Annotated in this window: 42 protein-coding genes and 1 pseudogene (1 of these 43 running past the window's edge); 21 read left to right on the top strand and 22 right to left on the bottom strand. The window is 71.0% G+C overall.

Going from position 1 to position 57,671, the window contains the following annotated elements:
- Nucleotides 1-302 carry the 3' portion of a (R)-mandelonitrile lyase gene (locus ABEB00_RS25565; protein WP_345622555.1) on the top strand. Its footprint begins 118 nt before the window's first position, so the window shows 302 of its 420 coding nt (coding positions 119-420); the start codon falls outside the window, past its left edge; it ends in the stop codon at nt 300-302.
- A 54-nt stretch (nt 303-356) separates the two neighbouring features.
- Here the strand turns inward: ABEB00_RS25565 and ABEB00_RS25560 are convergent, their stop codons facing one another.
- The 4 genes from ABEB00_RS25560 to ABEB00_RS25545 form a co-directional block, all read right to left on the bottom strand.
- Entirely contained in the window at nt 357-5,414 is a 5,058-nt protein-coding gene (locus ABEB00_RS25560; protein WP_345622554.1) for a hypothetical protein, read from the bottom strand.
- A gap of 41 nt (nt 5,415-5,455) precedes the next feature.
- A complete protein-coding gene (locus tag ABEB00_RS25555) occupies nt 5,456-8,527 on the bottom strand; it encodes a caspase family protein (RefSeq protein ID WP_345622553.1) in 3,072 nt (1,023 codons plus the stop codon).
- On the bottom strand, nt 8,508-9,353 hold the full coding sequence (locus ABEB00_RS25550) for an alpha/beta hydrolase (RefSeq protein ID WP_345622552.1): 846 nt from the start codon (nt 9,351-9,353) through the stop codon (nt 8,508-8,510). The genes ABEB00_RS25555 and ABEB00_RS25550 overlap by 20 nt, the downstream gene beginning before the upstream one ends.
- A gap of 170 nt (nt 9,354-9,523) precedes the next feature.
- Nucleotides 9,524-10,843 carry a radical SAM protein gene (locus ABEB00_RS25545; RefSeq protein WP_345622551.1) on the bottom strand — a complete coding sequence of 440 codons (1,320 nt, stop codon included), beginning with the start codon at nt 10,841-10,843 and terminating at the stop codon, nt 9,524-9,526.
- 146 nt (nt 10,844-10,989) lie between these two features.
- Here ABEB00_RS25545 and ABEB00_RS25540 point away from each other — a divergent pair, with 146 nt between their 5' ends.
- Nucleotides 10,990-12,243, top strand: coding sequence for an FAD-binding protein (locus tag ABEB00_RS25540; protein ID WP_345622549.1), 1,254 nt, complete (start codon nt 10,990-10,992; stop codon nt 12,241-12,243).
- Between the two features lie 61 nt (nt 12,244-12,304).
- On the opposite strand, the gene ABEB00_RS25535 is transcribed toward ABEB00_RS25540, so the two are convergent.
- The 4 genes from ABEB00_RS25535 to ABEB00_RS25520 form a co-directional block, all read right to left on the bottom strand.
- Nucleotides 12,305-12,826 (bottom strand): hypothetical protein, encoded by a 522-nt coding sequence (locus ABEB00_RS25535; RefSeq protein ID WP_345622548.1) that lies wholly within the window; start codon nt 12,824-12,826, stop codon nt 12,305-12,307.
- The gene (locus ABEB00_RS25530; protein ID WP_345622546.1) at nt 12,823-14,541 is read right to left on the bottom strand and encodes a PHP domain-containing protein; all 1,719 of its coding nucleotides are present in this window, start codon (nt 14,539-14,541) and stop codon (nt 12,823-12,825) included. Before ABEB00_RS25530 ends, ABEB00_RS25535 begins: the two co-directional genes overlap by 4 nt.
- A gap of 208 nt (nt 14,542-14,749) precedes the next feature.
- Nucleotides 14,750-15,832, bottom strand: a complete 1,083-nt coding sequence (locus ABEB00_RS25525; protein ID WP_345622545.1) for a rhamnogalacturonan acetylesterase — start codon at nt 15,830-15,832, stop codon at nt 14,750-14,752.
- Between the two features lie 20 nt (nt 15,833-15,852).
- Nucleotides 15,853-16,926, bottom strand: a complete 1,074-nt coding sequence (locus ABEB00_RS25520; protein WP_345622544.1) for a glycoside hydrolase family 43 protein — start codon at nt 16,924-16,926, stop codon at nt 15,853-15,855.
- 408 nt (nt 16,927-17,334) lie between these two features.
- Between ABEB00_RS25520 and ABEB00_RS25515 the strand changes: the two genes are divergently transcribed.
- The gene (locus ABEB00_RS25515) at nt 17,335-17,733 is read left to right on the top strand and encodes a hypothetical protein (RefSeq protein WP_345622542.1); all 399 of its coding nucleotides are present in this window, start codon (nt 17,335-17,337) and stop codon (nt 17,731-17,733) included.
- 45 nt (nt 17,734-17,778) lie between these two features.
- Nucleotides 17,779-18,386 (top strand): annotated as a pseudogene (locus tag ABEB00_RS25510) (site-specific integrase); the annotation flags it as partial.
- Nucleotides 18,387-18,446: 60 nt separating this feature from the next.
- Here the strand turns inward: ABEB00_RS25510 and ABEB00_RS25505 are convergent.
- The 3 genes from ABEB00_RS25505 to ABEB00_RS25495 all read right to left on the bottom strand — a co-directional run bounded on the left by ABEB00_RS25505 (nt 18,447) and on the right by ABEB00_RS25495 (nt 20,130).
- On the bottom strand, nt 18,447-18,899 hold the full coding sequence (locus ABEB00_RS25505) for an SUKH-3 domain-containing protein (protein WP_345622541.1): 453 nt from the start codon (nt 18,897-18,899) through the stop codon (nt 18,447-18,449).
- 609 nt (nt 18,900-19,508) lie between these two features.
- Nucleotides 19,509-19,796 carry a DUF7848 domain-containing protein gene (locus tag ABEB00_RS25500; protein ID WP_345622540.1) on the bottom strand — a complete coding sequence of 96 codons (288 nt, stop codon included), beginning with the start codon at nt 19,794-19,796 and terminating at the stop codon, nt 19,509-19,511.
- Nucleotides 19,789-20,130, bottom strand: coding sequence for a hypothetical protein (locus ABEB00_RS25495; protein WP_345622539.1), 342 nt, complete (start codon nt 20,128-20,130; stop codon nt 19,789-19,791). The genes ABEB00_RS25500 and ABEB00_RS25495 overlap by 8 nt, the downstream gene beginning before the upstream one ends.
- Before the next feature lie 108 nt (nt 20,131-20,238).
- Between ABEB00_RS25495 and ABEB00_RS25485 the strand changes: the two genes are divergently transcribed.
- The gene (locus tag ABEB00_RS25485) at nt 20,239-21,441 is read left to right on the top strand and encodes an NsdA family TPR-like regulatory protein (RefSeq protein WP_486389433.1); all 1,203 of its coding nucleotides are present in this window, start codon (nt 20,239-20,241) and stop codon (nt 21,439-21,441) included.
- Between the two features lie 496 nt (nt 21,442-21,937).
- Here ABEB00_RS25485 and ABEB00_RS25480 read toward each other — a convergent pair whose 3' ends face one another.
- From ABEB00_RS25480 to ABEB00_RS25470, 3 genes are all read right to left on the bottom strand, one after another.
- Nucleotides 21,938-22,468 carry a GntR family transcriptional regulator gene (locus tag ABEB00_RS25480; RefSeq protein WP_345622538.1) on the bottom strand — a complete coding sequence of 177 codons (531 nt, stop codon included), beginning with the start codon at nt 22,466-22,468 and terminating at the stop codon, nt 21,938-21,940.
- 386 nt (nt 22,469-22,854) lie between these two features.
- Nucleotides 22,855-23,316 carry a hypothetical protein gene (locus tag ABEB00_RS25475; RefSeq protein WP_234460750.1) on the bottom strand — a complete coding sequence of 154 codons (462 nt, stop codon included), beginning with the start codon at nt 23,314-23,316 and terminating at the stop codon, nt 22,855-22,857.
- On the bottom strand, nt 23,313-31,064 hold the full coding sequence (locus ABEB00_RS25470; RefSeq protein WP_345622537.1) for a ricin-type beta-trefoil lectin domain protein: 7,752 nt from the start codon (nt 31,062-31,064) through the stop codon (nt 23,313-23,315). Before ABEB00_RS25470 ends, ABEB00_RS25475 begins: the two co-directional genes overlap by 4 nt.
- Nucleotides 31,065-31,545: 481 nt before the next feature.
- Between ABEB00_RS25470 and ABEB00_RS25465 the strand changes: the two genes are divergently transcribed.
- Both ABEB00_RS25465 and ABEB00_RS25460 read left to right on the top strand, forming a co-directional pair.
- Complete coding sequence (locus tag ABEB00_RS25465; RefSeq protein WP_345622535.1) at nt 31,546-34,983, top strand: DNRLRE domain-containing protein; 3,438 nt, start codon at nt 31,546-31,548, stop codon at nt 34,981-34,983.
- Between the two features lie 82 nt (nt 34,984-35,065).
- On the top strand, nt 35,066-35,707 hold the full coding sequence (locus ABEB00_RS25460) for a hypothetical protein (RefSeq protein WP_345622534.1): 642 nt from the start codon (nt 35,066-35,068) through the stop codon (nt 35,705-35,707).
- 81 nt (nt 35,708-35,788) lie between these two features.
- On the opposite strand, the gene ABEB00_RS25455 is transcribed toward ABEB00_RS25460, so the two are convergent.
- A complete protein-coding gene (locus ABEB00_RS25455; RefSeq protein WP_345622533.1) occupies nt 35,789-36,616 on the bottom strand; it encodes a class II glutamine amidotransferase in 828 nt (275 codons plus the stop codon).
- 125 nt (nt 36,617-36,741) lie between these two features.
- On the opposite strand from ABEB00_RS25455, the gene mmuM reads away from it, so the two are divergent.
- Nucleotides 36,742-37,764, top strand: a complete 1,023-nt coding sequence (mmuM, locus tag ABEB00_RS25450) for a homocysteine S-methyltransferase (protein WP_345622532.1) — start codon at nt 36,742-36,744, stop codon at nt 37,762-37,764.
- A 58-nt stretch (nt 37,765-37,822) separates the two neighbouring features.
- On the opposite strand, the gene ABEB00_RS25445 is transcribed toward mmuM, so the two are convergent.
- Both ABEB00_RS25445 and ABEB00_RS25440 read right to left on the bottom strand, forming a co-directional pair.
- A complete protein-coding gene (locus ABEB00_RS25445) occupies nt 37,823-38,083 on the bottom strand; it encodes a lasso peptide biosynthesis PqqD family chaperone (protein ID WP_345622531.1) in 261 nt (86 codons plus the stop codon).
- A 403-nt stretch (nt 38,084-38,486) separates the two neighbouring features.
- Nucleotides 38,487-42,470 carry an nSTAND1 domain-containing NTPase gene (locus ABEB00_RS25440; RefSeq protein ID WP_345622530.1) on the bottom strand — a complete coding sequence of 1,328 codons (3,984 nt, stop codon included), beginning with the start codon at nt 42,468-42,470 and terminating at the stop codon, nt 38,487-38,489.
- 220 nt (nt 42,471-42,690) lie between these two features.
- Here ABEB00_RS25440 and ABEB00_RS25435 point away from each other — a divergent pair, with 220 nt between their 5' ends.
- Complete coding sequence (locus ABEB00_RS25435) at nt 42,691-44,241, top strand: PLL family lectin (RefSeq protein WP_345622529.1); 1,551 nt, start codon at nt 42,691-42,693, stop codon at nt 44,239-44,241.
- A gap of 245 nt (nt 44,242-44,486) precedes the next feature.
- Here ABEB00_RS25435 and ABEB00_RS25430 read toward each other — a convergent pair whose 3' ends face one another.
- A complete protein-coding gene (locus ABEB00_RS25430; protein ID WP_345622527.1) occupies nt 44,487-44,915 on the bottom strand; it encodes an ATP-binding protein in 429 nt (142 codons plus the stop codon).
- Between the two features lie 84 nt (nt 44,916-44,999).
- On the opposite strand from ABEB00_RS25430, the gene ABEB00_RS25425 reads away from it, so the two are divergent.
- Both ABEB00_RS25425 and ABEB00_RS25420 read left to right on the top strand, forming a co-directional pair.
- Entirely contained in the window at nt 45,000-45,818 is an 819-nt protein-coding gene (locus tag ABEB00_RS25425) for a helix-turn-helix domain-containing protein (protein WP_345622525.1), read from the top strand.
- The gene (locus tag ABEB00_RS25420; RefSeq protein WP_345622523.1) at nt 45,815-46,003 is read left to right on the top strand and encodes a DUF397 domain-containing protein; all 189 of its coding nucleotides are present in this window, start codon (nt 45,815-45,817) and stop codon (nt 46,001-46,003) included. The genes ABEB00_RS25425 and ABEB00_RS25420 overlap by 4 nt, the downstream gene beginning before the upstream one ends.
- Here ABEB00_RS25420 and ABEB00_RS25415 read toward each other — a convergent pair.
- Nucleotides 45,984-46,370 (bottom strand): antibiotic biosynthesis monooxygenase family protein, encoded by a 387-nt coding sequence (locus ABEB00_RS25415; protein ID WP_345622522.1) that lies wholly within the window; start codon nt 46,368-46,370, stop codon nt 45,984-45,986. The genes ABEB00_RS25420 and ABEB00_RS25415 overlap by 20 nt on opposite strands.
- Nucleotides 46,371-46,414: 44 nt before the next feature.
- Entirely contained in the window at nt 46,415-47,071 is a 657-nt protein-coding gene (locus ABEB00_RS25410; RefSeq protein WP_345622521.1) for a DUF4232 domain-containing protein, read from the bottom strand.
- Nucleotides 47,072-47,255: 184 nt separating this feature from the next.
- Here ABEB00_RS25410 and ABEB00_RS25405 point away from each other — a divergent pair, with 184 nt between their 5' ends.
- The gene (locus ABEB00_RS25405) at nt 47,256-47,663 is read left to right on the top strand and encodes a VOC family protein (RefSeq protein WP_345622519.1); all 408 of its coding nucleotides are present in this window, start codon (nt 47,256-47,258) and stop codon (nt 47,661-47,663) included.
- On the opposite strand, the gene ABEB00_RS25400 is transcribed toward ABEB00_RS25405, so the two are convergent.
- Together ABEB00_RS25400 and ABEB00_RS25395 are read right to left on the bottom strand one after the other, a co-directional pair.
- On the bottom strand, nt 47,640-48,329 hold the full coding sequence (locus tag ABEB00_RS25400) for a helix-turn-helix transcriptional regulator (protein ID WP_345622518.1): 690 nt from the start codon (nt 48,327-48,329) through the stop codon (nt 47,640-47,642). The two genes, ABEB00_RS25405 and ABEB00_RS25400, sit on opposite strands and share 24 nt — an antisense overlap.
- 55 nt (nt 48,330-48,384) lie before the next feature.
- Nucleotides 48,385-49,530, bottom strand: coding sequence for a YihY/virulence factor BrkB family protein (locus ABEB00_RS25395; protein WP_345622516.1), 1,146 nt, complete (start codon nt 49,528-49,530; stop codon nt 48,385-48,387).
- A 146-nt stretch (nt 49,531-49,676) separates the two neighbouring features.
- Between ABEB00_RS25395 and ABEB00_RS25390 the strand changes: the two genes are divergently transcribed.
- The 9 genes from ABEB00_RS25390 to ABEB00_RS25355 all read left to right on the top strand — a co-directional run.
- The gene (locus ABEB00_RS25390) at nt 49,677-51,311 is read left to right on the top strand and encodes an acyl-CoA dehydrogenase family protein (RefSeq protein WP_345622515.1); all 1,635 of its coding nucleotides are present in this window, start codon (nt 49,677-49,679) and stop codon (nt 51,309-51,311) included.
- Nucleotides 51,312-51,623: 312 nt separating this feature from the next.
- On the top strand, nt 51,624-53,012 hold the full coding sequence (locus ABEB00_RS25385; RefSeq protein ID WP_345622514.1) for a hypothetical protein: 1,389 nt from the start codon (nt 51,624-51,626) through the stop codon (nt 53,010-53,012).
- A gap of 163 nt (nt 53,013-53,175) precedes the next feature.
- Nucleotides 53,176-53,748: a GNAT family N-acetyltransferase gene (locus ABEB00_RS25380; RefSeq protein WP_345622513.1), complete on the top strand. Its 573-nt coding sequence runs from the start codon at nt 53,176-53,178 to the stop codon at nt 53,746-53,748.
- Nucleotides 53,749-53,897: 149 nt separating this feature from the next.
- Nucleotides 53,898-53,981: a putative leader peptide gene (locus ABEB00_RS36125; protein ID WP_351391960.1), complete on the top strand. Its 84-nt coding sequence runs from the start codon at nt 53,898-53,900 to the stop codon at nt 53,979-53,981.
- Nucleotides 53,982-54,132: 151 nt separating this feature from the next.
- Nucleotides 54,133-55,830: a nitrite/sulfite reductase gene (locus tag ABEB00_RS25375; RefSeq protein ID WP_345622512.1), complete on the top strand. Its 1,698-nt coding sequence runs from the start codon at nt 54,133-54,135 to the stop codon at nt 55,828-55,830.
- A complete protein-coding gene (locus tag ABEB00_RS25370) occupies nt 55,827-56,006 on the top strand; it encodes a hypothetical protein (RefSeq protein WP_345622511.1) in 180 nt (59 codons plus the stop codon). The genes ABEB00_RS25375 and ABEB00_RS25370 overlap by 4 nt, the downstream gene beginning before the upstream one ends.
- Nucleotides 56,003-56,713, top strand: a complete 711-nt coding sequence (locus ABEB00_RS25365) for a phosphoadenylyl-sulfate reductase (RefSeq protein WP_345622510.1) — start codon at nt 56,003-56,005, stop codon at nt 56,711-56,713. The genes ABEB00_RS25370 and ABEB00_RS25365 overlap by 4 nt, the downstream gene beginning before the upstream one ends.
- Nucleotides 56,714-56,811: 98 nt before the next feature.
- Nucleotides 56,812-57,348, top strand: a complete 537-nt coding sequence (gene cysC / locus ABEB00_RS25360) for an adenylyl-sulfate kinase (RefSeq protein ID WP_345622509.1) — start codon at nt 56,812-56,814, stop codon at nt 57,346-57,348.
- Nucleotides 57,345-57,671 (top strand): phosphoadenosine phosphosulfate reductase domain-containing protein (locus ABEB00_RS25355; RefSeq protein ID WP_345622508.1); only part of this gene is annotated, 327 nt, incomplete at its 3' end. The genes cysC and ABEB00_RS25355, both read left to right, overlap by 4 nt.

Genomic DNA, 57,671 nt, shown 5'->3' with positions numbered 1-57,671 from the left:
TGCGCTTCGCCCCCGGCGCCCGTACCGCCTGGCACCACCACGCCGTCGGCCAGACCCTGCACGTCATCGCCGGCACCGCCCTGATCGGCACCCGCGACGGCACCGTCTACGCCGCCCACCCCGGCGAGACGGTGACCTGCCCGCCCGGCGAGGAGCACTGGCACGGCGCCACCGCCGACCGCTTCATGCAGCACCTCGCCCTGTGGGACGGCACCGCCCCCGACGACGACCGCCCCGAGACCACCTGGCTGGAACACATCACCGACGACCAGTACAACGCCCCCCGCACACACAGCAGGTGAGCCGCGTGCCCAGAGTCCCGCTCACGGCCCCGATTCCCGCCCTGCGAGCGGCACTCAGCGCGGAGCCAGCGGCCCTCCCGGGGCGAACAGGGCCGGCCGTTGCTGTCCCGGGCCGCTCAGCCCGCGCAGCAGGGTACGCAGTTCCGTCAGCCACGGGTCGATGTGATGCACCGGCGACCGCAGCCGCTTGTCCACGGCGGGTGTCAGACTCCGCAGGAACCCGGTCAGGGTCTCGTCGTCCGGCGCGCAACGGTAGGCCAGAGTCAGCACCCCCGGGGACGCCTCGGCGATCAGGCTCCAGTAGGTCTCGTTGTCGGCCAGGTCCTGGATGAGACCGGCTCGGGCGCTCGCGATCAGCGCCATGGCCGTGTGCTCGGACTGTCGCCAGGTGCGGACCGACCGTTTGAAGGCGGGGAGAGCCGCCTCCAGAGCGGCCGTCCTCCACGGCGACTCCGGCAGCCAAGTGGCCGCCCAGCTCACTTCGGCCCCGTAGGCCACGTTGACCGCCACGTTCGGCTCCCTGGTCGGGAGGAGCTGTTCCAGGCCCACCTCGCGAAGGGCCTGGGCCGCCCAGCCGATGGACGCCCAGTGGTCGTCCGGGGCGACGACCAGGTGACGTTCCATGACCGATTCGAGAAGGCGGGCGGTGGCGGCCCCGAATCGGTCGACGTCGCCCCGGCTCAGCACGTGCAGTCGCCGCAGCAGTTGGGAGGCACCCCTGATGCCCAGGCTCCGGGCGAGGACGTCGGGTTCCACCGCCGTCATCCGGTCGATGAGTTCCTGGGCCAACTCGCGCCGGCCGGCCAGCGCCAGAATGTGCAGGAGGCCGGGGACCTCCCTCAGATCGGCGGTGCTCCTGCGGTCGACACGGCTCAGGAGCCGCCCCCCGTCGACACTGGCCGCGATCTGGTGCCCCCACTGCTCGTCCCAGATGTACGTCAGTTTCAACAGCTCGCAGACAGCGCGGGGACTGGCGAGATTCTGGACGATCCGCAGCCACTTGTCATGCACAAGGGCCTTCATCCAACTCACGTTGCCCTGCCTGGGGAGCAGGCCGAACCTGGCCAGTTGCCTGCCGAGCCTGCCCTGGTTGCCGGGGTCCTGTTCGTACTGGAATTCCTCGGTGAAGTCGTCCCACCCCCTGCGGGTGCGCAGAGCGGTCAGCAGCCGCGTTCCGGCCCCGGGCTGGATCACATCCACCGCTCGCAGCAGACCGGCGAGTTGTTCCGGGAACAAGGCGGACCGCAGCACCGCATCCATCAGGAAGCTGGACTGCTGTTCCTCACCCACTTCGTCGAGGGCATGGACGACACTGGTCGCGAGCATCGGATCGAGCTTGCGCACATGGTCCAGGGACTGCACGAGTGCCGCGGTGGTACCGGCCTTGCGAATCTCCTCCGGCCAGTTCCAGGAGGGGTCGTGTTCCTTGAACGTCGCCAGCAGCCTGGCGTTCGCGCTCTCCTCACCGCTCATCCGCAGGGTGGAAGCGGTGACCCGCAGACGCAGGGCCACCGAGTCGGCCGAGGCGGGGACGAGGGAGGCGAGCAGATGCTCCATGTCGAATCTGGCCCGATAGCGCCTCGGGATGTCGGGATGCACCGCCTGCGCGAGCCGGTGCAGATAAGTGAGGCTCTCCGCCCGCAGGCCCCGTTCGGTCATCCGCTGCGCCAGCAGAGCGGGATCGATCGCCTCGGAGAGTCTGGTCAGCAGTTCCTCGCCGAAGTAGTCGTCCTCGCACAGCAGAAGTGCCAGCCGTGCCGCCCACGGCCGGTGCACCCGGTAGGGGGAGCCGATCGACTCGACGATCAGCCGGAACGCGCTGCCTTCGGCCTTCTGCCGGTATGCCGCCTCCGCCTCCCAGAGTCCTCGCAGGAAGTAGTAGAGGATCGACGGACGGCGCTCCCTGCCCAGGAGTTCGAGGGCGAACGACTCTCCGAGCTGGGCCGCCAGCTCACCGGCGAAGGTGCGGCCGGTGTGGCAGTACAGCTCATCGACCCGGTGGGTGGCGGACAGCAACAGGCCGGCCCCCTTGCCGTCCTTGAGCTTCAGCACCCGCCCGGCCAGAGCCCGCGCGAGCGTGGCGTCCACCTCGAACGCACCGCCGGCCTCGCGATAGAGCAGGTACTGGACGGTGACGCTGTGAATGTTGGCGAGGACCGAGATGAGATGAGCGGCTCCGGTGGGCGCGGCTTCGCGCAGGATGGCACGGAGCGGCTCCGCCATGCGGATCTTGTGCAGGAGCCGGGTGCAGAAGCCGCGGTGGTTCTGGGCGAGGTCGCTCAGAACCAGGCTCAGCTCGGCGGCGGTCGCCCGGCCGAGCGCCGCGCGGACGCCCAGCTCGTGGGAGCTGATGAAATGGTCCCAGTCGATCTTCTTCTCGTTGAAGTGGAGCTGCAGGGACATCCAGCCGATCACCACTCCGAAGCTCGCGTCGCCCGGCGGGCGGTGCTCCAGCAGATCCTGGACCTCCGCGTATTTCTCCAGGGGGCAGCGGCTCCGCTCCTTGCCGGGCAGCACGACTCGGCGATGGCAGCGCTGCAACAGCACGTCGAGCTTGCGCACGTGCACCAGGTCTTCGACCACGTCGGGGCGGACGTCCCGGACGAGTGTGTCCATGAGCGCGAGGAGCAGCCCGGGGGAACTCTCGTGGTCGAGCCGGAAGACGCGGCGTGCCAGGTGGTAGCGGTCGGCGATGCGGGCTGGTCCGCGCATCACCGCGTCGAGGCCCTCGCCCGGTTTCGCCAGCCACAGCATGAACGCCTCGAACTCGTCGGTGTGGCGCAACTGGTGCTGGTAGTAGGACATGAGCCGCAGCACCGACGAGAGTCCGCGAACGGGGAGGCACGCCGACGCGAGCACCCGCGTCATGAGCGCGGGGAGCCTGGGCACCACCCAGTCCACGCCGAGGTAGCGGTCACAGATCGTCAGGACGACGGCCGCCGCCGCCACGTCACCGACGGTCGTCCACTGCGCCAGAGCGTCCCGGGCGGCCGTCCCGGACAGCAGTCTGCCCAGCAGGATCGGGTCGTAGGCGCGGCACATCTGGAGCAGGCCGATGAGAGGGCGGACCCGGTTCTCCTCAAGAAGCCTCAGCAAGTAGGCTTCCGCCGTCTCCAGCAGGTGCTCCAGTTCGGTGCCGGCCCCCGTCCCGGCCCCCGCCCCGGCCTCCGGGGCCGGGACGACGGCCCGGAGCAGGGTCCGCGCGTACTGGCGGCTGGGGATCTGGATCAGTCCCCGCAAGGCGCGTACGCCGACGGTGGCGAGCAGGTCGCGAGTGCTGGCCGGAAGGTAGTCCTCCGGCACCCCCTCGCCGAGGCGGGAGACCGCGGCGACCAGCCGGAGACCGGTGCGGTCCGCCGGGCTCGCGGCCGCGAGGATCTCGGTCGTGCCCCAGGAAGCCGTGTCCGCCGGGCGCCCCGCCGCGGGTGTCACCGCCGCGTCGCGCATGAAACGGCTCAGGAGCCACAGGTCTCCTCGGGCTTCCTCCTGGAGTTGCGGCAGCACCTGGGCGGCCCTGCCGTAGGTGTCCGGGTGCTGCTCGATCATCCGCGCGGCCAGGTCCGCCACTTCGGTCTGGCCCACCACGGCGGTCATCGGTGACACATCGGTGGAGTCCCACTCGACGTGGGAGTTCTCGGCGAACCTGGCGAGGGCCAGGACGCCGACTTCGAGTTCACTGACGAGTGAGGAGACGGCACGGCCGAGGTTGCCGCGGGTCAAGGGGTGCAGATCCTCGATCACGACCAGGGTCTTCGCTCCCGGCGTGATGCCGTGCAGGTGCATCGCCGACCGGACGAGACCCGGCAGATCCCCTTGGACGGGCAGTTGCCGGTCGATGGGGGCGAGGGTCAGGACGTTCCACCGGCGCCCCTCGAGTTTGGCGGTGAGCTGCCGGGCGATCACCGTCTTGCCGCTGTTCGGCGGCCCCCCGAGCACCATCCCCAGTCTGGGCTGGAGAAGGTATTGCGTCTGCAGGGCGCCGGCCTGGTCGGCCTCGGCCAGCGGCGGCTCCTCGGGATTCCGCTGCCAGGTCGAGACGTCCTGCGCGGCACCGGGGCCGGGAGTGGTGTAGAGGACGCGCCAGCCCTGCTCCCGCAGAACCTCGGTGTGCCACCGGTCCCGGGTGGCGTCCCACTCGTCCTCCCACAGGAGTTCGGCCGCCCCGTTCAGGGAGTGGTCGGTGGATGTCCTCGGTGCTCCCTGGCCCTTCAGGACCCATCCTTCGGCGCTTCGGCTGAGGATCGCCAGACCGCCGGCGCGGGCCGTCTCCCAGAGCTGCCGGCTGTCCGGCGCCGCGGTCCACCGGCCGTCGGGTGCGATGCCCGCCATGACGAAGACGTTCTTCTCGGCCGGGCTGGGCAGCTCCGCCTCTTGGGCGAGGTAGGTGAGAGCGACCGCCGCCGCGCTCACCCCGTCCTGGACCGCGGAGGGGAAGAGGATGTCCGGGCAGGCGAAGGTGACGGACACCGCCGGTGGCTGGGGCCGTCCGCGCACCTTGGCGAGTTGACGGGCCTGGGCCGTCGCGAGCTCCGCCTCGGTGCGGAAACCGTCGCTCAGCGGAGACCAGGAGGCGGCCGGTTCGGTGACCGGCTGCCCGGTGGCGGCGGCTCCCGGCGGCGTCGTGGCACGGGCTGAGAACTCGGCGGTGACGGCCGCGATCACCGACCAGCTCCCCGAGGGCCGCAGCAGGGTGTGCACCGTGCCGCGGGGCGCCGGCGTCGCGGGGAGGGGTATGCGGGACGGTGGTCCGTCGGCGGGGTGGAGATCCTCCGCTCGCGTCACGAATTCATACAGACCTTCGACCAGACCGGCTTCCCGCAGGGCGGCCAGGTGGGCGAGCAGGCCCATGGATCCCGGCGTCATGTCCTCGGCGATCAGCGCCCCCGCACCGCTCATCTGTTCTCTGGGCGCCGCGTAGCGGAGCGAATCCATCGGGACCGGTGCGGCCGCGGACAACCGCGACGTGCCGTCCGTCAGTGCGCGTACGAGCCGGACCGCTTCGGCGGGCGAGCCGCCCGGTCGCCGGGTGAGCACCGCGAGCGCGTGCAGCGCCAACGTCGTCCGGTAGGCGTCCTGATCCGTGGTGAGCTGTGTCCTGCCGCTTCCTTGCAAGCTGACATCCCCCTGAGCTGATACGGCTCGGCCGGCGACCGTCAGAGCCTGATACGTGCTGTCCCGTGATTCGTGCAGACGATCAGCGTGGCCTCGTCCTCCAGGTCCGCCGCCTTGATGCCGAGGCCCACGTCCACCGGAACAGCCGGCTCCCCTTGCCGGTGCCGCTCCAGGGCGGCGACCCGCAAGGTGCCGTCGAGCCCGGTGGTGAGCAGCGACGTGCCCTTGGCCGTCCGCAGGACCCTCATGGAGGTCACCGGCTGGTCCGCGTGCCGGGCGACGACGCGCTGGTCCGTCCCGTCGAGGGAGCTGGCGCAGACGGTGCCGTCGTCGCTTGCCGTGTAGATGCGGTCCTCGTGCGCCACGATCCGGGTGAGCGCGCGCGACTGCGGCGTCCGGAAGGTGTGGGAGAGACGTCCGTCGGCCTCCCAGACCGCCACCCGGCCCGAGGAGCAGCCCACTGTCCGGTGTTCTCCGGCCACGGTGGCGGTGGCCGCGGAGGCCAGCACCAGCCCGTCCGTATCGACGTGCCGTTCGTCGCCGCCGGCCGTCCCGTAGCGTCTCCAGGCATGTGCCGTGGCCACCAGCAGGCCGTGCTCGCCCACCTCGCAGGTGACCACCCGGTGGAAGTCCGGGACGGCGTCCTCCAGGGAATGGTGTCTGCCGGTGTCGAGTTCGTGCAGGGTGAGACGCCCGCTCCAGGTACCCAGGGCCGCCAGCGGCCGGCCGTTCCACAGACCCGCCCCCGACGCGGAGACCGGGTCGTCGGCGGACTGCAACTCGCGCAGGCCCGTTCTGTTCCGTTCGCCGACGAGTGCCCCGCCGTCCTGGGTGCCCACCACGACGTAGCCCCCGCCGCGGACGCCGGGCACCACGGTGACCTCGTCGGCCGGCGCCCGGTGCAGCCAGGCGCTCGTCCACTTTCCGTTGGCCTGAGCGGCGTTGCGGGCCAGCTCGGTCTGGTCGTGGGCCAGTGCCAGGAACTGCAGGCGGGCCAGGTCGCAGCCGTCGCTCCGGTCCCGGTCGTGGATCAGGTCGAGCACGTTGCGCACGTCGCGGGCGCGCGGGGTGCCCGACAGGGTGAGCGCCCGTCTCAGACGCAGCGGGTCGACGGAGAACAGGAAGTCGGGATCGAGGAGGAATCCGTCCAGCACCCCGGCGCGTTGAGCGTGCTCGGCGAAGTTGCGCCGGGCGTACTCGTCAGCCGTGTTCCACCGCGGTCTGCGGTCCTCGCCCAGGCCCAGAGTGCTCAGCAGTGCCTCGGTGAAGGCCGCGTGCGCCTCGGTGAGGTCGTGCCGCTGCGCGAGCGAGGAGGCGAACTCGTCCCGGCGCAGTTGCCATCCGGCCCGGCCCGGTCCGGCCGGTGAGTCCGCGATGTACTCACCCGCGACCCGGAGCAGGTGTTCGAGTCCCGCATGGTCGACTTCCCGGCCCGAGAGCCGGTGCACGATGTCCATCCAGAGCGGGAAGTCGGGCATGCCCGGGCCGAGGGCCAGTGCCAGCGGCGTCAGGAGGTCCCGCGCCCAGGTCGGGTCGTCCCGCTTCACTCGGGTGAGCTGTTGTTGGAACACGTCCACCATGGAGGACTGCACCGCGGCCTCGTCTTCTGTTGGCTCGCGTCCTGTCAGATCGACGGCGAAGAGGTAGGCCCGGAGGAACGACCCCTCGGACCGCTCACGCACGCCTGCGGCCATTCGGTCGAGCGCATGCCCCGGTGCATGCCGGTGCAGCGATCCGCTACGGCCGGTGAGAACACCGCGTACCAGCATGTCGAGATCGGCCGGTTCGAAGTATTCCGCATCGGCGAGCGGTATCTCCCGCATGTCGATGGCGCCCAGGGGCGCCTCGGCCGCGACGACCAGGCGCACGGTGTCCACCTGGCTCAGCGGCACGAGGACCTGCTCCACGAAGGTCTGGACGACCGTCGGGTCGTTCTCGTCGGTGTCCAGGGCGCCTACGCGGTTCACGGAGTCGATGAGTACGCCGGTGAGGGTCGGCAGGTCCGCCAGGGCGCGGAAGAACGGCTCGGGGCCCCGGTAGGACACCCCCAGCTCGTTGCCGATGTCCCGCAGGACGCTCTGCCACGGTTGGCCGCGGGCCTGCACGAGGACCGCACAGCCCTCGGGGACTCGCTCCGCCGCGGGGCCGTCGGCGGTCGGCAGCGGCTGCCCGTCCGACGCTGTGGCCAGCCATGCCAGGAGGGTGGACTTGCCCCACCCCGCAGGGCCCGTCACCACGATCGGCCGTGGGTCCGGGTCGACACCGCTGACGTGCTGGACCAGTTCGTGCGCTGCCCGTTTACGGCCGCAGAAGGCCCAACCGGAACCTTCGGCGGCCTCGGGGAGGTGCTGCGGCCGCTGCCTGGCGTACTGGGGGTTGGGGAAGGCCCGCAGAGCCCGGTGCGCGGCCGCGGGCGAGGGTGCGCACTGGGCGGTCTGTCCGGCTCCCCGCATCCTCATCCGGTAGTTGATGTCCCGGCAGAGTGCGGTGGCCTCGATGTAGCGCATGCCCGTCGGTACGCCCGGTGTCCTCAGGGCCGCGGCGAAGGCGTCCGCGAAGGCCATCTGGTGGGCCTCCTCGATACGGTCGGCGGCCGTGATGAGGTAGACGTCGGGCCCCTTGCCGCGCAACGCGGTGATCATGTCCTGCAGGTGCCGGAAGGCGTCCCCGGCCGCGCCGGACTCGCAGGCGTCCACCACCACGACCACCTGGGCCGGGCCGGGCTCGTTCACTATTTCCGCCAGCTCGTGGGCCGAGATGCTGGTGGCGAAGTCGTCGCTGGTTCCGTAACTGCCCCGGAAGGTGGCCAGCCGGTAACCGCCGGTGTTGGTGGTGTAGCCGTGCCCGGAGTAGTAGAAGACCACGGTGTCGTGAGGCGTTCTGGTCCCGTCGTCCATGGCCCGGCTCAGGACGCGGCGTAGATCGTCGGCGCTGGGATCGAGAGCAAGGCCGTCCTGGATGTCCATGCCCATGTCGCCGAGGACGCTGCGGACCAGCGCCACCTCCCGGGGCACGTGGGAGAGGTCCCGCAGACCGGCGCCGTAGTGCTCGGTGCCCGCTACGACACCGAGCCTGCGCGATGCGTCCTCGCTGTCAGTGGCTGCCGAGGCCATCCGCGATCCCCTTCGCGGCTTCCTCGGTGGTGAGATAGCGGTTCACCGAGTGCACGGCGAAGCGGCCGTTGCGTACCGGCTTGTCCTGGATGTCCTTGCCGAAAAGCGGGGCGAGTTCCTTGATGAGGGCGACCGGATCCTCCAGCGCGGCGATGTTGACCCAGCGCCGCACCCCCGGCCACCGCGCCTCTTCACCGGGTACCAGGGGCGGCCGCAGACGGGACGAGACGGCCCCCAGACCCAGTGGGGACCCCAGGGTGATCAGGGTGTCGATCTTCCATTCCGGGTGAGCGCACAGGGCGTCGTAGGCCACCACGCTGCCCAGTGAATGCCCCACGACCACGCGGGTCTCCGGGGTCACGACGCCCTCCCAGCGGGCGAGCACGGCATCGCGCAGGGGCTCTTCGGTCAGGTACCGATGGACCTGTTTGATCATCCAGATGATCGCCTTGGCCGGGACATCGCCGAGCAGCCGGCTGCGTTCCAGGCGCCGCAGGAGGCTCTGGACCGCGCCCTTGGCACCGGCGTCCTCGCGTTCGGTGTTCTCCGCGAAGGCGCGCAGAAGTTCGAGTTCGAGTTCCGTGTCGAGGTCCATCGGCCCGTAGTTCGGGACTGCCGCGAGTTCGTCGGTGATGACCTCCGCTCCCTTGGCCCCGGCGGTCCGGAAGCAGTTGCCGTAGTAGACGGCCGCCACGTCGGCGTCCGGCACGGGGGGCAGGCCGGTGTCGACCAGTCCGGAACGCAGGGCCCGGTACCAGTCGGAGTGCATGCCTTCCCGGTGCTTGTAGGTGTAGCCGACCCCATGGCACATCACGATCTTCGCCATGTCTGTCCCCCTCGCACTAGCCGGCGCCCCTGCGCGCACGACGGCAGCAGCAGGGTACCCGCGGCCCTCGCCACAGGGAGGGGTTTCAGCGCTTCACCAGCCTTCGGGGCGGCGCCGCTCAGCGGGGGAACGCGGGGCAGCCCCGGGCAACCGGCCGCGGCACCGGCCTCTCACACCTCCACGGGCGTGTCCGCCGGCAGGCTGTCCATGAAGGAGCTGACGGAGAAGACCGCGTTGCCGGCGCCGGGCGGGCCGTAGCCGGGGGGTGAGGAGAGACCGAAGTCCTCCATGGTCTGGCGGTACGCCTGGAGCAGCCGGATGTGGTACTCCAGCGGGGCGCCGTCGGGGTTGGTCTTGCCCAGCGGGGTGGTGGGCTCGGGGCACCAGGTGGTGAACCGGGGCGTGATGCCGTGCGACATGAAGAAGCGCAGGCCCTCGGTGGTGGAGTCGATGGCCTCGTCGACCGTCTTGAAGCCGAAGGGCTCGGCCATCTCCACGCCCGCGACGAAGTTCGGGATCACATTGCGCGCGCCGAAGACCTCGGTGGAGTCCAGGATGCGCCGGTGCCACTCGTCGCGGCCGACGTACCGCTCCTTGCCGGGGCAGTACATCTTGAACAGGTACTCGTCCCACACCTCGAAGTTGGGGTGGTAGATCTGCACGCCGTAGTCCTTGAACCGCTGGACGTCGGGCTTCGGCAGCGCCTGGGCGACGACCTTGCCGATCCAGCGGCCCGGGAAGTGCTCCTCGATGGCCTTGGCGTAGCGGCCGTAGAAGTCCGCCTCGTCCAGCCCCTGGACCTTCGACGTGATCGCGCCGCCGGTGAGCGTGTACGCGGTGGAGATCTTGGCGGTGTCGTACTTGTCGATGATCTCCAGCGCCTCCAGGACCTCGTCGACGTCCTTGACGCCCGTGTAGGGCCGGCCCGCCGCCTTGTGCTGGCGCCAGTTGTGGTTGATGTCGCAGTACTGGCACTCCTCCTTGGCGCCGAAGTACTGGCAGACGCGGAACGCGGTCAGGTAGATCAGGTAGCCCCACTGGATGGTCGGGGCCACCTCCATGACCGACTTCCCGTTGGAGAGCTTGTGCCGGTAGTACTCCGGCATGGGCGGCACACCGACGTCGGAGATCCGCCTGCCGTCGAGGTAGAGGCCGAGGACGCCGTGCTCGTCGGCGGCGACCCGGTAGGGCGAGGACGGGTTGACCCGGACCGAGACGACCGTGCGCCGCAGGTCGTAGGGGCCGCCGGTGAGGATGATCTCCTCGGGCGGGCGGCGCAGCGCGGCCTCGCCCAGCTCCGGCAGGGTGCCGTGGTCGAAGGAGAAGATGAAGTAGGACTTCGGCTTGACCTCGCCGTCCTCGTTGTCACTGAGCGCGGAGGGGTCGAAGGCCACCCCGCCGCGCAGCAGGTCCTCCTTGAAGACCGCTTCCCGCGGCACCTGCGGGAAGCGCTCCATCAGATCCTCGACCAGCGCGGTACGGCTGCCCATCCCTGTTCTCCTCCCGGCTCGCGTTCGACTTCTCACGGTATGCCCCCGCCCGCGCGTCTTCCCGCCCGGGGCCCCCTCCACCGCGCCAGGTAGGTTTCCGGGCGGGGGACTCCTGGTCCCCGCACAGCACAGGAAGGGCCTGTCCGATGACCGAAACCGTGACCAACTGGGCCGGGAACATCACCTACACCGCCGATGAGCTGCACCGGCCGGAGACGCTCGACGCGCTCCGGCGGCTGGTGGCGGAGCGCACCCTGGTGCGGGTGCTGGGCAGCGGGCACTCCTTCAACGAGATCGCCGAGCCGGGCCCCGGGGGCACCCTGCTGTCGCTGGCGGCGCTGCCGGCCGCCGTCGACGTGGACCCGGCGGCCCGGACGGTACGGGTGGGCGGCGGCGTCCGGTACGCGGAGCTGGCCCGCGCCCTGCACGGCCACGGTCTGGCCCTGCCGAACATGGCCTCCCTCCCCCACATCTCGGTCGCCGGGTCGGTGGCGACCGGCACCCACGGCTCGGGAGTGACCAACGGCTCGCTCGCCTCGGCCGTGCGCGAGGTGGAACTGGTCACGGCCGACGGTACGGTCCTGACGCTCGGCCGGGACGACGAGCGGTTCGGCGGGGCGGTCACCTCCCTCGGCGCCCTCGGCGTGGTGACCTCGCTCACCCTGGACCTGGAGCCGGCCTACGAGGTGGAGCAGCATGTCTTCACCGAGCTGCCGCTCGCCGGGCTGGACGCCGAGACGCTGGAGACGGTGCTCTCGGCGGCGTACAGCGTGAGCCTGTTCACCGACTGGCGGGACCCCGGTTTCCGGCAGGTGTGGCTCAAGCACCGCGCCGGCCGGCCGCTGCCCGGCTTCCCGTGGGCCGTCCCGGCCAAGGTGAAGATGCATCCGGTGCCGGGCATGCCGGCGGTGAACTGCACGGAGCAGTTCGGGGTGCCGGGGCCCTGGCACGAGCGGCTGCCGCACTTCCGGGCCGACTTCATGCCCAGCAGCGGGGTGGAGCTCCAGTCGGAGTACCTGATGGCGCGCGAGCACGCCCTCGACGCGCTGCACGCGCTGGACGCGATACGGGCGACGGTGGCGCCGGTGCTGCAGACCTGCGAGGTGCGCACGGTCGCCGCCGACGCGCAGTGGCTGAGCCCGTCGTACGGGCGGGACACGGTGGCGGTGCACTTCACCTGGGTCGAGGACACGGCGGCGGTGCTGCCGGTGGTGCGCCGGGTGGAGGAGGCGCTGGCCGGATTCGCGGCCCGGCCGCACTGGGGGAAGGTGTTCACGACACCGGCACCGACCTTGCGTGAGCTGTACCCGCGGCTCGGGGACTTCCGGGCGCTGGTGGGAGAGCTGGACCCGGAGGGGAAGTTCACCAACGCGTTCGTCCGGGACGTGCTCAACGGATGACCGGCACCGGGGCGGGGGCGCGGCCCCGGGGAGCCGGAGCCGCGCCCTGTGTACGACAACCTCAGTGATCCGCGCAGCAGGGTGTCGGGGCCGGGTCCTCGAACGGGACCAGGGTGGAGCCGGCGGCGGGCATCGCGGCGAGCACCAGTTCGCCGTCCTCCCACCGCGGGCGGACGAACTCCCGGGTGTTCAGGCGCGTGCCGGGGCCGGGCGCGTCGGGTGTGCCGAGGACGCGGACCCGTTCGATCGCCGAGCGCTCCAGCACCTCCGCGACCGTCAGCGTGCCGGTCAGCCGGGCGGCGCCCGGAAAGAGCACCGCCCGCCCGGCCTCGTCCCAGACGCCGTCCGTCACCGTGCGGCCCTGGGCGGTGAGCCGGTCGCGCGCGGTGTCGAGCACCGCGCGGGACGAGGCCGCCAGGGACAGTGCCACCCGCCGCCGGCCGCCCTCCGACACCAGGTGGGTGCAGCCGAACGTGTCCCCGGGCAGGCCGAGCCCGGCGGCGAGGCCGCGCAGCAGGTGGTCGGCCGCGCGCAGCGTCGTCACGTCGGTGTCGATACGGAGGGCGTACGGCGGTGGGGTCATGAGGGCAGGACCCAGACCGGGTTGGAGTAGAACCACAGGTCCTTCCACGGGTCGGCGTCGCCGACGACGTCGATGGCCGGGCCCGCCGGGTCGACGGCCGCGCCCCGGGCGCCCACCGCGGAGCGGTTGCCGTCGGTGCCGCGCAGGCGGAGGTAGACGGGGCGGTCGACGCGGCCGAGGTCGTAGGTGAGGGTGACCGTGCCGGCGTTCTTGTTCACCTCGTAGGACTTGACGACCTTGGCGCTGGGCGCGGTGAAGGTGTCCTTGTCCTTGACCTCGCCGGTGACGTCGCCCTGGATGACGTCGACGCGGGCCAGGGTGGGCTGGAAGCCGGCCCAGTTGGGGCCGCCGGCCGTCGCCACGTCCACGCTGAGGGTGACCCGGGTGCCCTTCTTGACCTGGAGGGCGCCGCCGAGGGTGGCCCAGCGGCTGCCGCCGGAGACCCGGACGTCGAGGCCGGAGAGGAGCTGGCCGTGGTCGACCCAGACCCGGCCGGCCCGGATGCCGTCCATGACGGCCGCGTACGAGAAGTCCTCGGCGCCGACGTGGGTGCGGCTGTAGTAGCCGGGCCAGAAGTCGTTCTCGGTGATGTCGATCGAGCCGCCGTAGACCGGGTCGTCGTACCGGCCGTTGGCGTTGAAGTCGCCGCCGCCGCGGGCCGCGGTGTCGCCGTAGATCTGGTGGGAGTCGGAGTTGGCGGTGATCCACCAGGGCTTGCCCTCGGCGAGGAGGCTGTCCCAGAGGCCGCCGACGGTGGCGGTCATCCAGTCGAAGCCGCCCCAGGTGCGGTAGCTCTCCAGCGGGTAGGCGGCGAAGGAGTCGCTGCCGGGGCTGTTGTCGTAGATGCCGCGGGCGCCCCCCGGGCCGAGGGGCCCCGGCAGGCCGCCGGCCTGGTGGCCGGGGGCGCCCTCGAAGCCGACCGCGATGCGGTGGCTCGACGGGGTGGCGTCGCGCCAGGCGCGGATCTCGTGCGGGGAGTCGATGCCCTTGCGCGCCGGGTGGTTGGCGAGCATCAGGGCGTCCTTGACCTTGCGCCGCTTGACCTGGTCGGACAGGAAGGCGAGGCCCGAGATGGCGAGCGCCTCGTTGGCGGGCGAGGAGCCGGTGGCGGCCTTGACGGCACCGTCGTAACCGGTCTCGAACTGCTTGAGGACGGAGACCTCGTTCTTGCCCGGGTGGACGAAGACGGTGCCGTGCTCGGCGGCCGGGATGTTCCACTCCAGGCCCTGGAAGACGAGGGTGTCCTCGTACGCCGAACGCGCTTCCCTGATGTCCGGGTTGACCTTCTCCACACCGATCTTGGCGTGCGTGCCGCTGCCGTGGTCGGTGATGACCAGCCAATCCATGCCGTGCCGGGCGCCCTGGCGGACCTGGTCGATGACGCGGTACTTGCCGTCGCTGCTGTACTGCGTGTGGATGTGGTGGTCGCCGGCCAGCCAGAGGAAGCCCTTGCCCCGGCGGCTGCCGGAGTTCGACCCGGCGAACGCGGGCGCGGACGCCGCACCGGCCAGCACGCTGCTCGCGGCCAGACCGGCGCCGAGCAGGCCCGCCCGGCGCAGCAGCGTGCGGCGGGACTGCTGCTCGGGGCTGAGGGCCGCGTCGGGAACGGTCGTGTCGAACGCGGCCGGCAGCGGCGCCGTCTCGTGGTCGTGCGGGTGACCGTGGTCATGGTCGTGGTGGTGATGGCCGTGCCCGTGCGCGTGCCCGTGACCCATGTCGCTCCTCGTGGATGGCCGCCGTCTGGCGCGGCTGTGTGGCGGCCGGCCCGTGGGGGGAACGGGGGCCGCCCGAGGAGAATCGTCGGGGAAGGTGAATCTTGTACGACTTGGGGGTGAGCGCCGGACGTATCCGACACGGCCGCTGTCCGCGAGCCTGCTGTCCGCGAGCCCGCTGTCCGCGGACCTGCTGTCCGCGAGCCCGGTGTCACGGGCGGAGGTACCGGGCGGGCAGCAGGTCGCGGGCGGCGAGCGCGTCCCGTACGAGGCCCGCGTAGACGTCGGCCCCGTACGCGGAGGTGTGCGTGTTGTCGCGCTTGTCGTCGGTGAGGTAGAGCGCCTTGGAGCCCTCCACTCCCAGGGACTCCACCAGCGCCTTCGTCCGCGCGGTGAGGTCGATCAGCGGGACGCGCGCGTCGGTGGCGACCGAGCGGACGACGGCCGGGTGGTCGACGCCGAGGCCGTTGACGAGCAGGGCGGTGTCGTTGTCCAGGGTGCCGTCGGCGTTGAACCAGCGGCGCACGATCGGCGTGACCAGGACGGGCCGGCCGCCCTGGGCCCGCACGCCCCGCACCAGCGCTTGGAGGTTGGACCGGTAAGTATCGGCGTCCGTCGTCTTGTCGTTGTGGGCGAGCTGGACCAGCACCAGGTCGCCGGGGCGGATCAGCGGCCGCACGGTGCCCCACAGGCGCTGGTCGGCGAGGTAGCTGACCGTGCTCTCGCCGGAGTCGGCGTGATTGGCGACGGAGACCCCTCGGCGCAGGTACCGGGGCAGCCGCTGGCCCCAGCCGGTGTACGGGTCGACGGGCTGGTCGCAGACGGTGGAGTCGCCGATCAGCAGGATCTGCCGGGCGTGCCGGGCGGGGGTGACGCGGATGCCGGCGAGGGCGGGCGCGGCACCGCCGACGGCCAGGTCGAGACCCGGGGTGCCGTCGGCGCCGGTGGGCTCGCCCTCCGGGGTGCGCACATCGACGGTGAAGGACCGGACGACCCGCTCCCCCGACCCCGCGGCCGTCTCCGGCAGCAGGGCCCGCCGGGTCTCGCCGCCGATCGCGGTCCGGGAGGCCGCGTCGCCGCCGAGCACCACCCGTACGTCGTACGTGCCCGGGGGCACGTCGAAGTGGCAGGTGGCGGCGGTGCAGTCGGCCAGGCCCCAGGAGCGCTGCCGCTCATGGGGGTGGAGGGGCGCGGCCGGCGCGGGTACGGCCGTCCCCGCGCCGGCGACGAGAACGCCGGCCGCCGCCAGCGCGACGGACGCCACTCGTCGTCCCGTGCGGCTCAAGGGGCCCATGAGCATCAACTGTCCCCTCCTCACACCGTGTCCGCGACCGGGACCCCGAAGTCCGGGGTGCCGTCCCGCTTCCAGCCCAGCCGCTGCACGCGGGTGTGGCGGTTGGGGTCGTGCAACGGGTCGCCGTCGATCTCCTTGTACTGCCGGGCGTGGTAGACGAGCACGTCGGTGCGGCCGTCCTCGGCGACGGTGAAGCTGTTGTGGCCGGGGCCGTACTGCCCGGTGGTGTCGTCGCTGGTGAAGACGGGCGTGGGCGACTTGGACCAGGAGGCGGGGTCCATCAGGTCGGCGTCCGCGTCGGCGGTCAGCAGGCCCATGCAGTAGTTGGCGTCGGTGGCGGCGGCGGAGTACGTGAGGAAGACCCGCCCGTTGCGGACGATCACCGCCGGGCCCTCGTTGACCTTGTAACCGACGCACTCCCAGGCGTACTCGGGCGTGGAGAGCCGGATCTGCGGTCCGGTCAGGGTCCAGGGGCCGGCCATCCGGGACAGCCACAGGGCGGTGTTGTGGTCCATGCCGGGCTCGTACTGCGCCCAGGCGAGGTAGCGGCCGCCGCGGTGGGTGAAGGTGGTGGCGTCCAGGGAGAACGTCTCCCAGGCGGTCCTGAGCTGCCCCTTTTCCGTCCAGGTCCCCCGGAAGGGGTCCGGGTGGGCGTTCTCCAGCACCCAGATGCGGATGTCCCAGACGCGTTCGGCGGGCGCGGCGGCGAAGTAGACGTACCACTTGCCGTCGATGTGGTGCAGCTCCGGCGCCCAGATGTGCGCGCCCATGTCGCCGGTGGCGTGCTTGCGCCAGAGCACCGACTCGGCGGCGGTCGCGAGGCCGCCCAGGGTGCGCGAGCGGCGCAGGACGATCCGGTCGTACTCCGGGACGGTCGCCGTGAAGTAGGAGAAGCCGTCGGTGTGGCGCCGGATGTGCGGGTCGGCGCGGTTGCGGACGAGCGGGTTCGGATAGGGGCCGGCCGGCCGGGCCGGAGCCGCCTGGGCGGCGGTGCCGAGTACGACGGGGGCGGCGGTCAGGGCGCTTGCGGCGGCGGCGCCCTTCAGCAGCAGGCGGCGGCTGGGGGCGTCGGGTCGGTCGTCGGCGCGGCTCATGTGGGGAGACCCTCTCGATGAGGTGACGTTCGATATGACGAACAACATCTGACCTGACGAACGCCGACAAGGTATGAGGGCGCCGGGAGAAGGTCAACGGGTCGGGCGGCGTAGGTCCAATTCCCGTCCCTGATGGCCTGGTTGACGATCCGTCCCGCATTCACGCCACCGGGGCGGGTATCCGGTCGGTCGGTCGGCCATATGAGGCCGGGCCGGTACGGAGAAGGGGCGGGCATGGGAAGCGGTGAGCGATACGACGGCCATCCGAGTCGTCCGGGTCGTCCGAACCGTCCGAACCGTCCGAAGCGGCGTCGGCGGGACAGCCTGTGGGCCATCGCCCTGTTCGTACTGGCCGGCGGCATCGTAGCTCGCTTCGCCGTCGACGGACTCTCGGGGTGGCCGTCAGCCGTGTTCGGCGCCCTGGCGATGGCAGCGTGGGTTCCCTGGCTGGTCCAGCGCCTGCGCCGCAAGGAGGCGACCGCCTCGGGCACCGAACCGGAGGACGTACCCGGCATGGAACGGCAGATCCTCAAGGGCGAGGCCCCGCCCGAGGACCCGGCGCGACGACGGGAGATGGCGGCCCTGGTCGACTCCCGTCAGCGGCGGCTGCGGCGCAACCGCTGGTGGGCGTTCCCGATTCTGACCATCACCTCCTTCGGCACGGCCATCCTGTGGTTCACCGCCGGCTCGGTCACCGCGGGCGGCTGGATGCTGGCCTTCGCGGTCGTGTTCATGGCCTGGATGACCTGGTTCCACCTGCGCTTCGACCGCCGCCTGACGCAGATGCGACACCGGTTGCGGAACTGACGGCGACGCCAGAACCGGGTGACTTCGCCGATTTCGCACTGGCCGGAGCCACTTCTCCGCAACGTCGCGCCGCACGGCTCACCGCCAAGGACGTCCGCACCTTCCTCGACAGACTCCGCACCACCTGCCAGTGCAGATGAAGCCCGACAGTTCCTCGCTGCCGTCCGCTATGACCGACTGTTCGTGCTGTACGAACTCGCCCTCCGCACCGGACTCCGCAAGGGCGAACTCCTCGGCCTCCAGTGGGAAGACCTCGACCTCCAGAAGGGCACTGCCAGCATCCGACGTACCCTCCAGCGCACCCGTCTTCACCACACGGACGGGAGGGCCGATCGATCTCGCGAACCTCAATCGCAACTTCCGCGCCCTCCTCGACCGGGCAGGGCTCCGGCGCTTCCGCTTCCACGACCTACGACACTCCACCGCCACTCCCCTCCTGGAAACAAGGCGTCGAACTCGTCGTGATCAAGGAACTCCTCGGCCACACCCACATCGGCGTCACCGCCACCGTCTACGCCCACGTCCGACTCCGACTCCGACTCCAGCGCAACGCCATCGACCTCCTCGGCCGCGCCCTCCAGCACTCTGAAGACGCCATCAGCCAGCCCGACGATCGCAGCGAACCACCGCTCTGTGCAGCTCCCATCCGCTGACGTTGCCGTCAACTACTGCCGTCAGAAGCCCCCAGCACACACAAGCAGAGACTGCACCCTTCAGAAGAAGGTCTTGTCCCAATTTCCAGAAATCAGGGCTTGCATGGATTGCATAAAACCGTTCCCGACATACTGCATTCCGGCATCCCCAGCGAGAAACACGTCTCCATCGCTCGCGATCAATACCACTTCTTCGGAGGCGAACGCAGAACCAACGGGGACCAGAGGGCGCCCCACCCTCTGAGAATATATGCGAATATTACCGGGATAGAAAGAAAGGGCTTCTTCTGCGTCAATTTGCACACCCACTTCCATTTCGCGATAGATCCACGAAATGGAGAACTCTCGATACTCTTCGAGAAATCCGCGCAACTCTACCCCTACGTCATAGCCAGCCTCTTCGTAGCGCCTGGACACCTGATCGATAGAGGCTGCCCCCAGGTCTACTCGGGTTGCGCCAGGGAAGGCATCATGCAATCTCTGCCGCCGGGAAGTGCCGTTGAACCCGCTCATCCGGTGAGTACACTCCTGACCGCGCCCGGCACCCATACTTGACAGTTGGGGCACATCTTGAACTTCTTTCCTTTCTGGTTGAGGGTGATGATATCCAAGTCCTGCAACGACGCTCCATCATTTAGGGCGTTAGTGCACATTCGCGCTCCGGCGCACACGCCTGGCGGGCGACCGTTGGGAAGCTGGGATTCCCCAGGTAGCCGGGAGGTCACACCGGCGTGGTGCCCAGTGGCGGGTCCACTCTCGTCGTAGTAGGTCATTCCGGTGTTTCGGTCACGCCCTACGCTGAACGCGCCCGGCAGGATTTCACCTTCGGAAAGGCTGCCCTTGACCTCTTCGATCCGAGCTTTGCCAAGCTGGGTCAGCTCACTCTGAAGTTCAGCGTCGCCGCAATTGTGAACCAGAACCGAAGTGGCGCCCGCCAGCACATAGTACGTGTGCTACGCGACCCCCCTCTATCTGTATATTCGCAGATCAGCGGTGGTTTCGGGTTCCGCTAGTGTCCGTGGTTGTGCGGGGGAATCCGTGGTTGCTGCCGTCGCTACTGCCGTCAGGAGCGCGGGGCGCACGGTGGTGCTGCCGCTGGCACGGTGACGACGCAGGGGGACTTTACTGCCACGCTCCGGGCTCGGCACGGAGTATGGCTCGGACGGTCTGCTCATACAGCCCATGGCCGGTGGTGGCGCAGTGTTCGGCGATCCAGTGCGTCAACTCGTCCGGAGTGTGCAGGGCGCCGGATGTGGCACCGCAGTTGCTTTCCTCGCCGGTGACGCAGACCGCCGTGAAGGCCGGCAGAGCCAGGGGGTCGGGGACGGTGGTCACGTGGTACTCGCGGAATCGGTAGCGCCCTCGTGTGGCGCTGCGGGACTGTGCGTCGGTGTTCGCGGAGTCAGGCATCCTCGGTCACCTCTTCCGGGTCGGTGAGGCGCTGACCGCGCGAGTCGGCGACCCTGAGCGCGTCGGAGAGGGCTTCGGTCAGCCGGCGGGCCAGCCAGTGGTATTCGGTCGCCGACAAAGTCTTCGCGTCAGGGGCCATGACGTCTCGGGCGTATCCCAGCAGGTCCTCACCCATGCCCAGCTGTATGGCTTCGATGTTGTCGGCGAGGTTGGTGAGGTAGCCCTGGCCGTCGGTGCTCAGGTAACAGGGATTTCCGCCCTCGGTGGTCCACGGCAGCAGTCGCGGCCCCTGCGCCGTGATGCCTCCGGGCTCTTGTGTCGCTCGCTCGGCCATCCTGTTCCCTCTCCTCGACTCGCCTCGGGACTATTGATCATGGTTTCGCTGGTGTGAGCCTTTGGGAGTAGCCAGCGTGTCTGCCTTGCTGTCTGCCAAGCTGGTTGGGTGCGAGAGACGATCGGGGAACTGGTCAGGCGGCTGCGTCTGGCGCGAGGGTGGAGTCAGGGGCGGCTCGCCGAGGCGCTGGCTGAGGCTGCGCCTGGGCGTGTTCCTCCGACACGAAATGACGTGTCCCGCTGGGAGATCGGGAAGCGGTCCCCACGCGAGTGGCTGCCGTTCCTCGCGCGGGTGCTTCAGGTCCCGCGCGAGATGCTGGAAGCGGCGAAGGCTGCTGCGCCTGTCGAGTGCGCTGCGCACGTACGGTCCGTGGCCGACTTCCTGCCCGAGGGCGACCCGCTGTCCCCACTGACCGCCCGTTCGGGCCGTCGGATCGGGGCCGGGCAGGTGGCCGACCTGGCCCAGCGGGTCCACGGCCTGCGGCTGGCCGACGACGTGGTGTACGGCAAGGACCTGATCGGACCCGCCCTGCGCGAGCTGCGAGCGGCGGTAAAGCTCTACCGCGAGGGAGTGCATACCGAAGAGGTCGGCCGCGAACTGCTGCGGACTATTAGCGAGTTGGCACAGATCGCCGGGTGGGTCGCTTCCGACGCGGGAGAGCATGCCGAGGCGGAGCGTATCTACCGGCTCGGCATGAGTGCCGCACGGGCCGCCGGGGACGGCGTACTGTCCGGGAACGTTGCGGGCTCGCTGGCCTACCAGTGGAGCAACACCGGGCGGACTGCCGACGCGGTCGGGCTGGCCCGCGCCGCACTGGAGGACGCCGGTCTGGACGCCCCGCCGAAGGCTCGTGCGCTGTACCTGGACCGGGTGGCTTGGGCGCATACCCGTGCCGGGCAGGACCGACCGGCGATGGCCGCACTGGGAGAAGCGACCGAGGCCTTGGCCAAGGACTCGGCCGGCACCGAATCGCCGTCATACCTGTACTGGATGAACGCCGGGGAATTGCAGGTCATGGAGGCCCGCGTCTACACCGAGCTGAGACGCCCGCTGCGTGCCGTGCCGCTGCTGACGGACGTGCTCGAACGCTACGATGCCAGCCACTCCAGGGAGTTGGCTTTGTATCTCTCGTGGCTGGCCGTGGCCTACGCCGACGCCAACGAGCCCGAGGCAGCCGCCGAGACGACGAGCCGCATGCTCGCTCTTGGGCAGAGCGGCAGCGAACGCACGGCAGAGCGCACGCGGATCGTGCTGGACCGCCTGAGGGCCTTTCGAGATGTGCCCGAAGTCGCCGAGCTACTGGTGTCCTGACCGCCCTTGGTGCACCACGGCACGGAAGGGACCGCACACTGGCTGGCGCCGAGGCATCCAGCAAGAAGCCGGCCTGAGCGGGAGGGGTCCCTCGTCGGTCGGGCAGCTTCGCCGTGCCAGGGTTCCCCGGGGGCCGCCAAGGCTCACATCGTGACGCGTGCGCTCGGCCTTGGCGGGCCCCGGGGGTTCCTGGTACGCCTCCGGTGACCGGGCGGCGAGGAGCCCCTCCGGCGACCCACGACCCACACCACGACGATGCCGCACCCGCACACGGGCCCCCTGCCCCTCAGAGAGAGGGCCGGGGTCTGGGGCAGCGCCCCAGGTGGTTCGCTGTGCTGTCTGTTGCGCGCCCGGACCGGCGGGGCCGTCGCCAGCGGGGCGGTAGACAGGAGCGGGCGGCGGCCCCGCAGGGCCGGAGCGCACGCGGGCCGCGCCAGCGGACCGCCTTGACCAGGTAAAGAAACTCTGAACAGCTCAACCGGTACTGCGTGTCCTGCTACTCCGCCGGGTGTGGCCGGTTCAGCGTCGGCGTCTTTCTTCGTTCTAGTCGGTCGTGCAGGCGCTGGGCCTTGGCGGCGGCCTCCTCGGGCGTGTAGTTGCCACTGAGGCGCTTGCGCTGTTCCATGACTGCACGCATGGCGTCGCGGTGGGCGGTGGCAGCTTCCAATTCGGTGCTGGCCTTGGTGAACCTTTCCTCGGCAGCGACGAGTTCGGCGGCTATCTCTTCATCGGACTTGCCGCTGAGCCGTACCGCTTCCTCGTCCGCCTGGCGCTGGACGATGCTCTCGTCGAGCATCTCGTTGTAGCGGTTGAGGAGCTGATCGCGCGGGCTGAGTTCGCGGACGAAGACGCCTCGGCCCTGCACGGAGTAGATCAGCCCCTCCTCCTTCAGGACCCGCAGGGCGTTCTGCGCAGTGGAGTTGGCGATGCCGAACTGTTCTTGCATTTCGCGGGCGGACGGCAGCTTGGCACCGGATGCGAGCTGGCCGTCCTGGATCTGCTTGCGGAGCGTGTCCGCGGTCCGCACGTATGGGGGGCGGGGATCGTCAGCGGGGCTGGTGGCGGTCTGCCATCCGCGCCTCCAGCGCCAGGCGATCAACACCCTCGGCAACGCCCTCAGCCCCACCGGCAACGACCCCGACGACCCACCCGTCATAGCCGTCGTCCGCTGACGTTGCCGTCAGCGTTGCCGTCAAACCCGCAACGCCCCCTCTTCAGGTTGCGCAGGAAGGGGCGTCACGCGATCTCTCAGCTTGGTTCCCGATCGCGATTCACGGACCGTATTCGGCTCCGCGTTACCTACTCAGGAAATTCCGAATCTTGCCGCTTGGCCGCCTGGCTGCGAACAACGATTGGAGACCATTGAGAACGCCCCGCCGATTCCCCGGCGGGGCGTTCTCAATGGTTCTGTACTTAGCTTGACGGAATCGTCACGACCGTCACTTGTCCATCCATTAGGCATTCGATGAGCACCGAACCGCCAAGCGGATGGATCCAGAAGTGCGGCCCGGCGTCCAGGATGTCCCGCGCATGTCGCACAGCAACATCCGCAGGCATGGTCACCGCCGGCATCAGATAGTTGCCCCAGATGACGGCGATCCGCTCACCCCGCTGCACGTACGAGGAGAGCAGCTCCGCCGCCATCCTCGTCCAGTGCTCCTCATCGTCCCACCAGAGGCGGTCTTCGAACGGAGTGGACTCGAAGTCGATCACGTCGCCGGTAGCAGCCGGAAATCTGCTCAGCGTCGCTGCCGCCAGCGCGCGGTTCTCGGCGAGATCCAGCTTCATCACCTGTCGGCCGTCATCGTCACGGGGGTCATTCATGAAGTCCGGAAGGTATTCCGGATGACTCCCATAAGAACTACCGTCGGTCATACGTTCCGCCTCAACCACGTCGAAATACCCCCGCTCCCGCCAGGGAACCTTATCGCCCATTTTCGAACCGCCGCACCCTTCCCCGTCATCACATTGATGTGCGGGCCGATCCGGTCGTCGGTATCCAGGCGGAACGACCTGTATTCCCCACCGCTGGTCGCGGTGAACCCGGTATCCCTACCGAATGTGTCGACCGCAGACTCCATCGTCCCCTGCCGACGCTGCCACGAACCGGTATCGATGGGCCCCACGGTGTCCAGGGCCTGGTTTCTGGCCTGTTCGAACGAGTCCGCGTCCAGGACAACCTCGCTGCGGGGCTTCTCCGGGTCGCACCTACAAAGATCGGAGTGTCCGGGTTGCGATCCACCACAGTTGTGAACCAGGACCGGAGTGGCCCCCGCCAGCACATAGTACGTGTGCAGGTCACTGACCGTGAGGTTGTGGACCGTGGCCTGTTGGACCGTCCGGCGTTCGATCGCGGAGATCTGGACGTAGGTGCCGGCGCTGGTGCGCAGCCACTGGCCCGGCTTCAGGTCGGTGGCGTCGATCCAGTCGGACAGTTCGGGGACCCAGAAGGGGTGCCCGTCCGTGGCCGTGACCTCGGCGGTCTTGCCGTCGGCCGTGGTGATCTCGACCTTGACCAGGTGCTTGACGCCCGTGCCGTGGATCTCGGCGGTGACCGTCTCTACGGTCGTTTCGCCGGTTTCCGGGTCGGTGGCCAGGACCTTGTCGCCGTTCTTGACCTTCTCGATCGGCTTGGTGGTGCCGTCGGCCATGAGGACGGGGGTGCCGGGGACGAAGCTGTTGGCGACCGGGCAGCTCGCCCCGTCGTTGCCGGCGCCGCCGCTGTCACCGCCGCCTTCGCCCGACTTCTTGGCCGTCTTCGCCTGCCGCGGCTCCGGTGCCGCCTTCTTCGCCGCCGCCTTCTGGGTCTTCTGGACGGCGTTGCCGGTCTTCCGGGCGGCCGCCTTGGCCCTGCGGGTGGCCGCCTCCTTGGCCTTCTTCCGTAGCTGCGCGGCCTTCTCGGCGGCCTTGCGCTTGGCCTCCTTCGCCTTGCGGGCCAGTTCGCGGGCCTTCTTGGCCATCTCGATGATCTTCTTGGCCTTCTCCTTGGCCTTCATCCACGCGTTGACCGCGTCGGCGATGCGCTTGGCCGCCCTGAGGACCGAGGGGATCTTGCCCAGCTTCGCCCACGGGATCGCCTGGATGAACAGGCTGCCGCAGGCCCACAGGTCGCCCCGGGAGAAGCAGCCCACCACGTCGTTCCAGCCGACGAAGTCCTTCAGCGCGGCCCAGCCGACCGAGAGGATGATGTCCGCCAGGGACGTGTTCATCTGTCTCTTCGCCCAGGCCTCCGCCGAGGCCGAGGGGCCGCCGTACTCGCTCGTGCCGCCCTCCGACGCCAGGCCGGACGGGTCCGCGAAGGTGACCGGGTTGTTCTCGCAGTACACGTACCCGTTCATCTGGACCGGGTCGGCCAGGTCCAGGACCGGGTCCGGGGAGAGGAAGCGGCCCGTCTCCGGGTCGTACTCGCGGGCGCCCAGGTGGACCAGGCCGCTGCTCGCGTCGTCACCACCGCCGACGTAACTCCGGTGCGAGCGCCAGGTCGTCGACTCGGTGCGCTCCGCACCGAACGGGTCGGTCTTGGAGAAGCGGACCCTGTTGCCGGCCGCCAGCGACACGTTGGCGTACGCGGTGCCGTTCTGGTCGGTGATCTGCGCGGACAGGTCCGAGGCGCCGCTGCCCTGTGCGTAGCGCATCACCGTGGGTGCGCCGGCCTGGGAGTAGTAGCGCTCGGTGTAGGCGGGGCCGCCGGCCGCGTTGACGGAGATGGTCGACTCGCCGAGGTACAGGGTGCGTTCGGTGCCCGAGATCGCCATCAGGCGGGAGCCGTCGCCGCCGTAGAGGTACTTGGTCTCCTTGTCGGGCACCCACTGCTGGTTGGCGCCGGTGCCGCAGGTGTTGAGCTGGAGGTCGGTGCCGTCGGCCGAGTTGGAGGCCGGGACGTCCAGGCACTTGCCGGACGCGACGTGCTTCAGGGTTCCCGTCGAGGTCGCCGTCCACTGCTGGGCCGCCGTGCCCGTGCAGTCGGCGATGACGACCGGTGTGCCGACCGCGGTGGCGCCGTCCTTCGGGACCGCGCACTCGCCGAGGATCTTCAGGGCACCGGTCGACGGGTCCGCCGAGGACGCCGAGTCGATGCGGAGCTTCTGGGCCTTGGTGCCGTTGCAGGAGTAGAGCTGGAGCGGAGTTCCGGCGGTGGTCAGCGAACTGGACAGGTCCAGGCACTTGTCGGCCAGGCCCTTCCAGCCGCCGGAACCGTTCTCGCCGAAGCCGGTGATCTTCTCGACCTGACCGTCCCAGGTCCAGTCCAGGGCCTGCTCGGAGCCGTCGTAGGTGCGGGTGGTGGTGTTGCCCGCGTCGTCGTACGTGAGTGTCGTCGCCTTGGTCACCTGGGCGCCGGAGTCCGCCTTATAGGTGGCGGACGTGCCGGTCAGGGTGTGCGGCTGGGTGCCGTCCGCCTTGCCGTAGGCGTAATCGGTGGTGGCGTCCTTGGTGGTGTCCAGGCCCGGGTCGTGCTGGACGAGCTTCTTGCGGTTGCCGAGCGCGTCGTACTCGTAGGTCTGCCAGTAGCCGCTGTTCGCGGCGGTGACGTTGGTCGTGCCGTCCGAGTACTTCGGCGCGGCCGTGTCCTTGCCGGTGGCGTTGCACGCCGTCGGCGCCGTCCACGCCTCGGTCAACTGGCCCAGCGCGTCGTAGTCGAAGCACTGCAGGTCGGTCGTGGAGTTCGCCCGGTCCGCGATGGAGGTGACGTTGCCGGACGGGTCGTAGCCGTAGGAGCGGGAGTTGACGCGGTGGCCGGTGACGCCCGTGGTGTCGCTGGTCGACTCCCGGTCCACGATGGCCTGGGTCAGTTCGCCCGTCGCCTCGTCGAAGAGGTTGGTCGTCCAGACCCGGTCGGGGTTCTCACCGCTGACCGTGCGCAGGACCTGGCCGTACGGGGAGTAGGTGGTCTGCGCGGTGTACCAGTCCAGGCCCGAGGTGGAGACGGGCAGTCCGTCGTCGTTGTGGCGGACGACGAGTTTCTCGGCCGGCAGGGTGCCCACGGACGGCAGGTTGGTCGCCTCCAGGACGCCCATCTCCGAGTACTCGAAACCGTAGCGGTACGTGGGCTCCAGGCCGTAGGCCATGGCGACCGACTCGGGGATGCTGATCTCCCGGCCGGTCGGCTGGTAGTCGGCGGTGTAACCGGTCACCGAGGTGGTGTAGGCGAGGCCGTCGGTGTAGCGGGTCTGCGAGGTGGGCAGTCCGGCGCCGCCGATCAGCGTGTCGTAGACCGTCTTCGTCAGGAGGGTGCCGGTGGCCGAGGCATCGCGCTGTTCGACCGGGCGGGAGAGCTTGTCGTAGACCGTGTGGACGGAGGCGTTCTCGTTGGTGGTCAGCTCCGGACGGTCCAGGATGTCGTACCGGGTGGTGGTCGTGCCCGTGTCCGGGTCGACCGCCTCGGTCTCACGGCCCCGGGCGTCGTACTTCCAGCTCCAGACGTTGCCCTCGGAGTCCTCCGCCTCGACCTGGTCGCCGCGCTTGTCGTAGGTGTAGGTCGTCGAGCGGTGGGCGGCGCGCAGGGCGTCGGTGAAGGTGTCCACCCGGACCGTGCGGCCCAGGGCGTCCGACCAGGTGCGCTGTGCGGTCGCGCCCTCGGGGTTGATCACCGTGGAGTTGTCGAGGCCGTACTCGTAATGGGTGGCCTTCTTCGGGTCCTCCTCGCCGTCGAGGTACGGCGTCTCGGTGAGGGTGCGGCCCAGCCCGTCGTAGGAGTACAGGGTGGCGTTGGGCACCTGGTAGTCCGAGAGCAGCTCGAACAGGACGGTGGAGGGATCGCCGTTGTCGAAGTACGCGTTGTTGGTCCGGGAGACCGTGCCGTTGGCGCTGTAGAGGATGTCGGTGATCAGGCGCCCGCCGCCGACCGCCGGATCCTGCTTCTGGCGTTCGCGGCCGAGGCCGTCGTAGATGACGGTGGAGACGTCGTAGTCGCCGTCGCCGGTGAGGGACTCGGTGGTCACCGAGACCGGCTGGCCGATGGTGGTGTCGTACGTGAACCTCGCGGACGGGGACTTGGACGTGGCGCGTGAGGGGGCCCACACCTGGGTGGCGCGGCCGAGGGCGTCGTACGCGTAGGTGGTGGTCCGGCCGTTGATGTCGGCCTCGGTCAGGGAGACCCCGCGACCCGGCTCGACCTCGGTGGTCTCCGTCTGGGCCAGCGCGTTGGTGGTCCTGATCTCGTAGACCTGGCCGTGGGACGGGACGTAGGCCGTGGTGTCCTTGTTCTTCGCGTCGTTCTCCGCGATCGCCAGGGCGTCACGGGTGGAGGTGGTGCGGCCGTAACCGTCGTAGGTGACTTCGCCGTCCGCCACCCAGCCGCCGCCGGTGCCGGTGATGGCCCAGGTGGTGGTGGCGTTGCCGGTGGTCGGGGCGTCGCCGTACGCCCCGCCGTCGTAGGCGACGCGGGAGCCGTCGATCCAGTCGGCGGCGGTCGCCGTGGGCGCTTGGTCGCAGTTGCCGGCGGTGGTCAGGGTCTGCTTGGCCAGGCCGATGAGGTGCTTGGAGGTGTTGTGCACGTAGGACATGACCGTGCAGGTGTCGTCGTCCCCGTGGTCGGTCGCGGCCTCCGCGGACCAGTCGTTGTACTCGGTGACCTTGACGGGCAGGCCGTAGGTGTCCTCGTAATCGGTGACCGTGCGCAGGACGCGGGTCTTGCGCTTGTCGTCGCCGGTGCCGGAGGACTGGGTGTAGGTGAGCGACTCGGGGCTCTCGATGCGCCAGGCCCTGAGGTCCGGGATGCCGCCGGCGCGGCTGCGGGAGGCGAGCAGTACGGCCTCCGGCTTGTCGACGGTCCGGGTGAGCCAGGTGCCGGCGGTGGCCGAGGCGTAGGTGAGGCTTTCGGCGACGCGGCCGGCGAAGGGCTCCTCGTCCACCGCGATGACGGCTTCCTTGACGTCCCTGACGGTGACCGAGCGGGTGCCGCCGCCGGGGAGCGGGTCGCCGTCCATGCCCCGGAAATAGCGGGTCTCGGTCATGCCGCGCTCGGTGGACATCAGCTCGGTGCCGCTGTCGTCGCCCGTGTCGGTGCGCACCCGGGCGAAGCCGCGCCACTGGTCGTAGGTGCGGGTCTTCTTCTTCGAGAACTCGGCCTGGTTCAGCGCCCAGGCGCCGCCGTCGAGATACTCGTAGGTGGTGGTGACGGGGTCGACGCCGGTGAGGGCGGGAAGCTCCTGGACGGACTCGACGACGTACTTGTGGAACCAGTCGATGGTCTCGACGTCAGGGTCGGCGTTCCAGTACACCGGGAAGCACAGGCCGGTGTTGTCCTCCGGCTTCGGGAAGCCGCTGCCGGTCTTGCAGGCGCCGGTGGGTGCCTTGTAGGTGACGGCGGTCTCGCCGCCGTACTCGCTGACGACCCGGGCGACGCGCAGCCGGTCGAAGGCCGGGTTGGGGTCCTTCGTGCCTTCCTTGACCCGGTTGGGCATGGGCTGGCTGTTGGCGAGGAACTGCACCGGGTTGAGCGCGATGGCCTCGGAGTCCGTGCCATAACCGGTGCGGGTGATGGACTCCAGCCACAGGGCGGTGCCCTCGTCGGTGAGGTCGGCGGGGAGGGACTGCTGGAGGGTCCAGCTATCCACCTTGGACAGGGCGGTGGAGCCCTGTGCGCGTTGGGTCCAGGTGGTCACCTGGGCGAGGCGCTTGCGTGACCAGAAGGTGGGGACGGGGACGTAGCACTCCTTGCCGCCGGCGCAGTACAGGTCGGCCGGGGTGTCGTACCAGATGCGGTTCTTGGCGAAGTCGCCGGCGGCGAAGTTGTCGTTCTCGTCGCCCTGCGAGGTGCAGGCGATCTCGCCTTCCTTGAAGCATCGCTCGTCGACGCCGAAGGTGACCCGGGAGATGGGGTCCGCGTACGGTTCGTCGGCCTTCAGGCCGTAGTCGATGCGCTTGAGGTAGCCGCCGCGGTCGTAGGAGACGGGTGTCTTGAACTTCTCGTTCTTCGCGTAGTGGTTGGTCTCTCTCGCCCACCACAGGCTCATGGCGTTGCCGTCGGTGTCGACGACGAAGTCGAGGTTCCAGCGCCAGGCCTGGTCGCAGAAGGAGCCCGCGAAGTCGCCCGCCTTGTAGCAGGGCTCGCCGGACTGGTTGCCGGCGACCGGCGCGGTCAGGACCGAGTTGGTCACCGGGTCGCCGCTCGCCGGGTCGTCGTCCAGCTTGTGTTTGCCGAAGTAGTACTGGGTGCCGTCCCGGGTGGTGACCCGCCAGTACTCGCCGTCGGCGTCACCGTTGTCGAGGCCGGTGTCCTTGAGGAGTTCGACGCGAGAGCCGTCGCCGCTAGCGGTGACCCACCGGTCGCCGTAGGGGTCGGCGTTGTCGGGCAGGACGAGTTCGGTGGTCGTGCCGCCGAGGGTGAGGGTGGCGTTGTAGGAGCCGAAGCAGAGGTCGCTGGTCTTCTTGGTGTTGTTGCCGTTGGTCCGGTCGTCGCGGCAGGAGGTGTACGTGCGGGTGATGGAGCCCGCGTTGTACTCCCAGCCGTCGCCGATCCAGGAGGGCTGGTTGTTGGAGGCGGACGTACGACCGTCCACGACCTGGGAGTTGTAGCCGAAGGAGACCGACGGGGACGGGCCGCCGGGGACGCTGGGGGCCTGGAGGGTGTACGAGTAGGTGAAGCCGCCGGAGCTGCCGCCGGCCGACCAGGAACCGGCGCTGACCAGCGGGGTCGCGCCGAAGTCACCCTTGGAGCCGGAGCCGGAGTCGGTGGCCAGCAGGACGGAGGAGCCGGAGCCGTCGGCGGTCGCGGCGGCGAGGGAGGCCAGCCGGGTGCCGCCGCCCGCCTGCCGGGTCCGGTACACACCGTCGGTGACAGTGCCCTCGGCGGTGGCGGAAGCGGTCTCAGGGGAGGCGGTCTCGGACGAGGCGGTCTCGGACGAGGCGGTCTCGGACGAGGCGGTCTCCGCGGACGTGCCGCCCGCGGCCAGCGCCTCGGTGGCCACGGTCGCCTCGATGCGCCGTTCGTACACCGGGTTGCCGTCGGCGTCCGTGCCGGTCTGCTTCACCACGTTGTCGGTGGTGACCTCGGACGGCTCCGAGCAGCCCTCGGTGTCCGGGGTGGTCAGGAAGCACGCCGGGTACTGCACGAACGACAGCCGGTCCGCCCAGTTGGCGCCGTACAGCTCGGAGAAGTCGCTGTAGTCCAGGGCGATCACCGCGTCGCCGGTGGACTCGGCGGGCGGGGTGACCGTCAGGGCCACGCCCTCGATGGCGGTGGCGGCCAGTTCGTTCTGGCCGGCGAGGGAGACCTGCCACTCGCCCTCCAGGGCGGCGGCCTGGGCCTCGGTGGCGGTCGTGGGAGCGCCGACCTCGACCGGCAGGGCGGTGTCGTTCTGGGTGAGCGGAACCATGTCGCCGGGTGCGAGGCCGGTCAGGTCCTTGACCACCGTGCCACCGGCGGGGGCGGTGACCTTGCTCGGGTCGTACTCCGCCGGTTGTTCCGCTTCGGCCGTGGTGAGTTCGGCGAGCGCGCCGCCGTTCTCACCCTTGGCCTCGGCCGCGTCGGGGAGGTCGACCAGTTCGACTCCGCTGCGGTCGTCATCCGGCGGCAGCGCGTAGGCGGCGGGCAGGATGCCCACCGTCAGCGCCACCACGAGCGAGCCGACCACGCCGGCGCGTATCCGCGCTCGTCTGCGGCGCTCGGCGCGCGTCGCCACACGCTCCTGCCTGCCGCTCCACGACAGCGATCTCCACACAGCCGCAGCCCCCGTGCACACAGTTCGGTCCCTTGATGATCACGAACTCTCAGGCACACCTTCACGAAAAGTCAACAAGCCCCAAAGAGCTGGTGATCTAGGTCACGAGGGCAATATCCACGCCATGCGGTAAATGCGGTGCAGGCGATTCAAGAGGTGGAGAACCGGGCCAAACGGAGGGTAATCGTCCGCTGACGATGGGTTGAATGCACCTGTTTGACCTTCCTGCCCGGAGCGCTCACTTGCTGGTCAGAGCCGTCTGGGCGGCTCCGGCCCAGGAAGAGGCGCGCCACAGGTGGAGGGAGGGGTGTGGCGCAATGCCGTCGCATCGGTCATGCTCTGTGCTCGTTTCCCGAATGCCGCCGATAACCACGGCCGGGGCACAAAGGGGACTCGCAGAATTCCGGAACTCCGGAATTCCAGGGGGAGGGAACGCAGCACCATGGAACGTCGTCGCTTCGGCCTGCCCGCGTCCCGGCGCGGACGGGCGGGGGTGGGTGCTCTGGTCGTCGGCGCGCTCGGCGTCGGACTGCTCACCGTCCCGCTCCTCGACGGTCCCGGCGCCACCGACCCGGCGACCGGCACGAAGCAGGCCGACGCCCGGCCGCTGACCGAGGAGAGCGCGCAGGAGAGGGCGGTCGCCACGGGCGAGCGGGTCGAGGTGACCGCCCTGCGGGACGAGATGTCCGAGACCTACGCTCGCCCGGACGGCAGCTTCGAACTGGTCGCTCATGGCGCACCGGTGCGGGCCGAGGTGGACGGGGACTGGAAGCCCGTCGACACCGAGCTGACCAAGGTGGCCGGGGGCGGGTGGGCGCCGAAGGCGGCCGCCGACCCCGTGGTCTTCTCAGGCGGCGGGCGCGGTGGCACACGGTCCGGTCGCACGGCCGGTGACACCCGCTCCGGTCGCACGGCCGGTGACACCGGCGTCCGCCCCGCGGTCTTCACCACCAACGGTGACACCACCACCCTGCGAGCCGCCGACGCCACCGAGGGCTACACCGATCTGGCCACCCTCGTCAGCGACGGGCACGAGGTCACGCTGAGCTGGCCGGGCGCGGTGCCCGAGCCGGTGATCAGCGGAGCCGCCGCGCTCTACCGGAACATCCTCGACGGTGTCGATCTGATGCTGACCGCACAGGCCAGTGGCTTCAGCCATGTCGTGATCGTGCACAGCGCCGAGGCCACCGCCGATCCCGCGCTGGCCGAGTTGTCGTACGGGCTGTCCTCGCCCGACCTGACCTTCCATCTGGACCCGATCACCAAGGTCGTCAGTGCCAAGGACCGGGCGGGCGCGGAGTTCGTGTACTCCCCCACGCCCTACCTGTGGGACTCGGCGGGCCGTACCGCCACCACCGAGGGTGACGACCCCGAGCCGACCCAGGGCCCCGAGCCGGCGGAGAGCCCCGAGCCGTCGCACCCGGAGGAGCCCGGCGCGCCGGTGGACGAGGAGACGGCCGTTCCCGAGGACGGGATGGACACCGACGCACCGGGAGAGGAGTCCCCCGACACCGTCCCGCAGGCCGCGTACCGCGCCGTCGGCCCCCTCTCGCCCACGGACGAGGAGGTCTTCGCGCTGCCCGGCCTCGCCGGCCCCGACCCCGGCACCCACATGGCCGTCGCCGACGCCGGACTGACCGATCCCGGAGCCACCTCGACCGGCCTCTCCCTGGTCCCGGACACCGAACTGCTCACTGCCGAGGACACCGTCTACCCGGTCTTCGTCGACCCCACAATCCACGGCAAGACGAAGAACTGGACCACGGCGTACAAGAAGTACCCCAGTTCCAGTTTCTACGACGGTGCCAACTACAACACCGGTACCACCGAGGCCCGTGTCGGTTTCGAGTCCACCACCTGGGGCCTGTCCCGCTCCTTCTTCCGCCTGGGCTGGACCACCAGCTTCAAGGGCGCGACCGTGACCTCGGCCATCCTCAAGCTGCGCGAGACGTACGCCTGGTCGTGCTCGGCACGCGAGACGCAGGTGTGGGTCACCGGCGGTATCTCCTCGAAGACGACGTGGAACAACCAGCCGGACTGGAAGTCGGAGATCGGCACCAAGTCCTTCGCGCACGGCTACAACTCCTCCTGCCCGGACTCCTACGTGGAGTACAGCGCCAAGTCGGCCGCCCAGGACGTCGCCGACAGCGGGGCGAAGTCGATGACCATCGGCCTGCGCGCCAGCACCGAGGACTCCGCCTACTCGTGGAAGAAGTTCCGGGCGGAGAGCGACAGCGCGCCCCTCCTGACCGTCATCTACAACCGCAAGCCGAAGACGCCGACTTCGCTGGCCCAGGCGCCGGGCGGCGGCTGTGACCGCACCACGCCGTACACCCACGTAGGCAAGCGCGACATCGTGCTGTCGGCCACCGCCTCCGACCCCGACGACACCTCCACCCAGCAGGACCTGGATCACCTGGACTTCGAGCTGTGGCGCACCGGCTACGGCGACGACAAGATCCTCGACAAGAACGTCAAGGTGAGCAGCGCCGGCAAGGCGTCGGCCACGGTCTCCAAGTCGGCGCTGGTCAACGGTTACCAGTACTCGTGGCGGGTCCGCGCCCTCGACTCCGACACGGCGTCCGCGTACGCTCCCACGGCCGACCCGAAGGTCTGCCGGTTCGTCTTCGACAGCAGCAAGCCCAACGAACCGCTGGTGACCTCCACCGACTTCCCGGCGGCCGACGAGGACGGCTCGGTCTGGTCGAAGGTGAAGTTCGGCACGGCCGGCGAGTTCACCTTCGCGCCCGACGAGGACAAGGACATCACCGAGTTCGAGTGGTCGTTCAACTCCACGTCGTTCAAGGACAGCGAGTCGGTCGCCCCGGGGGACTCGTACTCCCCACCCCTGTCGCCGGTCACCGCCGGCCCCAACGTCCTGTACGTACGAGCCGTGGACAGCGCGGGCAACCGGTCGCTGGGCACGAAGTACCTGTTCTACGTCACCCCCCGCGACAGCACCGACAAGCCCGGTGACACCACCGGTGACGGCATCCCGGACCTGTACGCGATCAGCTCCGGCGGCAACCTGCTGATGTACCCGTCCACCAGGGCCGGTGACCTGCACACCGGCCTGGAGGCCGGCCAGGACGACGGTGTCGGCCTGCTCTCCGACCCGGACGGCGACGGCGAGGACCACATGCCGGGTTACTGGAAGGACGCCGAGGGCAGGCCCGCCCTGATCGCGCACGGCGGCGACGCCCTCGCCGCCGACGGCGTGGGTGACCTGTTCGCCCGGATGCCCGACGGTGAGCTGTATGTGTATCCGGGAGACGGATACGGCGGTGTGGACGTCTCGGGGCGCAGCACCGTGCGGCTCCCCGCCGGCGCACCCGACCCGGCGCTGTTCGACCAGATCGTCGTGGGCGACTACGACGCCGACGGCCGCGCCGACCTGTTCGCCACCGGGACGAGCGGCGAACTGTGGGCCTTCGAGGGCTACACCGGCGCGTCCTTCCTGACGATGACCAAGATCGCCTCGTCGGCGTGGCTGCAGCGGGACCTGGTCTCGGTGGGCGACCACGACAAGGACGGCGCCCCGGACCTGCTGTGGCGTTCGGGTGACTCCAGCCGCCTCTACCTGCGGTTCGGTGTCGCGGACAGCGCGGGCGGCTCCACCATCGCCTCGCTGGCCACCGCCGCCGCCTCCAGGACGGGCGCCGACGAGGTCTACGCCGAGGGCTGGTCGACGGCGGTCGTGCCCGTCACGCATCTGCGGGGCACCCCGGACGTGAGCGGGGACGGCATCCCCGACATCTGGGCCCTGAGCAGCACCGGTGACGTCTACTTCCACAAGGGCGGGGCGAAGACGATCGGCGCCGGGGTGGCCGTGATCACCCGCACCAGTGAGTGGGCGACGACGAAGCTGGCGTTCGGATAGGGCCGTCCCCGTACGGCCGGGCCGGGACCCGTCCCGGCCCGGCCGTCGGATGGGCGGTAATCAGGCAAGTGAAGGGGTGGGCATGAGGTGGACGCGTGGTTGCGTGACGCTGTTCCTGTGCGCGTCGCTGTCGGCGTGCACCGCGGTGAGCGGCGGTGGTGGCGGCGCCAGCCCGCTGAGGCCGACCGTTCGGCCGGGCACCACGGCAAGCGGCACTGACCTCGGCGGCGCGGCACTGGCGGCCCGGGACGTGGACGGCCTCACGGTGTCCGAAGCGGACGGCCGACCGGAGGTACGGGTCGCTCTGCCCGCCTGCGCGCCGCTGGCGTACGCCTTGTCCGGCGAGGCGGTCGGTGACCCGACGGCCACGGTCGAACACCGCCTGTCGGGCGACGGCGCCACGGTCACCGCGATCCTCGCCGAGTATCCGTCCGGTCGGGCTCCCACGGCGATGGACGCGCTCGGCACCGCCCTCGACGAGTGTGCGGACGGTTTCACCACCACGGTCGACGGTGAGGAGCACAAGGTCGGTGACGTCGTACCGCAGCTCGTTCCGGAAGGCGTGGAGCAGGCCATGGGATGGCAGGCCACCGTGAACAGGGCGGGCAGGTCGGTGCCGGTGAAGACGGTCGTCCTGCGGGTGGGGGACACGGTGGCGTATCTCAGCGGAACGCCCGCGTTGCCCGCCGCCGTCCTCCAGGCGCAGATGACCAAGCTTTCCTGACCAGTGGGTGGGCGACGACGACGCGGCCGGCGTCCCGGAGGGCCGCGCAGGGTGTCCGGGGTGGAAATGGTCGCTTCACGGTCACCGCGGCGTGAACGGGGCCATCTCGTCTCCGCCGGGGTGGACCACCCCGTACGTGCTCTCCGGGACCTCGTTCCAGACGCCGGGGAGGTCGCCGAGGGGTTCGGAGACGATGAGGCGGGTGTCGTCGGAGGCTTCGCGGAGGAAGTCCAGGTCGGGGTGGAGGGAGCGCAGGGTTTCCACGCGGGTGCTGTAGAAGAGCGAACGGGACGCCTTCTGGCTGGAGTAGCGGAACGCCCACAGGCTCTGCCCGTCGGTCACCGCGACCGTCATCTGCAGCGGGAACTCGATGCCGTGCTCGTGGCCGACCCGTTCCACCAGGCCCGCCATCCGCGCGACCGCGCCCGGCGGGTCCTGTTCCAGGCCGAAGGTGAGCGCCAGGTAGAACATCACCTCGGAGTCGGTCGAGCCCTCGATGTCGAGGAAGAGACTCGGCGCCACCGCCGTGACGAGGTCGCGCCGGATGCGGTGGAAGTCCGTGACGGCGCCGTTGTGCATCCACATCCAGCGGCCGTGCCGGAACGGGTGGCAGTTGGTCTGCTGCACCGCCGAGCCGGTCGAGGCCCTGATGTGGGCGAAGAAGAGGTGCGAGCGGACGTGCCCGGCGATCTCCCGGAGGTTGCGGTTGCTCCAGGCCGGCCCGATCTCCCGGACGATCGCCGGGCTCTCCCTCGCCGACCCGTACCAGCCGACGCCGAAGCCGTCACCGTTGGTCGTCTCGACGCCCAGTTTTGCGTGCAGGCTCTGGTCGATCAGCGAGTGCGTCGGCTTGTAGATCATGTTTTCGAGCAGGATCGGCGAGCCCGAATAGGCGAGCCACCGGCACATCGTCCACCGCCTTGTCGATCTCGCGGTCCGTGCCGTTCTCGCGGTCCGCGTCGATCTTCTGTGTCTTCCCTTCCAGCATCGCAGCACTCCCCCGCGCCGCGCGCGCGGCGACTACCGTCGAGGACATGCCCCGCGATACCGACCCCGGCCCAGGTCCCGGCCCAGGTCCCGACCCCGGCCCAGGTCTCGGCCCAGGTCCAGGTCCCGGCCCCGGTCCAGGCCCTAGTCCCCACCCCGCCCTCACGCTCGCCCACGCCCTCGGCTCATCCGCCGCCACCCTCGTTCTCGACGGTGGTCTCTCCCAGCAGCTCGGCGCCGCCGGGCACGACCTGAGCGGCGCGCTCTGGTCGGCGCGGCTGCTCGCCGAGCGGCCCGAGGCGGTCGTCGAGGCGCATCTGGCGTACTTCGAGGCGGGCGCGGACGTGGCGATCACCGCGAGCTACCAGGCCACGTTCGAGGGGTTCGCGGCGTGCGGTGTCGACCGGGACACGGCGGCCCGCCTCATGGCGCTCAGCGTCGAGCTGGCCCGGGAGGCGGCCCGCCGGGCACGCACCACCCGCCCCTTGTGGGTGGCGGCGTCGGCCGGCCCGTACGGCGCGATGCTCGCGGACGGCTCCGAGTACCGGGGCCGGTACGGCCGCACCGTCGCCGAGCTGGAACGCTTCCACCGCCCCCGCCTGGAGGTCCTGGCCGCCGCCCGCCCCGACGTGCTCGCCCTGGAGACGGTCCCCGACGCCGACGAGGCGGTGGCCCTGCTGCGGGCGGTGCGCGGTCTCGGCGTACCGGCCTGGCTGTCGTACTCGATCGACGGGGCCCGCACCCGGGCCGGGCAGCCGCTGGAGGAGGCGTTCGCGCTCGCCGCCGACGCGGACGAGATCCTCGCGGTCGGCGTCAACTGCTCCGCCCCCGCCGACGTGGACCACGCGGTCGCCGTCGCGGCCCGGGTGACGGGCAAGCCGGTCGTCGCCTACCCCAACAGCGGCGAGACCTGGGACGCGGGCGCCCGCCGCTGGACCGGCCACGCCGGCTTCTCCGCCGCGCGGGTACGGGACTGGCGGCAGGCCGGGGCCCGGCTGATCGGCGGCTGCTGCCGGGTGGGGCCGGACGCGGTCGCCGGGGCCGCACGGGCGCTGCGGGGCCAGGGCTGACCTGCACCGTCAGGGCCTCAGGTGCGCAGCCTCGTGGTGGTGCGGGTCACGGGCGGGTTCATCGCGGCACCAGCAGGCGCGCCCGGCGCAGCGCGGTGATCAGGGACCGCACGTCGGCGAGGGCTCGCCCGGCGGCGTCGGGTGTGCGCTCGCCCAGTTGCCGCGCGGTCTCCTCGGGGGAGCGGCCGGCGAGGAGCAGGCGCAGCGCCGTGGCGCCGGTGCCGTTGAGGTGCCAGTAGCGGCCCGCCCGTTGGTCGAGCAGCACCAGGCCGTCCTCCACGTCGGTGAGGGTGATGTCGGGGGTCAGGGTGATGGCCATGGTGTTCCTCCTGCCGGAAGCCTGGGGCCTCGCGGCTCCGGGACTCCGGGGCGAGGAGGGTATGCGGACCCTCCGCGGTCCCCGTCGACACGGTCGACACGGTCGACACGGCCGAACCTAGACGGCCCGCTGTCCCGGGTACGTGGTGTACCCGTCTCATCCGCGTCCCGGATCGGGCCGGATCCGGCCCGATCCGGCTCACTCCCCCAGGTGGCTCGCGAGCAGTAAGGGTCCGCCACCGCCGGGAACCAGGTGGATCGCCGAGTCCGGCAGGTCCTTGGTGAAGACGCGTGCTCCCGTCGGCAGAACACCAACTGGGTCGACATGGAAGGCAACCTCACCGACCACACAACGGAGAACGTGTCCGCGCACGCGGCGGCCGGTTTCTGATCACCGGCCCCCTTCAGCCGTCCTGTCTTCCGCCGGCCTGCCTGCCGCCAGTCGTCCCGCACGACCGGCGGAAGGGCTGTTGCGGGAAGTGCACCTGCCACTCCTGCCGGTCGAGGGGACCGTCGAGTGCGCAGACGCGGCGGATGACGGCGGCGACGTCGTTGGACCAGAACCGGAGAGTCGCGTCCTGGCCCGCGGTGGCCAGGGTCCGGCCGTCGGGGCTGAACTCCACGTCGAGGACGGGCCCGGCGTGGCCGTTCAACGCGGTGAGCGGTAGCGGCCGGCCGGGGCGGGTGACGTCCCACAACTGTGCCGTGCGGTCGTCGCTGGTGGTGGCCAGGGTCCGGCCGTCCGGCGCGAAGGCGGTGCCGCGCGACGCCTCCCGGTGACCGATCATGACGCTCAGCGGTGCGGTGGATTCCCGCACCGGCGTCTTCGGCCTGTTCCTCGGGACGTGCCACAGACGGACTTTCCGGTCGTCGTCCGTGGTCGCCACGAGCCGTTTGTCGGGGGCGAGTTCCACGCCGTTGACCTGGTTGGGATGGAGCAGATCGGCGATGAGCACGGGGTGCCGGCGATTGGAGAGGTCCCACAGGCGGGCGCGGTAGTCGCCGCCCGCGGTGGCCAGCAGTCGGCCGTCCTGGCTCAGGGACACGGAGTTGACGCGGTCGCTGTGCTCGTTCACGTCCGCCAGGTGGGCGGGGGCCGCGGGGCGGCTGATGTCCCAGAGCTGGGCGGTGTGATCCTCTCCGCCGGTGACCAACAGGCTCTTGTCGCCGCTCATGGCCACCGCGTAGAGCGCGTCCGTGTGGCGGGTGAGGGTGCTGAGCAGGGTGGGGCGGTGGGGTTCCGTCACGTCCCACAGGCGGGTCCGGTGGTCCTGGCCGGCGGTGGCGAGGAGGCGGCCGTCCGGGCTGACCGCCACCGCGTTGACGGCTCGCTCGTGCGCGAGGGTGGCCAGCGGGGTGAAGTGGTGGGTGTCCGAGCGCCTCCACAGCCGCGCGCCCGACTTCTGGTCGGCGGTGACCAGCAGCCGGCCGTTCTGGGCGTAGGCCATCGAGGTGGTCGGCGCGGGTGCGAGGGCGGCCGGCGGGGGGAGATGCCAGAGCAGCAGCCGGCCCTCGTCGTCCCCGGTGACGAGGACGTCTCCCGGGCCGAAGGCCGCAGCGCGTACCGGGTTGGGCTGCGGCAGGGCCATCAGCTCCCGGCCGTGGGTGAGGTCCCACAGCCGGGCGGTCTGGTCGTCGCCGCCGGTGACGAGCTGCCGTCCGTCGGACCGGAACGCCACGCTGTGGATCAGGCCCTTGTGTCCCCGCAGAATCTTCGGCCGCCCGGGGTGCCGGGGGTCGGTGACCGGGGTGAGATGGACGGTCCGGTCGAAGCTGACGCTGGCCAGGGTCCGGCCGTCCGGCGCGAAGGACACCGCGCGTACCTGGGCGGTGTGGCTGCGCAGGGTCGACAGGTGTACGGGCTTCGAGCCGCGGCTCGTGCGCCACAGCCGTACGGTGTGGTCGTCGCCTGCGGTGGCGAGGGTACGGCCGTCGGGGCTGAAGGCGACACCGTTGAGCGGCCCCTCATGACGGGCTTCGGACGCTTCGGCGGCATCGGGGGCTTCCGGAACGAGGACCGGCCGGTCCCGGCGGCTGAGGTCCCAGACGCGCACGCCTCCTTGCTCGGTGACCGCGGCCAGGGTCCTGGTGTCGGGACTGAGGGCGAGCGCCGAGACCGCGCCGCCCGCCGGGAGTGAGATCAGCTTGCGGGGCGGCGTTCTCGACAGGGCCCACAGGGTCACCGCCGCATCGGCGCCCCCGGCGGCCAGGAGCCGCCCGTCCGAGGTGATCGCCACGCCGGTGAGAGCGTCCCGGCCGGTCACGGAGGCGATCGCGGCCGGCCGGGTGGGACGGCGTACGTCGGTGAGCCTGACCAGGCCGTCCGCCGCCGCCGTGGCCAGCGTGGAACCGTGGAAGAGGGCCTGGCGCACGGTGCGCCGGTGGCGTGGGAGCGGTGTGGAGTAGACGCTGCCCGAGGAGGCCAGCAGTGCGCCGCGGGTCTGCGGGGTGCGGGCCACCCGATAGGCGGCGAGGCTCAGCCGCATGGCGAGCGAGGGGTCGACCTGGCGGAGCCGTTCGGCGTCGTCGACCGCCACCTGTGCCGCCGAACGGTCGCGTTCGGCCAGGGCGTCGGTTCGCTGCCAGAGCGCGTATCCCGTGGCTCCGGCCGTCAGCAGCACCAGAGCGGAGAGCAGGGCGACCAGTTGCCGCAGGCGGCGGGTACGGCGGCGGCGAGCGGCCGCCTCGTGCCGCTCGTGGCGTACCCCGGCGTCCAGGAAACGACGTTCGGGTGAGTCGGGAGCGACCAGGCGGCCGTCGAGCCAGTCCACCGTCACGGCCAACTGGGTGCCCCGGTAGAGCAGCGCCGGATCGTGCCCGCTCGTCTCCCAGCCCTCCGCCGCCTCGACCAGCCGCTGGTGATGGCGCAGGCCCGCCCGGTCGGCGTCGATCCAGCCGCGCAGTCTGGGCCACGCGTACAGCAGCGCTTCGTGGGTGATCTCCGCGCAGTCCGCGTCCATGGTCAGCAGCCGCGCGTCGGCGAACGCGCGCAGCACCTGTTCCGCCGCCCCCGGCTCGGGACCGGATCCGGGTGGCAACGGCAGCAGGCGGCTGTGGGGGACCCTCCGGCGGGTGTCCTGGTCCGCCTCGCCGATGCGGACCAGCGCCAGCAGCAGCCGGCGTGCCGTGGCCCGCACCTCGGGGTCGAGTCCGGTGTAGACGCGTTCGGCGCTGGAGGCGACGGCGCCTGTGATGCCGCCGGTGCTCCGGTAGCCGAGGACGGTCAGACTGCCGTGGTCCCGCTGCTGCCAGGTGGTCAGCAGCGCGTGCGCGAGCAGCGGCAGGGTTCCGGCGCCCGGGCAGGGCGCCGACTGGCCGCCCGCGCCGATGTCGTTCAGGAGCAGCTCCATCAGCCCCGGCTCCAGGGTGAGCCCGGCGGCCCGCGCGGGCCCGGCGATGGCTTCGCGCAACTCGTCGGAGGTCATGGGCCCGAGCGGGAACTGGCCGTCCCGCAGGGCTGCGACCAGTTCCGGATGGGACAGGCACGGGCCGTAGTAGTCCGCCCGCACCCCGAGCACGACCAGGATGCGGCTCCGCGTGTCCGGAGCGGGCCGGGACAGAGCGTGCAGGGCCCGCACGAAACGGTGCCGTTCGTCCTCGGAGCCGCACAGGGTGAAGACCTCCTCGAACTGGTCGATCAGCAGTACCAGTCCGGAAGGGGGCGGGGTGTGCCGGCCTACGGCCGCCTGGCGTGGCAGCCCACCGGGACCGTGCACCGCCTCCCGTACCAGGGCGGCCAGTTCGTCGTGGCCGGCTTCCGACGCCCGCCGCACGCGCTCGGCGTCCAGGCCCGTCACCCGCGACAGGCCCCGCAGCAGCTCCGCGAGTGGCCGGGAGGTGGGCGTGAGACACAGCGCCGGCCACGCCCGCGCGCCCGTCACGGGCAGGGCACCGCACGCGAGTGCGGGCAGCAACCCGGCGTGCAGGAGCGAGGACTTGCCCGCACCGGACGGCCCCACGACGACGACCGGCCCGCCGTCGCTCCCCGCACGGAGGTGCCGCGTCACATGCTCCACCAGCGCGGCGGTCGCCCGCTCCCGCCCGAAGAACCACTGGGCGTCCCGCCTCCCGAACGACGCCAGCCCTGGATACGGGCATACGGCTCCGGCGGCGGCCCCTCGTCCCGGCGGCGCCAGGGCGACCAGCGTGCCGTCGGCGTTCAGCGCCTCGTCGCAGCCGTGCGCGAGGTCGGCGCTGGCCGGCTTCTGGCCGTTCTCGACCTTGCTCAGGTGTCCGCGGCTGTAGTGCACCAGACGGGACAGGTCGGTCAAGGAGAGGCCGCGTTCGGTGCGCAGCCGACGCAGACGCTCACCGAACGTCTCGCCGATCACTCCGGCCGACTGCTGTTGCCCCAGGTCACCGTGTGTTTCCTGTTTCCGCTCCGGCAAGGCGACAGGCACCTCCTTGGCTGCGCCGGTCCGGGTCCGCACGCTGGAACCCGGCACTCCCCGAAGCCGAGACGCTACGGCGAGTCCCTTCGTGCGAGGTCCTGATACGCCCGTCCGCCCCCTCAAGGAGTGACGGCTAGGTGACACGGGTGACACCCGGTCCCGGACCTCCGCCCGCACCACGACCGACAGACCGGCATTGGCAGAGAAAGAGGCAGACATGCCCCCCACCGCACCGGAGTTCGGGCCCGGCATCGACCCGTATGCCGCCTACGAGCCGCAGCGCATCTGCGATCCCGCCGCCAAGCCCGGCGTACTCGGCTTCCGGGACCTGCTGCTCGCGGCCTACCCGGGCACGACCAGCCTCGGCATCAGCCGCGCCTGCACGGCGCCGGGGGTCAGCGAGCACAAGGAGGGCCGTGCCCTGGACTGGGGCGTCAACGTCAACGGGCAGGGCCACCTCGCCGCGGACCTCCTGGACTGGCTCCTGGCGACGGACCGCCACGGCAACCCGCATGCGCTGGCCCGCCGCTTCGGCATCATGTACATGATTTGGAACCGGCGTATCTGGGAGGCCTACCGGGCGGATCGCGGCTGGACCCCCTACACCGGCAGTTCACCCCATACCGACCACGTCCACTTCAGCTTCAGTTGGGCCGGAGCCCGCAAGGAAACCACATGGTGGACCGGGTCGACGGTCAGCGGACCCCGGGTGAGTGTGGGGGTGCCGTCGGTGGTGGACACCGGCGGGGGAATGGTGATCTTCGGTGTCGAGCCCGGTGGTGGGGTGACACACCGGTGGCAGAACACACCGGGCGGCGCCTGGTCGGGCTGGACACCGCTGGGCCGGCCCGCACCAGGGGCGGTGGGACGCCCCTTCGCCCTGGTCGGCCGGTACGGCAAACTCGCCGTCTTCGTCCGGGGCACGGACCGCACCCTGTGGCACACCTGGCAGTCGGAAACCGGAGCATGGGCTCCGGACTGGGTCTCCCTGGGCGGCCACCTCACCTCCGACCCCTCCATCGTCCTCAGCCCCAACGGCTCCCTGTCCGTCTTCGCCCGCGACCCCCACGGCCGCCTCACCCACACCTGGCAGCGCGGACCCGAACACGGACACCGCTGGAACGACACCTGGGTCGACATGGAAGGCACCATCGAAGGCCGGCCCACCACACTCGTCGGAAGAAACGGCGGCATGGTCGTCTTCACCCGAGGCCACGACAACGCACTGCACCACCGCTGGCAGACCGGCACCGGCGGCCCCTGGTCCGCCTGGACACCCCTGGGCGGCACCCTCGCCTCCGACCCGTCCGTGGTCCTCAGCCCGAACAACGCGTTGTCCGTCTTCGCCCGCGACCCCCACGGCCGCCTCACCCACACCTGGCAGCACGGACCCGAACACGGACACGGGTGGCACGGCAGTTGGGTCGACATGGAGGGCGGCGTGGAGGGCCGGCCGACCGTACTCGTCGGGCGCGACGGCGGGATGGTCGTCTTCGCCCGGAGCGGCGACGGCGGCCTGCACCACCGCTGGCAGACCGGCACCGGCGGCCCCTGGTCCGCCTGGGCACCCCTGGGCGGCCGCATCTCCGATGACCCCTCCGTCGTCCTCAACCCCAACGGCTCCCTGTCCGTCTTCGGCCGCGGCCCCGACCACCGAGTGACCCACACCTGGCAACACGGACCCGAACACGGGCACCGCTGGAACACCAACTGGGTCGACATGGAAGGCGACCTCGCCGACCGCACCCAGGAGGCCGCCGTGCGTTGACCCCGGCCTGCGACGACGGGGGAGGCCGGACCGGACGCCCTGTCTCTGAGCCAGGCTCAGGGGCAGGGCGTTCCGCAGGGAAGCGCACCGGGTCCCACGTCGGGGATGAGTGGGAAACCGTCCATGGTCTTTCCGTCCGTGACCATCGCGACGTCGCGGGTGAGGGGGAGATCTCCACTTCTCGCTTGCTGGGGTTCGTCGGCTGCAGCTGTCCTTCAGCCAGGTGACCGGTGGCGTCCTCGGGCTCAGCCGGGCACACATTCGGACGCCTCCACGGCGAACTCGCACCACACGATCTTTCCGGGGTTCCGCTCCCCCACCCCCCACTTGTCCGCCAACTCCGACACCAGCAGCAGGCCCCGGCCGCCCTCGTCCGGTTCCCTCAGCGCCGGCACACCGCCCCCGCTGTCGTGCACCTCCACCCGTACCGTCCGTACGCCGTCCCCGTCGCCGTACGGCAGCAGGCGGAGCAGGAAGCCGCGGCCGGGCGGTACGCCGTGCAGCAAGGCGTTGGTCGTCAACTCGCTGACACACAGCAGTACATCGTCCTCGCGGTGGCGCACGCCCCAGTCGGCGAGCGTCTCCCGCGCGAACGCGCGCGCGGCCGGCACGGAGCCGCGTTCACGGCGGTGGAACCGCTCGCGCGGGGACGGGGGTGGAGTTTCGTTGTTCACGTGACGAGGGTCACTCTCCGTGCCCATGATGAGACAGTACGCGCACGCGTACATCCTGTTCGTACGGCTGGGGAGTTCGACCGCATGGCCACCAGGAATCGGAAAAACGCCTCGGCGATGAAGATGGTGGGCGCGTTGCTCGCCCTCTACCGCGAGGCCGCCGGATACACGCAGAGGTCGTTGGGCGAGGTCTTCAGCATCAGCGAGCAGCAGATCGCCTCGATCGAGCAGGGCAGACGCCCACTCAAGTCCGACCTCGCCGAAAAGCTCGACGACCTCCTGAAGACCAAGGGCGCGCTGTCCCTCGCGGTGAGCAAGATGCCGGAGGTGGATCTCATCCCGCTGTGGGCGGAGGAGTACTTGGATCGGGAGCGGGAGGCCATCGCCATCTCCGTGTACGACAGTCTCGCGGTACCGGGTCAGCTCCAGACAGAGGCGTACGCGCGGGCGGTCTTCCGCAGCAGGGTGCCGGTTTACGACGATGATGAGATCGAGCAACTCGTCGCCACCCGTATGGAACGCCAGAAGATTCTGCATCGCAAGATGCCCCCGACCACGAGCTTCGTCATCTGGGAAGCAGTCCTGCGGGACCGCCTCGGTGGGAAAGCCGTGTACGTCGAACAAGTGCGGAAGCTGCGCGACTATGCAGACGTGCCAGGTGTCACCCTCCAGGTCCTCCCTCTCGGCCGTGCCTCGCACGCGGGACTCGATGGCCCCTTCGTGCTGCTGGAAACACCGGAACACCAACGCCTGGCATACATGGAAACCCAGCGCGGCAGCCACCTCATCGCTGATCCCGACGGGGTGGGGATCCTGACCCAGAAATATGCGATGCTGCGGACGCAGGCTCTCAACACCGAAGACACGAGGGACCTGTTGGACCGTCTGCTAGGAGAGCGATGAGCGGCACCGCACTTGAGTGGTTCAAGTCGAGTTACAGCGGCAGCGAGGGCGGCCAGTGCCTTGAAGTCGCCCGCACCCCCGCCGCCCTGCACATCCGCGACTCCAAGACACCCACCACCCCCCACCTCACCGTCACCCCGCCCGCCTGGACCGCGTTCTTGACGGTCACCCGGCCGGGAGCCTGACCGTAGGCGGGTCCTCCGCTCGTACGAAGCTGTGGCTCCGTTCCACCTTCGCCACGTGCAACGTGTAGCTCTGGTACCACTCGGCCCGGCCGCGCTGCTGCGCCGCGCGGTGCTCGGCGTCGGTCCGCCACCGGGTGAGGGCGTCGGCGTCGCGGAAGTACCCGACGGTGATGCCCAGGCCGCCGGGAGTCTGCGCGTGGTCCATCCCCAGGAACCCGGGGACGTCCTTCACCAGATCTTCCATACGTGCGCTGGTCTCGCTGTAGCCGCTCTGGTGCTCGGATCGCACCGTTGTGAAGACAGCGACGTAGTAGGGGGGTTCGAAGGCCGCGACGGGCGCGACGGGAACTTCCGAGTGGTCACTCATGGCGCCACCGTAGACTCCGCGCGGACGAACGGGCCCTAGTCCAGCTACTTGCCGGTGCCGACCGGGTCGACGCGGACGGTGCCGGCCGACGAGTCGGAGGCGGCGAGGTTGATGCTGACGGGCAGGGTCTTGGCGTGCGTCTCGTTGGGCGGGGTGACGACGAGGCTGGTGAAGGTCACGCCGCTGCCGCCGGAGGTGTTCGGCGTGTAGTGCAGGGTGAACCGGGTCTCCTCGCCGGGCGCGACGGTGACCAGCGGCGCGGCGAGGTCGGTGCGGTCGGCGCTCAGGGAGCCGTCCTTGCTCTTGAGGTCGACGCCGGGGAAACCCTTGAGGTCGCACGCGGCGGAGCCGGTGTTCTCAAGGTGGACCAGGATGTCGCCCTCGCCCATGCCGTGGGCGCTGCGCATGGCGAGCTGGGAGGTCGTGCAGGCGTCGGACCCGGCGGCCTCGGCGTCGTCGGTGTCGTCGGCTCCGGTGGTCGTCGCGTTCGCGCCTGAGCCTGAGCCCGTACCGGTGGCCTCCGTGCCCGTGCCGCCGGTCGCGCTGTCGCCGTCGGCGGAGTTCCCACCCTGCGCGGCCGGGCCGGTTTGCTGGGACGGCGCCGCAGAAGCGCTCGCCGCCGTGTCGTCGCTCTGGCAGGCGGTGAGCGAGAGGCCGGCGGCGACGGCGACCGCGATCAGGGAAAGGTTCTTGACGCGCATGTGCTGCTCCTCGGCTCGGTGCCGGCTCACGCGTGGTTCGGTGCGAGCCTTGCGATCACCAGGACTGCTGCCCGCGTTCCGGGCGTTGCAACGCTCCCGGCACTCTTACATGCCTGTTACATGAAAATGTTGTCCGTCCGTTTTCTTCAAGACCCGCCGGGCGGGCGCTGCCTACGGTTGCCCCATGACCGCACGCTTCGACGCCATCGGCCTGGTCGTCTCCGACATGGCCGCCTCCGTGACCTTCTACCGCCGCCTCGGTTTTCCCTTCCCGGAGGGCTCCGAGGAGGCTCCGCACGCCGAGGCCGGGCTGCCCGGCGGCATCCGGCTGCTGCTCGACACCGAGGAGACCGTCCGCTCCTTCCTCCCCGGGTGGCGCCCGCCGTCCGGGGCCGGCCGGGCCTCCCTCGCCCTGTGCTGCGACACCCCCGAGGAGGTGGACGCGCTCTACGGGGAGCTGACCGGCGCCGGGTGCCACGGCGAGCTGAAGCCGTGGGACGCCTTCTGGGGCCAGCGGTACGCCATCGTGCACGACCCGGACGGCAACGGGGTGGACCTGTTCGCCGCGCTACCGGGTGCCGCCGCCCAGTAGCAGCGTCGGCGGCACCCCCGTCAGCTCGCGCACGTCCCGGCTCAGGTGCGCCTGGTCGGCGAACCCGGCCCGGACGGCCGTCTCCGCGAGGGGCACGCCGCCCCGGGCCAGCGTGAGGGCGCGCTGCAGCCGCAGTACCCGGGCCAGGGTCTTCGGACCGTAGCCGAAAGCCGCGAGCGAACGGCGGTGCAGGAGGCGGGCGCCGACGCCGAGGGTGTCGGCGGTGTGCGCGACGGGACGGCCCGCCGCCAGGGCGGCGACGATCCGGCCCGGCAGCGGGTCGGGCGGGCCCGCGTCCGCCGCGCGGGAGAGCGCCGCCTCCTCCAGTGCGCGCGCCGGGTCGGCCGCCGCCGCCACCCGGGCGGTGAGCCGCCGTGCCTCGGAGGCCGGCCAGAGGTCGCTGAGGCCGACCCGCCGGTCGCGCAGTTCGTGCGCGGGGACGCCCAGGAGGGCGGGGGCGGTGCCGGGGAAGAAGCGGATGCCCGCCCACGGGCCGGGGCCGCCCCCGGCCTGGGCCCGGGTGTCGGGTCCCGCGACCAGCAGCCGCCCCTCGTGCCAGAGCAGGTCCATGCAGCCGTCCGGCAGGACCCGCCCCGCGCCGGACGGTCCGGGGGTGTGGGTCCACACCACCGCGCCGGTCAGCCGGGAGGCCCGTTCCGCGTACACGGGGGCGAGGGTACGCCGTCGGGGCTTCGCCGACCGCGGACCCTCACCTGGACCCTCACCTGCCCTCACCGGCGCCGTTGTCGTGGTGGCCGTGGCGCGGCGGGGTCTTGGCGGGGGTGCGGAGCCGGGAGCCGACGTCCTCCGGGGGCAGGAAGCGGGACCAGCGTTCGGGGAACTCGGAGGGCATGTCGGGGTCGGTGTCGCCGATCCCGGCGGCGGTGCGGGCGACGTACTCGGCGACCTGGGCCTGGCGGATGCGCTCGTTGGCCTCGCGGGCCGCGGCGGTCGCGGCGGCCGGCCAGACCCGGTCGATGGCCGCGTTGACCGCGGCCCCGACCAGCACCGCGAACGCGGACACCCCGATCCACAGCAGCACCGCGACGGGCGCGGCCAGCGAACCGTAGATGGTGGGGCCCTCGACCGTGCTGGTGAGGTAGATGCGGAGCAGGAAGCTGCCGAGGACCCACATGGCGAGGGCGACCAGCGCGCCCGGCACGTCCTCGATCCACGGGGAGCGCACCGGCACCGACACGTGGTAGAGCGTGGTCAGGAACGCGATGGACAGGACGATGACGACCGGCCAGTACAGCACCTGGACGACCGTCGTCGACCAGGGCACGATCCGCACCACCGCGTCCGGTCCCGCCACCATCAGCGGCAGCGCGACCGAGCCGATCAGCAGGGCCACCAGGAACAGGCCGAAGGAGAGCAGCCGGGTCTTGACGATGCCCCGGGCGCCGTCGAGGCCGTACATCACGGTGATGGTGTCGATGAAGACGTTCACCGCGCGTGAGCCCGACCAGAGGGCGAACAGGAAGCCGATCGAGATGACGTCGGGCCGGCCGCCCTTCATCACGTCGTCGAGGATCGGCTCGGTGATCTCCTTGACGCCCCGCTCGGAGAGCACCGCGCGGGAGGCGTCCAGGAGATTGACGCGCAGGCTGTCGGTGGTGTCGGCGCCGATCCACAGGTCGACGTAGCCGATCAGTCCGAGGACGCTCAGCAGCAGCGGCGGCACCGACAGCAGCGTGAAGAACGCGGCCTCGGCCGCCAGGCCCAGGATGCGGTACTCCATGCAGGAGTTGACGGTGTCCTTGAGCAGCAGCCAGGCCGTCCTGCGCTTGGAGACGTTCCGGTAGAGGGCACGGGCCCGGTGGAGCCGGCCGGCGGGCCGCTCGACGGGTTCACTTGCTGGCTGCACGACCTAAAGGTATCCGGCGTGACGGGTCCCACTCACCCGCGGACGGCACCTCGTGCGACACCGGTGCCCCGGCGGCGCCCCGCCCGGTGCCCCGGTGGCGCCCCGCCCGGCGCTCCGGCGGCGCCCCGGCGCGGTAGGTTCACGTCATGGCAGGCAGCACCCACACCGTGACGAACCAGGCGCCTCCGCTCGTCGGGTACGACGTCTTCACCGCCGACCGGGCCCTGACCGAGGCGGTCGCCCGGCATCTGCCGCCGGAGCCGGCCGGGGAGGCGCGGGCGGAACTGTCGGGGCTCGGCCTCAGTTGCGGATCGGCGCAGGTGCTGGAGTGGGGCGCGCGGGCGAACGCCGCCCCGCCGGTGCTGCACACCCACGACCGCTACGGTCACCGCCTCGACGAGGTCCGCTTCGACCCGGCCTGGCACCGGCTGCTCGGCAAGGGCGTCGCGGCCGGGCTGACCGCCGCCTGGAACCGGCCCGGCGGGCATGTGCGGCGGGCCGCCGCCTTCCTGATGTGGACGCAGGTCGACGCGGGGAACACCTGCCCGCTGTCGATGACCCACGCGGCGGTACCCGCCCTGCGGACCGACCCGGCGCTCGCCGCCGAATGGGAGCCCCGGCTGACCTCGCTGAGCTACGACCGCGAACTGCGGCCCGCGCACCTGAAGGCCGGCGTCCTGTTCGGGATGGGCATGACGGAGAAGCAGGGCGGCAGCGACGTACGGGCCAACACCACCGAGGCCCGGCCGCTGGCCGAGGCCGGCACCTTTGAGCTGACCGGGCACAAGTGGTTCTGCTCGGCGCCGATGTCCGACGGCTTCCTGGTCCTCGCCCAGGCGCCGGGCGGGCTGACCTGCTTCCTCGTGCCGAGGGTGCTGGCGGACGGCACCCGCAACGTGTTCCTGATCCAGCGGCTGAAGGACAAACTGGGCAACCGGTCCAACGCCTCCGCCGAGGTCGAGTTCGCCGGGACCTGGGCACGCCGGGTGGGCGAGGAGGGCCACGGGGTGCGCACGATCATCGGCATGGTCGCGGCGACCCGGCTGGACTGCGTGCTGGGCTCGGCGGGGCTGATGCGCCAGGCTGTCGCGCAGGCCGTGCACCACTGCTCCCACCGGGAGGCGTTCGGCGGGAAACTCGTCGACAAGCCGTTGATGCGCAACGTCCTGGCCGACCTCGCGATCGAGTCGGAGGCGGCGACCACCCTCGCGCTGCGGCTCGCGGCGGCGTACGACGACGGCGGCGAGCGGGACCGCGCGCTGCTGCGGCTCGCGGTGCCGGCGGCCAAGTACTGGGTGACCAAGCGCTGCGCCCCGCTGGCGGTGGAGGCGGCCGAGTGCCTGGGCGGCAACGGGTACGTCGAGGAGTCCGGGCTGCCCAGGCTGGTGCGCGAGTCGCCGCTGAACTCGGTCTGGGAGGGCGCCGGCAACGTACAGGCGCTGGACGTGCTGCGGGCGCTCCGGCGGGAGCCGGCCGCGCTGGACGCGTATCTGACCGAGGTGGGCGCGGCGCGCGGCGCCGATCACCGGCTGGACCGGGCGATCAGGGGCCTGCTGACCGAACTGGCCGACCTGGCGGACGCGGAGGGACGGGCGCGCAGACTGGTGGAGCGGCTGGCGCTGGTGCTCCAGGGTGCGCTGCTGGTCCGGTTCGCGCCGCCGGAGGTCGCCGACGCGTTCTGCGCCTCGCGGCTGGGCGGGGACGGTGGCGCGGCCTTCGGCACGCTGCCGCCCACGCTGGACCTGGCGTCGGTGGTGGAGCGGGCCCGGCCGGTTTCCTGAACGGCGGGTACGGCGGGTACGCGGGTACGACGGTTCCCGAACGGCGGGTACGGCGGGTACGGCGGGTACGGCGGTTCCCCGACTGCGGTCGTCCGGATGCCGAGTCGTGGTGGCGGCGGTGGCGGGTGAGGAGGGGGCGGGTGAGGATAGCGGGTGGCGGCCGGGTGAAGACGGTTTCTTCCGCTTCTTTGCGAGACCTACGTCCATGACCCCCTCCCCCTGCCGTAGAGTCCCTCTTCAGCCCGCTTCACCTGTCTGTCGGTCAACGTACGGACCACCCGACACAGTTGACCCGGCGCCTGTGGAGGTTCTATGAAGCATCGCGGCAGACACCGCCGACGCGGACGGGGCAGGGCGCTGCGCGCCACTCTGACCGGGGCGGCCCTGGCCCTGACGGCCGCGGCCACGATGATCAGCGTCTCCCAGGCGGAGGTCGGTGACGATCACGGCGGCCTGAAGCCGCTCACCGCGTCCGCCGAGACCGAGCGGCTGCGGCTGACCGAACACCGGGTCCCCGGCCGCTGGCTGCGCCGGCTCGCCGCCTCGATGGGCGACCCGGTGGACGTGGGCGCGGTCCTCGACTCCGCCGACCGCAGCCTGCGCACCTCGGCCGACTGCGCCGACGAGGAGCGGGAGGCGCTGCCGGTGGCCCCCGCAGCCACCCGCTCCTACTGCTGGAGCGAGTCCGACACCCGGGGCTGGTCCCCCGGCGCGGTCACCACCTCCGGCGACGCGGACGACGACGGCCACTGGGGCGCCGACCGCGTGATCCTCTCCGCCTGGTCGAGCGAGGACGAGGGCGCGGGGCGCGGCCTGGCCCGGATCTCTTTCGTGAACGCGGGCTCCGAGGCGGGCTCCGCCCAGCGCTCCGCCGCCGGTACGGGCCTCGGGTCCACCGCCACCTCCGCCTCCGCCTCCGCTCCGGACGACGGCCCCCTCCCCTACAGCTCCGCGCTGCTCGCCGTGCCGGTCGACGGCGGGCGCGACTACCGGGCGCTGTCCTCCCCGGTCTCCGGCATGGTCTGGTACCAGGACAAGGTGCTGGTCACCACCGCCGCCGGGGACCGCAACGCGCTCTACGTCTACGATCTCGACCGCATCCAGCGCACCACCGACGACGGCGACGCCGTGGGCCGGGTGCCCGGCGGCTGGTCGGCCCACGGGCACCCGTTCGTGCTGCCCGCCGTCGCCACCTACGAGCTGCCCGACACGCCCGGCGCCGCCCGGCCCGAGGCGCTCTCCCTGGACCGGCAGACGGCACCGGACAGTCTGGTCGCGAGCGAGTCGGTGCCCGCCGACGAGGACCGGTCCACCCGGCTGTGGCGCTACGCGTTCAGCACCGACCCGGACCGCACCGGACTGGTCGCCACCGACGGCACGGGGCGGGTCGAGGCGCAGGAGGCGTACGAGACCCGCGCCAAGGGCGTGCGCGGCGTGCTGTCGTACCGCCCGGCGGGGGCGGTCCGGCCCGACTGGTACCTGAGCGGCACGGTCGCCGCCCCGGACGAACGCGGGACGCTGTGGCGGCAGGAGACGGACGGGGCCCGGGCCACCGAGTGCGGCGCCGACCGTTCGCACCACTGCTGGAGCGGCCAGGCCGGTTCGCTGTCGTACTGGCCGGCGACCGGCGAGGTCTGGTCCCAGACCGGCCGCACCCTCTTCGCGACCCCGCTCACCTCGGTCGACGACAGTCTCGGCTGACCGCCGAGGACGACGAGCCGACCCGCCGCACACGGCCGACCGGCACCCCCCGCAGCCGACCGGCAGGCGCCCCCGGGGCCGACCGGCAGCCGTCCCCGCGGCCGGACGTCAGCCGTCCGGGGCCGATCGACAGGCTCCAGGGGCGGATGATTGGCTGTCCGCCATGACCACCATCCCCGTGACCACCTGGTCCCTGGAGCAGACGGCGCCGACCGACCTGCTGCCTGCCGAGGCCCCGGAGGGGGACGTCCGGATCGTCCGCTCCGAGGTGCCCTCCCCCGAGTTCAGCCGCTTCCTGTACGCCTCTGTCGGCGGCGACATCCGCTGGACCGACCGGCTCACCTGGCCGTACAGCCGCTGGCAGGAGTATCTGGCGCGGCCCGGGGTGGAGACGTGGGTCGCGTACGACAGCGGCACGCCCGCCGGGTACGTGGAGCTGGGCGCCGGGGACGACGGGGTGGTGGAGATCGAGTACTTCGGGCTGCTCCCGGCCTTCCGGGGCCGCCGCATCGGCGGGCACCTGCTGTCGTACGGCACCGCCCGCGCCTGGGACCTCGCCGAGCGGTGGCCGCACCTGCCCCCGACCAAGCGGGTGTGGCTGCACACCTGCAGCAAGGACGGGGAGCACGCGCGGGCCAACTACCAGCGCCGGGGCTTCCGGCTGTTCGACACCAAGGTCGCGGAGGAGGCGGAGGTGACGACGCCGGGGCCCTGGCCCGGCGCCTTCCCGGCCTGACCCGGTCCCGCCCGGCCCTCACCCGGTTCCGACCGGGTCCTGGCCCCTTCATGTGACCGCCGACACGCGTGTCTCGCTCTACGAGACACTAGTGTCCGCATGATGGAAGAAGCTGGACTGTGTCCAGATCTCCGTGCCAGGCTTCCGTCATGCCTGGAACTGGAATTGCCTTGGTGAGTCGGCGCCACGTCGACCTCGGCCGCATGTCCAGCGCCATCTGTCCGGTCCGCTGACGCGCCCGTCGACGGCCTCGCGGCCACGGGCCCGGCCCCACCGGAATCTCCCTTCACCCTCTCGCGTGCGCAACGGCGCGCACGTCTGCCCGTGCGCCCGCACGCGCAGGTCAGAGCCGCATTCCCGCCTGTCTTGAAGGACGTGTCAACCATGGCCGCCACCCCGCAGAACCCGTCTGCCGCGACTCCCCGCCGCAAGGTGAGCCGTCACCGCGGCGAGGGTCAGTGGGCCGCGGGTCACTTCACCCCGCTCAACGGCAACGAGCAGTTCAAGAAGGACGACGACGGTCTCAACGTACGGACACGCATTGAGACGATCTACTCCAAGCGGGGCTTCGACTCGATCGACCCCAACGACCTGCGCGGCCGGATGCGCTGGTGGGGGCTGTACACCCAGCGCAGGCCCGGCATCGACGGCGGCAAGACCGCGGTGCTGGAGCCGGAGGAGCTGGACGACGAGTACTTCATGCTCCGGGTCCGCGTCGACGGCGGCCAACTGACCACCGAGCAGCTCCGCGTCATCGGTGAGGTCTCCCAGGAGTTCGCGCGCGGCACCGCCGACATCACCGACCGGCAGAACGTCCAGTACCACTGGATCCGGATCGAGGACGTGCCGGCGATCTGGCAGCGGCTGGAGGCCGTCGGCCTCTCCACGGTCACCGCCTGCGGTGACACGCCCCGCGTGATGATCGGCTCCCCGGTCGCGGGCATCGCCGAGGACGAGATCATCGACGCCACGCCGGCCCTGGAGGAGATGAAGCGCCGCGTCCTGAACAACCCGGCGTACTCGAACCTGCCGCGCAAGTTCAAGACCGCGATCTCGGGTTCTCCGGTGCTGGACGTGGTCCACGAGATCAACGACGTGGCGTTCGTCGGCGTCCGCCACCCCGAGCACGGGCCGGGTTTCGACGTCTGGGTCGGCGGCGGCCTGTCCACCAACCCCAAGCTGGGTGTGCGGCTGGGCGCCTGGGTCTCGATGGACGAGGTGCCGGACGTCTACGAGGGCGTCATCTCGATCTTCCGGGACCACGGCTACCGGCGGCTGCGCACCCGTGCGCGCCTGAAGTTCCTGGTCGCCGACTGGGGGCCGGAGAAGTTCCGCCAGATCCTGGAGGACGACTACCTCGGGCGGAAGCTGACCGACGGCCCCGCGCCGGACGAGCCGGTGTCCCGCTGGCGCGACCACGTCGGCGTGCACCGGCAGAAGGACGGCCGCTTCTACGTCGGTTTCGCCCCCCGGGTCGGCCGGGTCGACGGCACCGTGCTGACGAAGATCGCGGACCTGGCCCAGGAGCACGGTTCGAGCCGGGTCCGTACCACCGTCGAGCAGAAGATGATCATTCTCGACGTCGAGGAGGGCCGGGTCGACTCGCTGGTCGAGTCGCTGGCGGCGCTGGACCTCACCGCCACGCCGTCCACCTTCCGGCGCGGCACCATGGCCTGCACCGGCATCGAGTTCTGCAAGCTGGCCATCGTCGAGACCAAGGCGCGCGGTTCCGCGCTCATCGACGAGCTGGAGCGGCGGCTGCCGGACTTCGACGAACCGCTCACCATCAACCTCAACGGCTGCCCGAACGCCTGCGCCCGCATCCAGGTCGCGGACTTCGGCCTCAAGGGCCAGTTGATGACGGACGACCGGGGCGAGCAGGTCGAGGGCTACCAGGTGCACCTGGGCGGCGCGCTGGGCCTGGAGGCCGGCTTCGGCCGCAAGGTGCGCGGCCTGAAGGTGACCTCCGACGCGCTCCCCGACTACATCGAGCGCGTCCTCAGGCGCTACCAGGCCGAACGCGAGGAGGGCGAGCGCTTCGCGACCTGGGCGTCCCGCGCTTCCGAGGAGGCACTGTCGTGAGTGAGCGTGCCGCACCCTTCTACTGCCCCTACTGCGGTGACGAGGACCTGCGTCCGCACGAGCAGGGCCACGGCGCCTGGGAGTGCGCGGCGTGCAATCGCGCATTCCAGTTGAAGTTCCTCGGGCTGCTCGCCCGGGGCCTTCGGCCCGACCCCACGGGAGGGGACGCGATATGACGGCGATCCAGGAAGAGCGCACGACCGAGGATCTCAAGGCGCTCGCCGAGCGGGCGGGCCGCGAGCTGGAGGACGCCACCGCGGCGGAGATCCTGAAGTGGGCCACCGAGACGTTCGGCGAGCGCTTCTGCGTGACCTCCTCGATGGAGGACGCGGTCGTCGCCCATCTCGCCTCGCGGGCGATGCCCGGCGTCGACGTGGTGTTCCTCGACACCGGCTACCACTTCGAGGAGACCATCGGCACCCGGGACGCCGTCGAGGCCGTGATGGACGTCAATGTCCTCACCCTGACGCCCCGCCAGACGGTCGCCGAGCAGGACGCCGAGTACGGCCCGAAGCTCTACGCGCGCGACCCCGACCTGTGCTGCGCGCTGCGCAAGGTCAAGCCGCTGGAGGACGGGCTGGCCTCGTACACGGCCTGGGCGACCGGGCTGCGCCGCGACGAGTCCCCGACCCGGGCCCATACCCCGGTGGTCGGCTGGGACGAGAAGCGGCAAAAGGTCAAGGTCTCCCCGATAGCCCGCTGGACCCAGGACGACGTGGAGCGCTACGTCGCCGAGCACGGCGTACTCACCAACCCGCTGCTGATGGACGGCTACCCGTCGGTCGGCTGCGCCCCCTGCACCCGTCGGGTGCTGGAGGGTGAGGACGCCCGCGCCGGCCGCTGGGCGGGCCGGAACAAGACCGAGTGCGGGCTGCACGGATGACCGGCCCCACCCGTACCCCGCGGGCGGAGCCGCGTCTCCACGCGCGGAACCGCCCGCGTACCCACCCGCAGATCCACCCGCGGATTCAGGAGAACGACGTGACGAGCGGAGCCACCGTCTGGCTCACCGGACTGCCGAGCGCCGGCAAGACCACCATCGCCCATGAGCTGGCCGGCGGGCTGCGCGCGGCGGGCCACCGCGTCGAGGTGCTCGACGGCGACGAGATCCGCGAGTTCCTCTCGGCGGGCCTCGGCTTCAGCCGCGAGGACCGGCACACCAATGTGCGGCGCATCGGCTTCGTCGCCGAACTGCTCGCCCGTAACGGCGTCCTCGCGCTGGTCCCGGTGATCGCCCCCTACGCGGACAGCCGGGACGCGGTGCGCGAGCACCACCAGAAGAGCGGCACGGCCTACCTGGAGGTGCATGTGGCGACCCCGGTGGAGGTGTGCGGCGAGCGGGACGTGAAGGGGCTCTACGCCAAGCAGGCCGCGGGTGAGCTGACCGGGCTCACCGGGGTCGACGATCCGTACGAGGCGCCCGAGGCGCCCGATCTGCGGATCGAGTCGCAGCACCAGACCGTCCAGGAGTCCGCCGCCGCGGTCTTCGCCCTGCTCAGCGAAAGGGGACTGGCATGAAGACGACCGTCGCCGCGGCGCGGGAGGGTACGGCCGGCCCGTACGCCCTCTCTCATCTGGACGCCCTGGAGTCGGAGGCGGTGCACATCTTCCGCGAGGTGGCGGGCGAGTTCGAACGACCGGTGATCCTCTTCTCCGGCGGCAAGGACTCCATCGTCATGCTTCACCTGGCGCTGAAGGCGTTCACCCCCGCACCCGTCCCCTTCTCCCTCCTGCACGTCGACACCGGACACAACTTCCCCGAGGTACTGGAGTACCGCGACCGCACCGTCGCCCGACACGGGCTGCGCCTGCACATCGCCTCCGTCCAGGACTACATCGAC

It is taken from the genome of Streptomyces ziwulingensis (assembly GCF_039542605.1).
Classification (GTDB): Bacteria; Actinomycetota; Actinomycetes; order Streptomycetales; family Streptomycetaceae; genus Streptomyces; species Streptomyces ziwulingensis.
This window is presented reverse-complemented; position numbering and strand designations above follow the sequence as displayed.

Coding starts and splice junctions, on each gene's coding strand:
- ABEB00_RS25555 (WP_345622553.1), bottom strand. CDS start 8,527: ATGGCCTCGGCAGCCACTGACAGCGAGGACGCATCGCGCAGGCTCGGT.
- ABEB00_RS25550 (WP_345622552.1), bottom strand. CDS start 9,353: ATGGCGAAGATCGTGATGTGCCATGGGGTCGGCTACACCTACAAGCAC.
- ABEB00_RS25545 (WP_345622551.1), bottom strand. CDS start 10,843: ATGGGCAGCCGTACCGCGCTGGTCGAGGATCTGATGGAGCGCTTCCCG.
- ABEB00_RS25540 (WP_345622549.1), top strand. CDS start 10,990: ATGACCGAAACCGTGACCAACTGGGCCGGGAACATCACCTACACCGCC.
- ABEB00_RS25535 (WP_345622548.1), bottom strand. CDS start 12,826: ATGACCCCACCGCCGTACGCCCTCCGTATCGACACCGACGTGACGACG.
- ABEB00_RS25530 (WP_345622546.1), bottom strand. CDS start 14,541: ATGGGTCACGGGCACGCGCACGGGCACGGCCATCACCACCACGACCAT.
- ABEB00_RS25525 (WP_345622545.1), bottom strand. CDS start 15,832: ATGGGCCCCTTGAGCCGCACGGGACGACGAGTGGCGTCCGTCGCGCTG.
- ABEB00_RS25520 (WP_345622544.1), bottom strand. CDS start 16,926: ATGAGCCGCGCCGACGACCGACCCGACGCCCCCAGCCGCCGCCTGCTG.
- ABEB00_RS25505 (WP_345622541.1), bottom strand. CDS start 18,899: ATGAGCGGGTTCAACGGCACTTCCCGGCGGCAGAGATTGCATGATGCC.
- ABEB00_RS25500 (WP_345622540.1), bottom strand. CDS start 19,796: ATGCCTGACTCCGCGAACACCGACGCACAGTCCCGCAGCGCCACACGA.
- ABEB00_RS25495 (WP_345622539.1), bottom strand. CDS start 20,130: ATGGCCGAGCGAGCGACACAAGAGCCCGGAGGCATCACGGCGCAGGGG.
- ABEB00_RS25475 (WP_234460750.1), bottom strand. CDS start 23,316: ATGACCGACGGTAGTTCTTATGGGAGTCATCCGGAATACCTTCCGGAC.
- ABEB00_RS25465 (WP_345622535.1), top strand. CDS start 31,546: ATGGAACGTCGTCGCTTCGGCCTGCCCGCGTCCCGGCGCGGACGGGCG.
- ABEB00_RS25460 (WP_345622534.1), top strand. CDS start 35,066: ATGAGGTGGACGCGTGGTTGCGTGACGCTGTTCCTGTGCGCGTCGCTG.
- ABEB00_RS25455 (WP_345622533.1), bottom strand. CDS start 36,616: ATGTGCCGGTGGCTCGCCTATTCGGGCTCGCCGATCCTGCTCGAAAAC.
- mmuM (WP_345622532.1), top strand. CDS start 36,742: ATGCCCCGCGATACCGACCCCGGCCCAGGTCCCGGCCCAGGTCCCGAC.
- ABEB00_RS25445 (WP_345622531.1), bottom strand. CDS start 38,083: ATGGCCATCACCCTGACCCCCGACATCACCCTCACCGACGTGGAGGAC.
- ABEB00_RS25435 (WP_345622529.1), top strand. CDS start 42,691: ATGCCCCCCACCGCACCGGAGTTCGGGCCCGGCATCGACCCGTATGCC.
- ABEB00_RS25425 (WP_345622525.1), top strand. CDS start 45,000: ATGGCCACCAGGAATCGGAAAAACGCCTCGGCGATGAAGATGGTGGGC.
- ABEB00_RS25420 (WP_345622523.1), top strand. CDS start 45,815: ATGAGCGGCACCGCACTTGAGTGGTTCAAGTCGAGTTACAGCGGCAGC.
- ABEB00_RS25415 (WP_345622522.1), bottom strand. CDS start 46,370: ATGAGTGACCACTCGGAAGTTCCCGTCGCGCCCGTCGCGGCCTTCGAA.
- ABEB00_RS25410 (WP_345622521.1), bottom strand. CDS start 47,071: ATGCGCGTCAAGAACCTTTCCCTGATCGCGGTCGCCGTCGCCGCCGGC.
- ABEB00_RS25405 (WP_345622519.1), top strand. CDS start 47,256: ATGACCGCACGCTTCGACGCCATCGGCCTGGTCGTCTCCGACATGGCC.
- ABEB00_RS25390 (WP_345622515.1), top strand. CDS start 49,677: ATGGCAGGCAGCACCCACACCGTGACGAACCAGGCGCCTCCGCTCGTC.
- ABEB00_RS25385 (WP_345622514.1), top strand. CDS start 51,624: ATGAAGCATCGCGGCAGACACCGCCGACGCGGACGGGGCAGGGCGCTG.
- ABEB00_RS25380 (WP_345622513.1), top strand. CDS start 53,176: ATGACCACCATCCCCGTGACCACCTGGTCCCTGGAGCAGACGGCGCCG.
- ABEB00_RS36125 (WP_351391960.1), top strand. CDS start 53,898: ATGCCTGGAACTGGAATTGCCTTGGTGAGTCGGCGCCACGTCGACCTC.
- ABEB00_RS25375 (WP_345622512.1), top strand. CDS start 54,133: ATGGCCGCCACCCCGCAGAACCCGTCTGCCGCGACTCCCCGCCGCAAG.
- ABEB00_RS25365 (WP_345622510.1), top strand. CDS start 56,003: ATGACGGCGATCCAGGAAGAGCGCACGACCGAGGATCTCAAGGCGCTC.